This window comes from Mesorhizobium sp. M0870 (assembly GCF_040319775.1).
Lineage (GTDB): Bacteria > Pseudomonadota > Alphaproteobacteria > Rhizobiales > Rhizobiaceae > Mesorhizobium.
Map to the genome: position 1 here is coordinate 1 of NZ_JAMYOI010000019.1, position 57,671 is coordinate 57,671.

At 59.8% G+C, this 57,671-nt stretch carries 50 protein-coding genes and 4 pseudogenes (1 of these 54 running past the window's edge); 18 read left to right on the forward strand and 36 right to left on the reverse strand.

Annotation, left to right across the window (positions count from 1 at the left end; all coding sequences use genetic code 11):
- Positions 1-76: 76 nt before the first annotated feature.
- Together fhuB and NKH97_RS21740 are read left to right on the forward strand one after the other, a co-directional pair.
- Positions 77-1,747: pseudogene (gene fhuB, locus NKH97_RS21735) on the forward strand (Fe(3+)-hydroxamate ABC transporter permease FhuB); the annotation flags it as partial.
- A gap of 25 nt (positions 1,748-1,772) precedes the next feature.
- Entirely contained in the window at positions 1,773-2,654 is an 882-nt protein-coding gene (locus NKH97_RS21740) for an alpha/beta hydrolase (protein WP_352774571.1), read from the forward strand.
- On the opposite strand, the gene NKH97_RS21745 is transcribed toward NKH97_RS21740, so the two are convergent.
- From NKH97_RS21745 to NKH97_RS21825, 17 genes and pseudogenes are all read right to left on the reverse strand, one after another.
- Complete coding sequence (locus tag NKH97_RS21745) at positions 2,651-3,760, reverse strand: DUF4432 family protein (RefSeq protein WP_352441450.1); 1,110 nt, start codon at positions 3,758-3,760, stop codon at positions 2,651-2,653. The genes NKH97_RS21740 and NKH97_RS21745 overlap by 4 nt on opposite strands.
- Positions 3,761-3,932: 172 nt before the next feature.
- Positions 3,933-4,370, reverse strand: a complete 438-nt coding sequence (locus NKH97_RS21750; RefSeq protein ID WP_023813918.1) for a hypothetical protein — start codon at positions 4,368-4,370, stop codon at positions 3,933-3,935.
- A 229-nt stretch (positions 4,371-4,599) separates the two neighbouring features.
- On the reverse strand, positions 4,600-5,109 hold the full coding sequence (locus NKH97_RS21755; protein WP_352441449.1) for an RES family NAD+ phosphorylase: 510 nt from the start codon (positions 5,107-5,109) through the stop codon (positions 4,600-4,602).
- Positions 5,106-5,591, reverse strand: coding sequence for a type II RES/Xre toxin-antitoxin system antitoxin (parS, locus tag NKH97_RS21760; protein ID WP_352554104.1), 486 nt, complete (start codon positions 5,589-5,591; stop codon positions 5,106-5,108). The genes NKH97_RS21755 and parS overlap by 4 nt, the downstream gene beginning before the upstream one ends.
- 357 nt (positions 5,592-5,948) lie before the next feature.
- On the reverse strand, positions 5,949-7,262 hold the full coding sequence (locus NKH97_RS21765; protein ID WP_352720444.1) for an HlyD family type I secretion periplasmic adaptor subunit: 1,314 nt from the start codon (positions 7,260-7,262) through the stop codon (positions 5,949-5,951).
- Positions 7,237-9,012 (reverse strand): type I secretion system permease/ATPase, encoded by a 1,776-nt coding sequence (locus NKH97_RS21770; RefSeq protein WP_352798745.1) that lies wholly within the window; start codon positions 9,010-9,012, stop codon positions 7,237-7,239. The genes NKH97_RS21765 and NKH97_RS21770 overlap by 26 nt, the downstream gene beginning before the upstream one ends.
- A 397-nt stretch (positions 9,013-9,409) precedes the next feature.
- Positions 9,410-10,210 carry a calcium-binding protein gene (locus NKH97_RS21775; protein WP_352798746.1) on the reverse strand — a complete coding sequence of 267 codons (801 nt, stop codon included), beginning with the start codon at positions 10,208-10,210 and terminating at the stop codon, positions 9,410-9,412.
- A gap of 719 nt (positions 10,211-10,929) precedes the next feature.
- Positions 10,930-11,445, reverse strand: a pseudogene (locus tag NKH97_RS21780) (beta-barrel domain-containing protein); the annotation flags it as partial.
- A gap of 611 nt (positions 11,446-12,056) precedes the next feature.
- Positions 12,057-12,318, reverse strand: a pseudogene (locus tag NKH97_RS21785) (hypothetical protein); the annotation flags it as partial.
- 30 nt (positions 12,319-12,348) lie between these two features.
- On the reverse strand, positions 12,349-13,299 hold the full coding sequence (locus tag NKH97_RS21790) for a LysR family transcriptional regulator (protein ID WP_352798747.1): 951 nt from the start codon (positions 13,297-13,299) through the stop codon (positions 12,349-12,351).
- 66 nt (positions 13,300-13,365) lie between these two features.
- On the reverse strand, positions 13,366-14,154 hold the full coding sequence (locus tag NKH97_RS21795; protein ID WP_023736275.1) for an ABC transporter permease: 789 nt from the start codon (positions 14,152-14,154) through the stop codon (positions 13,366-13,368).
- Between the two features lie 3 nt (positions 14,155-14,157).
- Positions 14,158-15,069 (reverse strand): nodulation factor ABC transporter ATP-binding protein NodI, encoded by a 912-nt coding sequence (gene nodI, locus NKH97_RS21800; protein WP_023736276.1) that lies wholly within the window; start codon positions 15,067-15,069, stop codon positions 14,158-14,160.
- A 43-nt stretch (positions 15,070-15,112) separates the two neighbouring features.
- A pseudogene (locus tag NKH97_RS21805) lies at positions 15,113-15,358 on the reverse strand (carbamoyltransferase N-terminal domain-containing protein); the annotation flags it as partial.
- Positions 15,359-15,392: 34 nt separating this feature from the next.
- Positions 15,393-16,001, reverse strand: coding sequence for a nodulation methyltransferase NodS (gene nodS, locus NKH97_RS21810; RefSeq protein WP_352675660.1), 609 nt, complete (start codon positions 15,999-16,001; stop codon positions 15,393-15,395).
- A gap of 35 nt (positions 16,002-16,036) precedes the next feature.
- Positions 16,037-17,395, reverse strand: coding sequence for a chitooligosaccharide synthase NodC (nodC, locus tag NKH97_RS21815; protein ID WP_352798748.1), 1,359 nt, complete (start codon positions 17,393-17,395; stop codon positions 16,037-16,039).
- Between the two features lie 14 nt (positions 17,396-17,409).
- Complete coding sequence (gene nodB, locus NKH97_RS21820; protein ID WP_023760354.1) at positions 17,410-18,069, reverse strand: chitooligosaccharide deacetylase NodB; 660 nt, start codon at positions 18,067-18,069, stop codon at positions 17,410-17,412.
- Positions 18,066-18,659 (reverse strand): NodA family N-acyltransferase, encoded by a 594-nt coding sequence (locus tag NKH97_RS21825; protein ID WP_023736281.1) that lies wholly within the window; start codon positions 18,657-18,659, stop codon positions 18,066-18,068. The genes nodB and NKH97_RS21825 overlap by 4 nt, the downstream gene beginning before the upstream one ends.
- 237 nt (positions 18,660-18,896) lie before the next feature.
- Here NKH97_RS21825 and NKH97_RS21830 point away from each other — a divergent pair, with 237 nt between their 5' ends.
- Positions 18,897-19,922, forward strand: coding sequence for a LysR family transcriptional regulator (locus NKH97_RS21830; protein ID WP_352752764.1), 1,026 nt, complete (start codon positions 18,897-18,899; stop codon positions 19,920-19,922).
- 504 nt (positions 19,923-20,426) lie between these two features.
- On the opposite strand, the gene NKH97_RS21835 is transcribed toward NKH97_RS21830, so the two are convergent.
- Both NKH97_RS21835 and NKH97_RS21840 read right to left on the reverse strand, forming a co-directional pair.
- A complete protein-coding gene (locus NKH97_RS21835; RefSeq protein ID WP_023736284.1) occupies positions 20,427-21,458 on the reverse strand; it encodes a LacI family DNA-binding transcriptional regulator in 1,032 nt (343 codons plus the stop codon).
- A 302-nt stretch (positions 21,459-21,760) separates the two neighbouring features.
- Positions 21,761-23,089 (reverse strand): dicarboxylate/amino acid:cation symporter, encoded by a 1,329-nt coding sequence (locus NKH97_RS21840; protein ID WP_023736285.1) that lies wholly within the window; start codon positions 23,087-23,089, stop codon positions 21,761-21,763.
- A 1,280-nt stretch (positions 23,090-24,369) separates the two neighbouring features.
- On the opposite strand from NKH97_RS21840, the gene nifA (NKH97_RS21845) reads away from it, so the two are divergent.
- From nifA (NKH97_RS21845) to NKH97_RS21855, 3 genes are all read left to right on the forward strand, one after another.
- On the forward strand, positions 24,370-26,136 hold the full coding sequence (gene nifA / locus NKH97_RS21845; protein ID WP_352798749.1) for a nif-specific transcriptional activator NifA: 1,767 nt from the start codon (positions 24,370-24,372) through the stop codon (positions 26,134-26,136).
- A 218-nt stretch (positions 26,137-26,354) separates the two neighbouring features.
- Positions 26,355-27,494 (forward strand): histidinol-phosphate transaminase, encoded by a 1,140-nt coding sequence (gene hisC, locus NKH97_RS21850; protein ID WP_352798750.1) that lies wholly within the window; start codon positions 26,355-26,357, stop codon positions 27,492-27,494.
- An 89-nt stretch (positions 27,495-27,583) separates the two neighbouring features.
- Entirely contained in the window at positions 27,584-28,624 is a 1,041-nt protein-coding gene (locus tag NKH97_RS21855) for an LLM class flavin-dependent oxidoreductase (protein ID WP_023736289.1), read from the forward strand.
- 600 nt (positions 28,625-29,224) lie between these two features.
- Here the strand turns inward: NKH97_RS21855 and NKH97_RS21860 are convergent.
- From NKH97_RS21860 to NKH97_RS21935, 16 genes are all read right to left on the reverse strand, one after another.
- On the reverse strand, positions 29,225-31,117 hold the full coding sequence (locus NKH97_RS21860; protein ID WP_352581875.1) for an ABC transporter ATP-binding protein: 1,893 nt from the start codon (positions 31,115-31,117) through the stop codon (positions 29,225-29,227).
- A 22-nt stretch (positions 31,118-31,139) separates the two neighbouring features.
- Positions 31,140-32,984: an ABC transporter ATP-binding protein gene (locus tag NKH97_RS21865; protein ID WP_352581812.1), complete on the reverse strand. Its 1,845-nt coding sequence runs from the start codon at positions 32,982-32,984 to the stop codon at positions 31,140-31,142.
- A gap of 72 nt (positions 32,985-33,056) precedes the next feature.
- Entirely contained in the window at positions 33,057-33,962 is a 906-nt protein-coding gene (locus NKH97_RS21870; RefSeq protein WP_352798751.1) for an SIR2 family NAD-dependent protein deacylase, read from the reverse strand.
- A gap of 33 nt (positions 33,963-33,995) precedes the next feature.
- On the reverse strand, positions 33,996-34,208 hold the full coding sequence (nifT, locus tag NKH97_RS21875) for a putative nitrogen fixation protein NifT (protein WP_023813715.1): 213 nt from the start codon (positions 34,206-34,208) through the stop codon (positions 33,996-33,998).
- Positions 34,205-34,522, reverse strand: a complete 318-nt coding sequence (locus NKH97_RS21880) for a nitrogen fixation protein NifZ (RefSeq protein WP_023736294.1) — start codon at positions 34,520-34,522, stop codon at positions 34,205-34,207. The genes nifT and NKH97_RS21880 overlap by 4 nt, the downstream gene beginning before the upstream one ends.
- A gap of 96 nt (positions 34,523-34,618) precedes the next feature.
- Positions 34,619-34,813, reverse strand: a complete 195-nt coding sequence (locus tag NKH97_RS21885; RefSeq protein WP_023672218.1) for a 4Fe-4S dicluster domain-containing protein — start codon at positions 34,811-34,813, stop codon at positions 34,619-34,621.
- Positions 34,814-34,844: 31 nt separating this feature from the next.
- Positions 34,845-36,323 (reverse strand): nitrogenase cofactor biosynthesis protein NifB, encoded by a 1,479-nt coding sequence (gene nifB / locus NKH97_RS21890; RefSeq protein WP_352798752.1) that lies wholly within the window; start codon positions 36,321-36,323, stop codon positions 34,845-34,847.
- Positions 36,324-36,562: 239 nt separating this feature from the next.
- The gene (nifA, locus tag NKH97_RS21895; RefSeq protein ID WP_502897086.1) at positions 36,563-38,323 is read right to left on the reverse strand and encodes a nif-specific transcriptional activator NifA; all 1,761 of its coding nucleotides are present in this window, start codon (positions 38,321-38,323) and stop codon (positions 36,563-36,565) included.
- Positions 38,324-38,502: 179 nt separating this feature from the next.
- Entirely contained in the window at positions 38,503-38,802 is a 300-nt protein-coding gene (locus NKH97_RS21900) for a ferredoxin family protein (protein ID WP_031213720.1), read from the reverse strand.
- A gap of 11 nt (positions 38,803-38,813) precedes the next feature.
- Complete coding sequence (locus NKH97_RS21905) at positions 38,814-40,121, reverse strand: FAD-binding protein (protein ID WP_352798753.1); 1,308 nt, start codon at positions 40,119-40,121, stop codon at positions 38,814-38,816.
- Between the two features lie 9 nt (positions 40,122-40,130).
- Entirely contained in the window at positions 40,131-41,240 is a 1,110-nt protein-coding gene (locus tag NKH97_RS21910; RefSeq protein WP_023766900.1) for an electron transfer flavoprotein subunit alpha/FixB family protein, read from the reverse strand.
- 17 nt (positions 41,241-41,257) lie between these two features.
- Entirely contained in the window at positions 41,258-42,109 is an 852-nt protein-coding gene (locus NKH97_RS21915) for an electron transfer flavoprotein subunit beta/FixA family protein (RefSeq protein ID WP_352798754.1), read from the reverse strand.
- A gap of 186 nt (positions 42,110-42,295) precedes the next feature.
- Positions 42,296-42,676, reverse strand: coding sequence for a nitrogenase stabilizing/protective protein NifW (gene nifW / locus NKH97_RS21920; RefSeq protein ID WP_352798755.1), 381 nt, complete (start codon positions 42,674-42,676; stop codon positions 42,296-42,298).
- Positions 42,673-43,881: a homocitrate synthase gene (nifV, locus tag NKH97_RS21925; protein ID WP_352798756.1), complete on the reverse strand. Its 1,209-nt coding sequence runs from the start codon at positions 43,879-43,881 to the stop codon at positions 42,673-42,675. The genes nifW and nifV overlap by 4 nt, the downstream gene beginning before the upstream one ends.
- Positions 43,882-43,906: 25 nt before the next feature.
- Positions 43,907-45,073 (reverse strand): cysteine desulfurase NifS, encoded by a 1,167-nt coding sequence (gene nifS / locus NKH97_RS21930; protein ID WP_352798757.1) that lies wholly within the window; start codon positions 45,071-45,073, stop codon positions 43,907-43,909.
- Between the two features lie 430 nt (positions 45,074-45,503).
- A complete protein-coding gene (locus tag NKH97_RS21935) occupies positions 45,504-45,824 on the reverse strand; it encodes a HesB/IscA family protein (protein WP_023766895.1) in 321 nt (106 codons plus the stop codon).
- Positions 45,825-46,356: 532 nt separating this feature from the next.
- Here NKH97_RS21935 and hemP point away from each other — a divergent pair.
- From hemP to NKH97_RS21960, 5 genes are all read left to right on the forward strand, one after another.
- Positions 46,357-46,461, forward strand: a complete 105-nt coding sequence (gene hemP / locus NKH97_RS21940; RefSeq protein WP_352798758.1) for a hemin uptake protein HemP — start codon at positions 46,357-46,359, stop codon at positions 46,459-46,461.
- Between the two features lie 30 nt (positions 46,462-46,491).
- Positions 46,492-47,583 carry a hemin-degrading factor gene (locus NKH97_RS21945; protein WP_352798759.1) on the forward strand — a complete coding sequence of 364 codons (1,092 nt, stop codon included), beginning with the start codon at positions 46,492-46,494 and terminating at the stop codon, positions 47,581-47,583.
- An 844-nt stretch (positions 47,584-48,427) separates the two neighbouring features.
- On the forward strand, positions 48,428-49,645 hold the full coding sequence (locus tag NKH97_RS21950; protein ID WP_352798760.1) for a cytochrome P450: 1,218 nt from the start codon (positions 48,428-48,430) through the stop codon (positions 49,643-49,645).
- Positions 49,646-49,685: 40 nt separating this feature from the next.
- Positions 49,686-49,877, forward strand: a complete 192-nt coding sequence (locus NKH97_RS21955) for a ferredoxin (protein ID WP_352798761.1) — start codon at positions 49,686-49,688, stop codon at positions 49,875-49,877.
- 344 nt (positions 49,878-50,221) lie between these two features.
- Positions 50,222-50,830 carry a nitrogen fixation protein NifQ gene (locus NKH97_RS21960; RefSeq protein WP_352798805.1) on the forward strand — a complete coding sequence of 203 codons (609 nt, stop codon included), beginning with the start codon at positions 50,222-50,224 and terminating at the stop codon, positions 50,828-50,830.
- 904 nt (positions 50,831-51,734) lie between these two features.
- Here NKH97_RS21960 and NKH97_RS21965 read toward each other — a convergent pair.
- The gene (locus NKH97_RS21965; protein WP_352798762.1) at positions 51,735-51,869 is read right to left on the reverse strand and encodes a PIN domain-containing protein; all 135 of its coding nucleotides are present in this window, start codon (positions 51,867-51,869) and stop codon (positions 51,735-51,737) included.
- A 1,023-nt stretch (positions 51,870-52,892) separates the two neighbouring features.
- Here NKH97_RS21965 and tnpA point away from each other — a divergent pair.
- From tnpA to NKH97_RS22000, 7 genes are all read left to right on the forward strand, one after another.
- A complete protein-coding gene (gene tnpA, locus NKH97_RS21970) occupies positions 52,893-53,246 on the forward strand; it encodes an IS66-like element accessory protein TnpA (protein ID WP_352798763.1) in 354 nt (117 codons plus the stop codon).
- Positions 53,247-53,421: 175 nt separating this feature from the next.
- Positions 53,422-54,162 (forward strand): GntR family transcriptional regulator, encoded by a 741-nt coding sequence (locus tag NKH97_RS21975; RefSeq protein ID WP_352798764.1) that lies wholly within the window; start codon positions 53,422-53,424, stop codon positions 54,160-54,162.
- Positions 54,163-54,224: 62 nt separating this feature from the next.
- A complete protein-coding gene (locus NKH97_RS21980; protein ID WP_352798806.1) occupies positions 54,225-55,016 on the forward strand; it encodes an ABC transporter ATP-binding protein in 792 nt (263 codons plus the stop codon).
- 57 nt (positions 55,017-55,073) lie between these two features.
- Positions 55,074-55,925, forward strand: a complete 852-nt coding sequence (locus tag NKH97_RS21985; RefSeq protein WP_352798765.1) for a lysine/arginine/ornithine ABC transporter substrate-binding protein — start codon at positions 55,074-55,076, stop codon at positions 55,923-55,925.
- A gap of 75 nt (positions 55,926-56,000) precedes the next feature.
- Entirely contained in the window at positions 56,001-56,711 is a 711-nt protein-coding gene (locus NKH97_RS21990) for an ABC transporter permease (RefSeq protein WP_352798766.1), read from the forward strand.
- A complete protein-coding gene (locus NKH97_RS21995; protein ID WP_352798767.1) occupies positions 56,711-57,436 on the forward strand; it encodes an ABC transporter permease in 726 nt (241 codons plus the stop codon). The genes NKH97_RS21990 and NKH97_RS21995 overlap by 1 nt, the downstream gene beginning before the upstream one ends.
- 55 nt (positions 57,437-57,491) lie before the next feature.
- Positions 57,492-57,671, forward strand: the 5' end (the start) of a protein-coding gene (locus NKH97_RS22000; protein WP_352798768.1) for an enolase C-terminal domain-like protein. 981 nt of this gene lie beyond the right edge of the window; 180 of the gene's 1,161 nt are visible here — the first part of the coding sequence; the start codon lies at positions 57,492-57,494; the stop codon falls past the right edge of the window.

Consider the following 57,671-nt stretch of genomic DNA (forward strand, 5'->3'; position numbering starts at 1 on the left):
CGTCGAAACCATCGAGGCAGCCGAATGCAAGAACTACTTCGAAAACGCAGGCTACGCTTCCGTCAAAATATGAAACGCTCTAGCAACGCTTCTGTCACCGTCGCTGCTTGCCTTTGGCCGCGAATGGGTGGCGCTGGGCGGCGCATTCGTTGCCCTTGCCGCCGTCATCGCTCTGTCCTGGCACAAAGGCCTGTCACCGCTTTCGGTCGTGCTGGCGGGGCTTGTTGTCAGTCTCTATGCCGGCGCTATCGGCGCTGCCCTCATTGTGCTGCGGCATGAATGGTTGGCCGGCCTGTTCATCTGGGGCGTCGGTTCGCTGGGCCAGCAGGACTGGTCGATGACACTGTGGCTGTTGCCACGCATCGGCGGCGCGGCACTGGCGATCTTCCTCATGGTGCGGCCGCTGGCCCTGCTTGGTCTCGACGATGAAGGCGCGCGCAGCCTTGGCGTGCCGCTCGGCGCCTATCGCTTCGCAGGACTAGCGGCCGCGGTCGCCCTGATCGCGTTTGTCGTTGCCGCTGTCGGCGTCATCGGTTTCGTCGGCCTGGCTGCGGCGACGCTCGCGCGCATCGGCGGTGCCCGGCGGCTGGGCCAACAACTGGTGATGGCGCCGCTGATCGGCGGGGCGCTGTTGTGGACAGCCGACCAGGCCGTACAGATCGCCACTGGACCGCAAGGCGACCTGCTGCCGACCGGAGCGATCACAGCACTTCTCGGCGCGCCTCTGCTTCTCTGGCTGCTGCCGCGCCTTGCTCTTGGCTCGGAAGTCCCGACCTTGATGGCCGCGCGCCTGCCGCGCGCAAGCCGGCCCGGCCTTGTGCTGGTGGCGATCGGCCTGGCTCTGCTTCTGCTGCTCGGGCTGGCCCTGCTCTATGGACCGGGTCCGCATGGCTGGACCCTCGCCTTCGGCGACCAGTTGCAGCCTTTGCTGTCGTGGCGGTGGCCTCGTGTGCTTGCCGCGCTGAGCGCCGGGGCGATGCTGGCGCTCGCCGGGCTGATGATGCAGCGGCTGACCGGCAATCCGATGGCCAGCCCGGAAGTGCTTGGCATCAGCGCCGGTGCCGCCCTTGGCATGATGGTGGCGCTGTTTGCGCTCTCCGATGCCGGACGCCCGGTTCAGACGGCGGCGGCAACCATCGGCGCCTTCGCCGCTTTGCTGGTGACGCTGGCGATCGGCCGCCGTGCCGCCTATGCGCCGGAGCGGCTGCTGCTCGCAGGCGTTGCCCTGACGGCCTTGTTCGACGCGCTGATCCTGGTGCTCACCGCCACCGGCGATCCGCGTGCCATGCTGCTGCTCAACTGGCTGACCGGCTCGACCTATGGCGTCGATGTCGGTGACGCCTTGCTGACCGGTGGTATCGCCGTCTGCCTCTTCGCGCTCGCGCCTTTCTTCATGCGTTGGCTCGACATCCTGCCGCTTGGCCCCGCCGCTGTGCAGGGCCTTGGCATTGACCTGAAGAGGACGCGGCTTTTCGTGCTGCTGGTGGTCGCGGCACTCACCGCAGCCTCGACGCTGATCGTCGGTCCGCTGACCTTCATCGGCCTGATGGCGCCGCACCTTGCCCGTCGCTTTGGCCTCTCCCGTGCGCTGCCGCAGGCCATTGGCGCGGTGCTCGCCGGCGCGCTGATCATGGTCGCCGCCGACTGGGTGGGCCGCACCGCCATCTTCCCGCGCCAGATCCCGGCCGGTCTCGTCGCCACGCTCATCGGCGGCCCGGTGCTGATGTGGCTGCTGCGCCGCCGCTGACTTTTTTGTCCCTCTGGAGATATCCATGTCCAAGTCGATGGCGGCGCCAGCCTTGATTGCCGACACCACGATCCACGACTTCGTCCCGGCGCAGGGCGGCGCCCCCTGGCGGATATTCCTGCATGTGCCGTCCGGGCCGGTGCCAGAAGCCGGCTGGCCGGTCCTCTACATGACCGACGGCAATGCCGTCATCGGCACGGCGGTCGACGCCGTGCGCGCGCAGGCCTTCTACCCAACGGGCACCAATGTCGGCTGGGGCGTCATCGTCGCCATTGGCTATCCCGTCGAGGGCGGCTACGACCCGTTGCGCCGCTCATGGGACCTCGGCCCGCCGCCGGGCAAGACCTATCCGCCCTTCTACGAGGGCACGCCCGAAGTCCGGACGGGTGGGGCAGCGGAATTCCTTGCCTTCATCGAAGACGAGCTGAAGCCATGGGTCGCCGGTCGGGTCACGGTCGACACAAGCCGCCAGGCGCTTTATGGCCATTCTTTCGGTGGTCTGTTTGCGCTCTATGCCTTGTTCACGCGGCCTTCTGCCTTCCAGACCTGGATCGCGGCAAGCCCCGCCCTCTATTGGGAAGAGCGTGCCATCGACCGCTTTCTCGAAACCTTCGAGGCCGCCGTTCCCGCTGGTTTGGCGGCGACCATGATCCTGTCGGCCGGCGAGTACGAGACCGAGAAGCTGGCACCGTTCCAGATTGGCGCCGAGGACGAGGAAAAGCGCCTGCGGCAGAAGAAGGTGACACGCACCGACGAATTCGCGCGGGCAATGGCGCAGCGGCTTGATGCTCTCCCGGGCGTGCGCGCGCGCTTCGAGCTGCACGCCGGCGAGAACCACATGTCGATCCTGCCGGTCACGGTCAATCGCGCGGTTCAGGCAGCGTTTGCGGTCAGGGCTTGCGACTAACGGCCTTCACCTCTCAACGCTGCGATGGCTTGTTCCCGTTGTGCGGCTGCGTCCGCGTCCATAGCGCCAAAACGCAGGGCACAGCGGAATTTTTCCCCGGGTACGACGCGAACCAGGCGGCCTCTTTCCTTGGCCGCAAGATAGCCGTCTGGTTCGGCGGTGGCCGGCAGCACGAGGCCAAGTGCGTCCTGGTCGGCGCCGCGCGTGATCCAGCGGACGGCATAATTGAGCTCGTCGGGGCGAAAGCTGACGAAATCCGCCGTACGGTCCGGATGGACCTGCAAGGCGTGCGCCCAGCCCTGGAGGTCCGCCTTAGCCCTCATCGTCAGCACGAGTTCTGGGTCGATCGGCTCGCCCTTGGTCAGCAGGCGATGCCGCGAAGGATCGGCGACAACGGCATCGCGGTAAGCAAGGTAGCTTTCGCTCGGTGTGAAAAAGGGCGGCAGCGTCTGGCGCACGACAATGTCCGCGGAATCATCCGCTACGGTGTCGACCAGGCGCCCGCCGTCGGCCGGCTTGAAATTGATGTGCGCCAGGTACATCAACTCCATGGCCGAGCGTTTCAGGTTCTCGATCACGATGTCGACTGCGACGCTGCTGGCATCGAGTTGCAGCCGTACGGTCGGCTCCATCACATAGTCATGGCTGAAAGCGACGGTCTGTCGGCAGCGCCCCGTCAGCGCCAGGAAGGGTCCTTCGGAATTGCTGCCGGCGATCAGTTGCACGTCCTGATAAGGCGCATTGGGCAGATCGCCGTGAAGCGGGTGACGATCATCCGGGCCCGGATTTCCCATTGCGGTAGCGCCGCAGTGAATGAAGAACGCGCCGTAGTTGGAAAGATAGTCCCGGGTCGCGACCGGCTCATCGAACATCGAGCGCATGGTCAGGGAGCGGCCGAGGAAGGTCACGTCCCAGATCTGCTGTCCTTGGAACGGCAGCATGACGATTTCGCCCTTCGCGTTGCTGATCCGAAGCCCGGCAACGCCGGATCGATAGCGAAAGGCGGTGGCGACAAGCCCGCGATAGCGCGCGACGATGGTTTCCGACGGGCCGAACTGCTCGGGCACGAGGTCGACGAAGACGTGATCGGAGTGGTCCAGATGCATTGTTTCGACCTCTATCTTCCGCAAGCGTGCGTTCCGATAGTCGCAGGAAACATCTGGAAATCAACGGCAGCGCGTCTCACAGCTTCTGCCAGGACGGCTGGTGGCAGAGCTTCGCGCCCTCCTGGGAGAGCGCTTCGAACTGCAAGCTTGCCAGGCAATATCCCGCGATTGCTTATCCGCGAGCCGGCGGCAGCTCGAACAAAGTGGCGCCGTTCTCCCGGCCGCGCTCGACATAGCCGATAACGCCAAACCATCTTGCGACATCCGGCCCCTGCAGCCAGCTGCGCGAGTGGATGGCGAGGTTGCCGGCGAGCGCCTGGATGTGCCGGATATGCCGCTTGCAGAAGCGAACGGTCGCCGCACGGAAGAAATCCTCCCGTGCGGCGAACAGCGTGTCGGCGGCGTCGCTGTTCTCGTGCCAGGCGATAATCGCCACGGCCTTGTCGCCCTCGACAAGCGCGTGCGCGCGGCCCTCCTTCAAATTCATCATCAGATTGTCGTAGGCGATCTTGCTGTCCTTGCCGGCCGCCACGTATTCGTCCGACATCCGCTTGGACAGACCGCGAAAGACATCCTCCAGATCCCCAAGCGTTGCTGCGCGTGCTCTCATTTCACCTCCTGCAGCCCCGGCAGGCAGTTTGCCCCAGGGTTGACGGGTGGCCAAGCAAATTAAATCCGCATGCAGGCAGAAGAGCGCAAACTTGTTTCGGCCAATGATGCTTGCGGTGACCGGTTGGCCAGCTTTTATGGCCACCCTGCTGGCCGTCACCAAGCGGCAGATATTTTGGCTGCGACTCCCGGTGAGCCGACGCCTTGCACACAGCGCCCACGCGGCCAGATTAGCGGCCGGCCGGGGGATGCAGCCTTGTGTCGAGAGCAAAAGTTTCCTGGAGCTTCAGCGCATAGGTATCTGTCGCTACGCTTGCCACGAAGATCAAGTTCCAGCTATGTGAAGAGACCGCACTCGGTATCGCCACCACGCGATGGCCCATCAGAAGGTCATCCCCGAATGCCTGCTGACCCGCGCTTGGTATGCCGGGGCGCAGCCAGTTCGGATTGGGCACGCTTGCAGGATCGACGACATGTATAGCCGATGCATCGCTGATGACAGCGGCTGTTAACGTGTGAGGAACTGTGTCGAGGGCGCGAAAACCCTTATGTACGGCGACTTCGAGGATAGCCGTGGCGGGATCGATCGAGCAGTACACAGCTCTTACGCCCTTGCTGTTCCAGCGGCCGCCCACCCGATAGGCACCTTCGCCACTATTCCATGTCGCGGCATGGACGGCCTGGTCAAGCCGCCACGCGATGAGTTCCGTTCCTCCGAGCGCTATTGGCAGAGGCGTCATGCATAGACGCCGTATTCAAGCCGTTCGAGATAGTCTTCGACCAGTTCCACGCCGGCGGGAGTGCCCAGAAGATCGATCGGACGGCGCTGGTCGAGACCGATCGCCGGGCGCTCCAACCATTGCTCAGCTTCCGCCTGCGTACCGAGGACATCCGTCGCCTTCGCCAGGATCTCTGCGAATTTCCAAGTCCGTCCGCTTTGCTCTTGGCTAAGAGGCTTGGATGGAGCGTCTTTGCGGCGCTGCCAGGTTCGCAGGCTCATACCAACCGCCTTTTCGAGGGACGCCGTCTTGTCAATGAAGACCAGTTGTCCGACGAGATGGTTTAGCGCCGAGGCCGGCAGGCCACTTAGAAGCAATTCATGCGCATCAAGTGCGCTGGTCAATCGACGCGACAATATACGAGACCCGCCGAGCAGTGCCTCCACTCGTTGGAGACCGCCGTCTCTCGCTTCCGTAACGACCTTATCCGCCGTAGCCGTCATGTGCGCCTCCTGCGTCAACTGTCGCGTAAAATATGACAGTTGACGGTGGCGATTTCAAGTGGGCAGCGGGCGCCACTTGAACCCAGTCCGGAAGATATGACCGAGTGCGCGGCGTCGGTAGCCAGATGATTAGAATTAAGGCCGGAAAGGCGGTCGTATCTGACGTAGTGGGCAGGGTCTTGACGGCGCGCAAGACGGCTAAGCGTCCAACGATTAAGTCATTGATATTGTCTGGAAAATGGTGCCAGAGGCGGAATCCAAGTGAGGAAATTATGCCAGTACTTTCAGGATGTTACTACCCACGTAGCCTGCGAACAACCAACATAAATACCAACAATATATTTCTGTGGATTACTTTCATTCCTCGTGGAATGCCCGACTGATTTGGTCCGACAGCGGCTTCACAAAATAGGAAAGCGCCGTACGCTCGCCCGTCTGGACCATCGCTTCGGCCGGCATGCCGGGCACGAGCGTCAGGTCCTTGAGCTTCGTCAGTTCCGCATGCGGAACCGATAGACGCACCAGGTAATACGAAATGCCGTTTTTTTCGTCCGTCGCCAGATCGGCTGCGATCCGGCTGACATATCCGTTCAATTCCGGCGTGGTTCTCAGATTGAAGGCTGACATCCGCAGCACGGCCTTGTGACCAAGCTGGATTTGGTCGATGTCCTTCGGGGTGATCCGTACTTCCAGCGCAAGATCGTCGCCTTCCGGCACGATTAGCATGATCGGATCGGCGGGCGTAATCACTCCGCCGACCGTATGAACTGCGAGTTGTTGAATGGTGCCTGACTGCGGCGCGACGATATCGATCCGTCGCAGTTCCTGTTCAGCCGCCACCTTGCGCTCACCATACTCCCCGATCTGCGCCTGAACCTCTCTGAGCTCCTGGCCGACTTCGGTCTTGAAATCCTGATCGATCTGCGGGATCTGCAGGCGCGTTTCGGCTATGCGGGCTGCTGTCTGTGCCTGATGTGCGATCTTCTCACCGCGTTCGCCACCGAAAGTGGCAACCTGGATCTTCAGGCTGTTCAACCGTTGGTCCGAGACAATGCCTTGGTCGCGCAGCCCACTCAGAACAGCAATTTCCTTAAGGAGAACCTCGATCCTTTTTTCACAGGCAATTTCCTGCGCCTCGAATCCTTCGATCTCGTGGTGATATTGAGTAATGTGTTCCGCCAGTTGCGCCTGCTTTCCGTCGCGGGATTGTCTGCGGAATTCGAACAGCAGCGTCTCGCTATGTATTGCCGAAGCTACGTCCGGAACATCTCTTCGGACGAGCAGCCAGTCCGGGAAGGCGATCTCCGCGAGATCGTCACGTTCAGCATCGAGTCTTGCCTGGTAGGCGGCGAGCTCATCGAGCCGCTTGGTGACTATGGCGAGATTGGCGCGCGTCTGGGTGGCATCGAGCCGCATGAGGATGTCGCCGGCTTTCACTTTATCGCCTTCGCGCACCAGGATTTCTCCCACCACCCCGCCGGTCGGGTGCTGCACCTTCTTGACATAGGAATCGACGACAAAGTGTCCGGACGCGACAACCGCACCGGAGAGATTCGTGAAGGCCGCCCAGGCTCCGGCTCCTCCCACAAAGATTACGCTCGCCAGAAGGCCCGCCACCAGGTGGCGGCGAATGGAGCTGGAAACGTCATTGTTCTGATGAATGCCGGACACCGGGATCCTCCATGTCAGCGCGCTCTCCCACATGATCCTGTGTAGATTCGATGGCCTTGACGCCAGCGCCTCGTGCCATCGCTGTCCCCTTCAGGACTTTGGAAAGTGCTTCATCACGCGCACCGAATGCTCGCTGCCGTCCACCTTCCATCACCAACACCAAATCCACGGCGCGGATGGCGCTCGGCCGATGGGCGACGACAACCGCAATGCCCTTGCGCTCGCGCACGGAGGCGATCGCCTTAACGACCGCAGCCTCGCCTTCCGCGTCGAGATTGGCATTGGGTTCATCCAGCACAACAAGGAAAGGGTCTCGATAAAGAGCACGGGCAAGACCGATACGCTGGCGCTGCCCGGCGGAAAGTGCCGATCCGGCCTCACCGATCGGAGTTTCGTAGCCGTGCTCAAATCGGAGGATCAGTTCGTGCGTGCCCGCTGCCTTCGCCGCGGCGACAATAGCGTCAGGGTCAGGATTATCTTCAAAACGAGCAATGTTTTCGGCAATGGTGCCGTCGAACAGTTCAACACCTTGCGGCAGATAGCCGATATGACGGCCTAGTGCTTCCCGGTCCCATTGATCGAGGCTTGCGCTGTCGATGCGAACCTTTCCGGCGACCGGCGCCCATGCGCCGACGATGGCGCGCGAGAGTGTCGACTTGCCCGAGCCCGATGCACCGATGATCCCGAGTGCGCTTCCCGCCTGAATGGCAAACGCAAGGCCGGTCACGGTCGGCTTCCTTTCGCCGGGCGGAACGATTGTCACGCTTTCGAGGCGCAGTTCGCGTTCAGGTGCAGGCATTGGCATAACAGGAGCGGATTCAGGAACCTTTTCCAAGAGGTCCTCCAGCCGCGCCCAACCCTGGCGCGCCATGAGGAAAGGTTTCCAGCTTAAAATGGCCAGATCGACCGGAGCCAGCGCACGCCCCATCATGATCGAACTGGCAATCATAACCCCGGCCGTAGCCTCCTGTCTGATGACAAGGTACGCGCCGACGGCAAGAATGGCCGATTGCAGCAGCACGCGCAGCGATTTTGAAATGGCACCCAGCCCACCTGCCACGTCCCCAGCTTTCCGGTTGGCGGCCAGACACTTGGCATTGGCCTTTTGCCATCGGGCAGCGATCCGCTTTCCAAGGCCGAGAGCTTGCACGACCTCGGCATTGCAACGCGCTGCTTGCAGCAGACCATTGCGTGCCATGTTGTGGGCAACGGTATCGCTTATCGGCCGTTGCGAGAGAGTGTTGGCAAGGAGTGTCAGAGATGTGAGGCCGACCGCCCCGATAAGTGCCGTCATGCCGATCCAGAAATGAAGGAGGAAGCAAATGCCAAGATAAAACAGCATCCATGGCAGATCGAAGAACGCTGTCGGACCGTTTCCACCCAAGAAGCCGCGAACATTGTCGAGATCGCGAAGCGGCTGCAAGCCGTCGCCCGGCATGCGCGTTGAAAGCGGAAGGCGAACGATCGCATCGTGAACGCGTCCGGAAAACTCTCCATCGAAACGCTCGCCAATCCGCAGCAGCACGCGGGCGCGCAAAATGTCGAGCAGGCATTGGAACGCATAAAGCCCCGCAGCAAGCACGACGAGCCCCACCAGCGTCGATACGCTGCCACTTGCCAGAACGCGGTCATAGACCTGAAGCATGAACAGCGGCGAGATCAGCGCAAGCACGTTGACCGCGCCGCTGATCAACACAACGCCCCAAATAGCGGAACTCAGAGGGAAAGGTCTCAAAGCTGAATCCTTCAAGGAATGGCTTCTCACGTAAGTTCCGGAGGCTGGCGACTCAGCCCCATATTGCTCCCCGACCGGCGACCGACTGCATCCGCTCGCTGGTTCAGGATCAGTGCTCCCGCCGAATATGTTTGGTCCCGGCATTTAATGGAGCGGGTCAACAAACCGTCCGGCTGAAGGTTTGGAAGGGCAACGTCATCGTGGCCGGCCGCAAGGGCCCGGACAGGCTTCCGCCTCCACACTTTCAGGAGATTTCGGTGCACGACCAGCGCGACGCGCAGGGCTTCGTCAAGCTATCCACGCTGCAACTGCTCCCGGGCGCCCCTCGGCCGCCCCGGCCCATGGCAAGTAGCGGAAACGGGAAAGCGCCCGCCCAGGGGGGCGGGGCGCGGTTCCGTATCGGTTTTCTGGATCAAACGAAGGTGAAGTCCGACGCGGTCAGGCCTAGGTCGGCCACGGTGACCACACCGCCCAGGTGGGCGAACTCGTGCGCGCTGCCGTCGGCGGTGACATAGGCCAGAGTTGCGACTCTGTCGGTGTAGCTGCTTTGGTAGACAATGATGTCGCCGGCGTGCTCGCCGGAGATCGCACGCGCTGCCTCATTAGCAGAGTTGAAAGATTCGCCAGTGATTACCACGACATGTTCGCCGTTCGCACCCGAGGCCGCGCCACTGTAGAAGCTGCTCACCGGGTAGCCGGACTGTATACTGGCGTTGTTGACGAAGTTCGCGCCAAAACCGTCGTTGTAGAGGCCCACCGCATCGAAGGCGAACTTGTCCTCCGCCGGGTTGAAATCGGTGATAGTGGTAATGTCCGGCTTCGACCCGACACTCGGATCGACCCCAGGCACCGGATTGTGGAACTGGAACACGAACGTGTCATTGTCGGTGCCCCCGGTCAACGTATCCTGGCCGTCACCCACGTAGAGGACATCCTGGCCGGGACCGCCGCTGAGCCTGTCATTGTCCTCACCGGAGATGCGCGCGTTGAAGCGGCCGTTGTCGCCGGAGAGATCGTCCCAGCCTTCTCCGCCGAAGATGCGGTCGTTACCCTCGCCGCCAAGGGCTCGGTCACTGCCCGGGCCAGCCGAGATCTCGTCGTTGCCGCCACGACCGTCAATCCAGTCACCGCCCTGGAAACCCTCCATCCAATCTTCACCCTTGGTGCCGAGGAGTGTTTCGGCATCCGGGCTACCCTTGATAATGTTTGCCATCGAAAAATACTCCTGATGATGCACCCTGCCTGACGCGTTCATATTGCTCATCGGGTAATTAGAGAAATCGATTGCTTGGATAGACACACATTTACGAAATGGATGCATTCACGTTCACTTCGCCCTTCCGCTGAGCAGTAGCGGGCTCGCAGGCGGCGGGGACGCGCCCAGACGATCGACCCGAACATTCACACTCAAGCGGACGAGGAAAACTTGGTAACCGGCCGCCCTGGTTGGGCCCAAATCTCTCTCTGTTTGCTCGACGCCGGCATACCCGCACCGTAAGCGCTGGACGTGGACAAGTTCCGGTGGCGGCGGGTACGGCGCGGCCTCAGCGATGAATGGGGGCCGGAGACGGTTCCTTCCCCGACACGCATGCTGCTACCGCGCAACAAGGGGAGGGCAATTTGCCGCCAATGGCCTCGTGATAGCGCCTTTCGCCGACAGGCTGTCGAAGTTGACGAAGCCGAGCTGAAACGACAACTGACGGGTCCTCACAGCTGCGTTACGCATTCGCTCACCGTCAAGCCGGCCTCGGAAGAACAGGCATAGGGCTGTGTTGCCGAGTATCTCGCCAGCACTGCCCATTGCGAGCAATGGAACATTAGGGAGCGCGTTCGCGCGAGCCGCGAGTTCAAGGATCTCGGAACGACAGCTTCCGCACGTCGGCCGCACGGGCTCTACGCGACGCGGCCTACGCCAAGCTAATAGAATTACTTTCATTCCTCGTGGAATGCCCGACTGATTTGGTCCGACAGCGGCTTCACAAAATAGGAAAGCGCCGTACGCTCGCCCGTCTGGACCATCGCTTCGGCCGGCATGCCGGGCACGAGCGTCAGGTCCTTGAGCTTCGTCAGTTCCGCATGCGGAACCGATAGACGCACCAGGTAATACGAAATGCCGTTTTTTTCGTCCGTCGCCAGATCGGCTGCGATCCGGCTGACATATCCGTTCAATTCCGGCGTGGTTCTCAGATTGAAGGCTGACATCCGCAGCACGGCCTTGTGACCAAGCTGGATTTGGTCGATGTCCTTCGGGGTGATCCGTACTTCCAGCGCAAGATCGTCGCCTTCCGGCACGATTAGCATGATCGGATCGGCGGGCGTAATCACTCCGCCGACCGTATGAACTGCGAGTTGTTGAATGGTGCCTGACTGCGGCGCGACGATATCGATCCGTCGCAGTTCCTGTTCAGCCGCCACCTTGCGCTCACCATACTCCCCGACCTGCGCCTCGCTGGACGAGGACAAGTTCCGCTGGCCGCGGGTGGAGAACGGCGTGATCCGGCTTGCCGCGCCCAACTGATGGCGCTCGTCGAAGGCATGGACTGGCGCGCTTAAGCCGAACGGAGACGGCGTCCGACGTTGGCCGGATAGGCCGTGGCGAAGTGACTCAGGCGCAAAAGGCGGGCCTCTGGCCGTGCAAAATAAGCTTTTGTCGGCGTCATGAAGAGAAGCGCTTTGGCCCGTCTCCACGAAATCGTTCCGCTCAAGGCGATATTCGTCCCCATGGCGGCGGAGAAGGCCGAACTGCAACAACTCCGGAGCGAACACTCAAGGCCGAGATCGTCCGGATGGCGACACTCAACGAGCGTGCCCAGGAGAGGCTCGCCGACCTTCAGGGATCGTCAAGCAGCTGGAGCGCGGCGCTTCGGTCGCAGCTCCGAGAAGCTCGAACGTGCCCAGCAGGCCTTCGCCTTCGAATCCAGACCGGGCTCGGCGCGATTGAGTCCGAACTCGAGGCCGCAAGGCCGCAAGACCGACAGGCGAGCCGCGACGTGCTGCGCGACCGCGCAAGGCGTTCCCGGTGCATCTGGAGCGGGTCGAGATCGTCTCCGGCTCGACCCATGGGGGAAGAAGCGCTCCCGCAGCCAATCGTCCAGTCCGTCAAACGCCGTCGGCCGCACGGGCTTGCGAAACGGAACAGTCCCGCCCTCGCTTAGATGCCGATGCATGGTGTTGCGCGCGCACCCGAATTCCTTCGCCCGTCGGTTCCCCGCCAACCTCATGCCGCCGCAGCATCGCTGCCACCTCTTCAGGCTGAAGGATCTGCTCTCCCTGCATCGTTCTCGACAATGCAGGAATCGCCCAATCCCAATCGCCATCCATGCCTCCTCTCATAACCGAGGGGTCAGTTTCTCAATTCGGCCGACAACTGAGACGTCCGGTGCTCTTAGGCAGGGCAATCATACGAGATGCCTCCTGCAACATCATTTCCCGCATCCATAGGCTTGCCGGATCATTATTGTGAAGCGCAGGCCATTGGATGGCCTCCGTGAATGCGGCAGGAAGTGGCGGCGGAAGTTCGACAATCCGCAAGGGTGTTAATTTCGCGAAATGCTGCGCCAGCCGCAACGGCATGGTCCCGATGCGGCTGGTGCCTGATAGAAGGGGCGGGATCATGCTAAAGGCGTGTACGACGACCTCGATACGTCTCTCGAAACCGTTCTCGAGCAAATACCATTCCTCGATGGAGGGCTGCCGGGTGTCCCCGAATTTAAGCACAACCTGCCCCATCGACAAGTATCGGTCGAATGTAAGTGGCTCTGACAGCTGCTTGTTCGTGCCGCAGCCTACGCATACGAGCATATCTTCGAACAGGGCTGCGCGAGGATGTTTCGACATGAACACTTCCGGCATAATCAGAAAATCAACGTCGCCGCGCCGGAGAAGCTCCTCGGGGTCGTCGGAAATAGGCAGACATTCGAAGCGGACGGCGGGAGCTTCCTGCGCAGCACGCTTTACGATCTTCTTAAAAAATACGAGTGTGAGGTAATCGGAAAGGATGATGCGGAAGCGACGATCCGATCCGACCGGGTTAAAGGGGTCCCAGGAAATAATCGACAGCTGGATGTGCAGCAATGCCTCCCGGACTGCTGTGGCGAGCCCCTCCGCGCGCGGTGTCAAAATGAGTTCGCGGCCGTTCATCGTAAATAGCTCATCGCTGAAATAGGCGCGTAACCGACCGACGGCGGCGCTCATGGCCGGCTGACTCAGGTTAATGCTGCGGGCTGCGGCGGTGACTTTACGCTCCCTGATCAAAGCGTCCAGCACAACGAGGAGATTTAGATCGAGTCCCTTAAAACGCATGCATTGACCTATCCGACCCGTGGATGGGTATCGCCCAAACAATCAATTTCACGAATGGTGAGAGCGTCAACGCATCAGCCGACGACGAAACAGAGCAACCGATAGGAAGAACGGCAAAACCGTGTATATGCAAAGCGCGCCGATATGCAGGCCCATGCTGCCGGCCGGACGGCCAAGCATCGCCGGACGAATGAGGTCAATTGCATGTGCGAGGGGCAACAAGGAGGCGACGTCCTGAAAAGCGCCGGGCAATTGGTTGACCGGAAACATCGCGCCGCAAAGGAAGAGCATGGGTGTTATAACAAGGGTATTATAAAATATGAAATATTCATAACTGGGCGCAAGCGCCGTGACGACCATCGCTAGACTCGCGAAGGCGAGGCCACTGAGAGCGATGACTGGCAGCAAGCAGAGGATGGATGGCCACGATGCGTAGCCTAGCGTGGTCGCAACAATAGTGATTGCTGTGCCCGCCATCAGGGCCTTGGTGGCTGCCCAGGCCAATTCGCCGAGTAAGATATCGCCGAGCGTCAGCTGAGTGCATAGCATTCCTTCCCAGGTGCGCTGGTCGCCCATGCGGCCGAAACTCCCGTAAACCGTTTCAGCGGTCGCCGATGCCATCGCGCTTGTGGCAACCATGCCAGCCGCGAGAAACGCAATGTACGAAGTGCCCTCAACAGGACCTATCATTGTTCCGATTCCAAAGCCGAGACCGAACAGATAGATCATCGGATCGGCGAGGTTGCCGAGCACCGATGCAAGCCCGATTTTCTTCCATCCAAGATAGTTGCGGCGCCAAACCGCGACCCAATTCCACGCATTGGCGGGCATGCCCGCCGCATAACGTTCGCCCATTGTTCAGTCCTCCATCTCGCGCCCGGTTAGCCGCAAAAACACATCCTCGAGATTGGGGGGACGCTGCAGAAGGCGTAGACCCGCGCGCCCGCGTAGCTGCGCCAGCACCTGCTCCGGATCGGGTGCATAGCAAAAAAGCGTCTCACCGCTCACCTCGATGCGCTGTGCGTACGGCCGGATCAGCGCACCCAGTTCATGCGGATTGCCGCCGTAGACCTCGACCACGTCACAGCCGATCTGCTCGTCAATGAGTGCGGACGGGCGGCCTTCGGCGATCTTGCGCCCCTCCTCCATAACGCACAGCCGATCGCACAGCCGCTCGGCCTCTTCCATGAAATGGGTAGTCAAAAGAATAGTCTTGCCCCGCGCCAGCAGCGATCGCAGCCGTTCCCAGATCAGGTGGCGGGCCTGCGGATCGAGGCCGGTGGTCGGCTCGTCCATCACCAGCAAGTGCGGGTCATTGATCAGCGCACGCGCGAGCGTCAGGCGCCGCTTCATGCCGCCGGACAGTTCGGCGACGCGCGCATCCGCTTTGTTCTCGAGGCGGGCGAACTCAAGCAGCGATGGTATGACCGCATCGATCTGGCGTCTGCTCATCCGGAAGTAGCGCCCGAACACCAACAGGTTCTCGCGTACAGTGAACGCGGTATCAAGATTGTCGAACTGCGGGACCACGCCGATGCGCATACGTGCCAAACGCGCGCGCGCCGGCACTGGAACGCCGAGCACAGTAATCTTCCCCGCATCGGGCGATGTCATGCCGAGGACCATACGCGCAATCGTGCTTTTGCCCGCGCCGTTCGGTCCCAAGAGCCCGAAGCATTCCCCCGCCGCAACGCGGAACGACAGCCTGTCGACAACGAGCTTGTCATAAGTTTTGCTTACGTCAGTAAGATCGATCGCTACCATGGACATGGGTTCATTTTACCGAGAGGGACGCCAAGACTGGCGGTTGCTTGGTTGCCTGCCGGACCTGAAACTGTGACTCGTCTTCGCCATCCCAGCCGTCGATAACGAACTGATCGACGTCACAAGGATTTAGCCCCTGTTCCGGTAAAGCGGCGACAATTGCGTAGAGATTATCGATGGCTTGGTAACGCGGATCGTTGTGCCGCTTTTCCTGGTCAACGCAGAAGACGAGCCGTCCATCCTCGACCAGGGCGATCGCCCCATCATGGGTCAGCTTGATACCAAAGATGCGCATAGTGTCTCCAGGTTAACGGCGATAGATTCGATCATCAGGAAGCGGAAAGCGGGTTTCGGAAACGGACGAGCAAGCAGTCTTCGTTGACCGACTCGCCCCGACACTCAAGACGCTCTACCTCGATCAACGTTTCGTTCAGCATGGCGATGACCGGCTCAGCACCAGCGGCGTGACCCCAGCGACGGCAATTAGCATCCCTTGCCGATCCGAAGATCAGATGCCCGCCAGGCGCAAGCACCCGCACCAGGTTTTTGACGGCCGCGCGCATCTCGGCTATGTCTTCGAGATAGTAGAGGACCTCCGCCACAACGATCAGGTCAAACAACTCGTCGGTCGAAAACTGTTGAACATCGGAGACTATCCAGTTGATGCGCGACGGCTCGTTTATCCGTTGACGTGCTCGAGCAATCGCTTGCGCCACGACATCGATGACGGTGAGCCCTTGGCAGTAGGGGGCTAGTTTTTCCGTGAATGCGCCGGCAGCGCACCCGACTTCGAGGGCATTTGAAATGGAGCCTTGGGCAAGCGCCAGCTGGAGCATTTGCGTGTGGCGCTTCCGCTCGAACGGATTGCCGTCGAGAAGCCACGGATCGTCTGCGGCCAATTCCCGATCAAGCAACTGATGATTCACGTTCGGGGTCAAACTCGTGCACCTCTCGTCCACTAAGTAATTAGCGATCACTCGTCGCCGCAAATGTTGCCCGACAGCACTAATTCCGAAGAATCCCGCGCAAGATTGAGCCTGCGAAGCGGAGCCGCATGCGGCGAGAATTCTGCCCTGCTGGAACCAGTGATCGGAGTTTGGGTGGGGGCCTGTTTTGCCCCAGTGTTCGATGTAGCGACAGCAGAGCCTCGCGACAGCCAATCGCTATTGCTCAATGTACACAGCGCGTAGGCTTTCAACGGAAGCAAGAGAAAGATGTTGATGAACGTGTGCAGCGAAAAGCCCAGAAATCGAAACTGTCGGGCACGAACTGCTACCACGCTGCATCGGAGCATGGTCATGGACACAATCATCAGTCCTGTCCACCAAGGCACAGAGCCTGTCAGTGCGAAATGTGCGAGGCCCGTTAATACCGATACGGCGAGGAGTAGCGCGCCGAGATTCTGTCCGACCACGTCCAACGTGAGATAGCTATTCAGGCTGGGCAGCAAGCGCAGCCCAAGCAGCGTGTCCCGGAATGTGCTTCGTGCCCAACGGAGTTGTTGGCGCAGATACGGTCCGAGTCTGTTCGGGACGACTGTGGCCGCGATGGCGCTCGGAACGTACTCGGTTCGAAAGCCTGCTTTCAGCATCAGGATAGTAAGATGGCGATCCTCACCGAAGTCGCTTGGCTTGCCCCGAAAAAACTGCGACTCGTACTGGTCCAGTAATAAAAGGAGCGCAGACCGGCGGTACATGGCACATGGGCCGCAACAGCACATAACGGCACCGAAGCGAGCCTGCGCCGCGCGCTCCTCGTTGCAAGCCAGCCAGTACTCCATGTCTATCAGCCTGGTCAGCCAGCTCTCGGTCCGGTTACTGGCCGTCAACTGACCCATGACTGCGCCGACCGCTGAATCTCGCATTTTCGGTACAAGCTTGGCAATGACGTCGGACGCGAGTAACGTGTCTGAATCAACGTTAAGCACCAGATCCCCTGATGAGCGGCGTATCGCGGCGATCTGCGCCTTGCGCTTTCCAACATTCTCGGGAAGCAAAATGATGTCGAACCTGGGGTCGCGCGCGTAGGCTTCGTGGACAGTTCCTAAGGCTTCGCGATTTCCAGAACCGTCATCAACCACATAGACCCGAAGTCTTCCGGCGTATTCTTGGTCGGCAATGGAAGCCAGGCACTCTGAAAGCGTGCGCGGATCCTCGTTGAAGCAGGGGACGATGACATCCACGCTGGGCAGTTGATCGGAGCCGACGAGAACCTCGAACGCCGATGAGTCGTTTGTCGGCAGAGCATAAATCCCCTGCATGCTCTTATAAGCAGTCGAGAGCAGCGCATAAAGCGATATGGCCACAGTGCTGGTTGTACCAAGAAGAGTCATGGGATCTCGTTTGTTCAGTGATGTTGAGGAAGTGAGCGGATTACAAATCCGCGCTCACGCAATGCTGGAATCAGCCGGGACAGCGCCGTGACCGTCTGGTCGCGCAGACCGGCGTGAGCGCCCTGGCTTAACTCGCCGGGAGGGCATCCGTCGTGCAAGAGTACGATTGCGCCCGGCCGGACAGAGGCGAGCACTTTATCGATAATCGCGTCGACCCCAGGGCGAGACCAATCTCGAGGGTCGACGGACCAATGGAGGGCCGCCAGCCCGGCGATCTGTGAGGCTGTGAAGACTTCTTCGCTCCAGGCGCCGTAGGGCGCGCGAACATAGCGCACCGAGGCCTGCGGGCACGCTCTCATGATGGCGTCGTTCGCTTCAAAGACCTCACGTTGCACTTCGCCGAAACCGCATTGGTACAGATCCGGATGAGACATCGTGTGGTTGCCTACCTCGTGCCCTTCTGCGACCATCCGTTGGATTAGATCTGGGTGCTCTAAGGCGTAGGCGCCGATGACGAAGAAAGTCGCCGGCACCCGCTGCTCTGCCAGCACATCGAGAATCTCCGGTGTGAACAGTGGATTGGGACCGTCGTCAAACGTCAGATAAACGCTGCGACGGCCGGTGCCGTCAGAGCACTCACGGCGCACTTCGTACAAGCAATCGGGACGGCTCATAGCTCTGGTCCGTTCCGATCTATCATCGTGCCCGTGGGCCATTCGCTGATCGGCCGTCCAACCGGCAGAACAATGGTGAGTGCGTCATCGATGCGTGTGGGCGGCAGGTCGAGGCGGGCCTCTGGTCGGGTGGAGCGCACGCGAATTCCCGACAAAACGGCCAAAGGCCTGTATCGCCGCCCGAACCTCTCAACATGATTCCGCAGCGCGTCCCGGACCGTTCCGAAAGCGAATGGAACGCCAAGCTCCTGCAGTATTGGAAGCATGACATGGATTGAATGGGCGATTCCGAGACCCTCAAGGTCCGGACGTACCCCGTACAGGCCCAGCTCAGCCACCAACAGGTCGACCGCGTCAACCTTGATGAAACGGCGCAGTATGCCCATGTGAGCCGCTACACCACTTGAATCATAGGCGATCACGCGGAGTTCAGGCCTGGCTCCGGCCCAGCTTCGACTACCTTCGAACGGTTCTGCGTTCGACGCCCCAGTCGGCCCGTACGTATCACGAAAGAACTCGGCGAGCTCAACGTGATCGGAGAGCTGCAACTCGTTTTCCCAGCACAACTTCCACTGCACCTGGTGGCGCATTCAGGACCTCTCTTCATATTAGTTTTTGCGGCCGCATTACCCGACCAAAGCGGCGCTGTTGGCTGCATTCAGCCGTTGTCGTTGGCGAAGGTGAGCCAGACGCTCTCTCGAAGTTCCGGCCCGTGTCGTCGATTTGAGCTTGACGTCGCTCATTAACGTTCCTCTAATGCATGGCTCGTAAATTCGTAAAATTGATTGTTTGAATGATACGCATCCACACGTTGGATAGAACATGACATGCGTTTCAAGGGACTCGATCTAAATCTCCTCGTTGTGCTGGACGCTCTGATGAGGGAGCGTAAAGTCACTGCCGCGGCTCGCAGTATCAACCTGAGCCAGCCGGCCATGAGCGCCGCCGTTGCTCGGTTACGCGCCTATTTCAACGATGAGCTATTTACGATGAACGGCCGCGAGCTCATTTTGACACCGCGCGCCGACGGGCTCGCCACAGCAGTCCGGGAGGCATTGCTGCACATCCAGCTATCGATTATTTCCTCCGACGCTTTCAACCCGGCCCAATCGGATCGTCTCTTCCGAATGATGCTTTCCGATTACATCACGCTCGTATTTTTTAAGAAGATCGTAGAGCGTGCTGCGCGGGAAGCTCCCGCCGTTCGCTTTGAATGTCTGCCTATTTGCGACGACCCCGAGGAGCTTCTCCGGCGCGGCGACCTTGATTTTCTGATTATGCCGGAAGTGTTCATGTCGAAACATCCTCGCGCAGCCCTGTTCGAAGATATGCTCGTATGCGTAGGCTGCGGCACGAACAAGCAGCTGTCAGAGCCACTTACATTCGAGCGATACTTGTCCATGGGGCATGTCGTGCTCAAATTCAGGCACACCCGGCAGCCCACCATGGAGGAATGGTATTTGCTCGAGCACGGTTTCGAGAGACGTGTCGAGGTCGTCGTACAGGGCTTTAGCCTGATCGCGCCCGTCCTGTCAGGCAGCAACCGCATCGGGACCATGCCCTTACGGCTGGCGCAGCATTTCGCAAAAACAACACCCCTGCGGATTGTCCAACTTCCGCCGCCACTTCCTCCTCCCGCATTCACGGAGGCCGTCCAGTGGCCTGAGCTTCACAATACTGATCCGGCAAGCATGTGGATGCGGGAAATGATGTTGCAGGAGGCATCTCGCCTGGCGCCTTTGCCTGAAATCAATGAGCGTCTCGGGCACGCCGATCCGACCTTGCGGTTGTTGGTACCGACTGCCACCTCGATTTCACGTGCGAAGTCCCGGAAGATGTTAAGCCCCACTTAAACACCGGGCCTTTGCCCAGCAGAGCGGCGCAGTTGCTTGTCAAGTACGAGGGCCAGGAACGAGCAGAACACACGCCCGGGGTTGCTACTGAATTGACTGCCGCCTCCGATTTTGCTTGCGGAGTCCCAGAAGATGCTCAGCCCCACTTAATTGCCAACGTCGCAGGCCTTGCCGCGGCTTTTCACGCGCGGCCAGGCGAGGAGATGGCGGTCCACGTGGTCGATCATCTGTGCCAGCCTCGCTCGGCTACTGGCGTCGACGACAGTCCCCTGCACCGAGAAAGTCGGGCACTTGGCAATGAAGCCGGTCGAGCTTGACGCTGCGGACCCAGGCAATTGACCCCGCGCTTCTGCCTGAACGCGTGGCCGATCCGTTCGTCTAATCGGCGCTACATTCTGCCCGGCTGAGGTCCGTGGGTGCGGCCACCCCGCGGGATGGGATCATCATTCAACTTTCTCTCGTTTATGAAAGGAAACTCCCCGCTCACGATAGAGTCCATGAGTTTCATATATTTTCCGGCAGATGGATGTCGAACGGGAGAAATGTCTGTCCGGGTGTTTCAGCGGTGCCGGTCTCGATAGCCCGCGTCATCAGCGTTATCAGCTCCCGGCAAAGTCGGCGCATTGGCGTGGCGACCGCCATCGTGACGATATTATCTGCGAGCGCCGCCCGAGACTCCGGCGTGATTTCATTCACGATCGCGACGAGATCGCGACTTTTGCCCTCTTCTCGGAGCGCGGAGATGGCGCCCTCCATGCCGCCGCCGGCGACATAGAAGCCGACGAGCTCGGGCTCTCGCTGCATGAGATCAAGCGTTGCCTCGTAGGTGATCTGCCGTTTCTCGAGGTTCATGACAGGATCCAGCACCTCGAACGTGGGCGCGTTCTCACGGCAATAGGAGCGAAAGCCGACGTCACGGAGCTCGTGCCCCTGGAAACGATGGCTGCCGACAAAAACCGCCACTTTGCCGGGCCGTTTTGCGACCTTCGACACCATCCAAGCGGCCGTGCGCCCCACCTTGCGGTTGTTAAGGCCGATATACCCCTGTCGCACGCCGGCGGCGAAGTCGGAAAGCAGCGAGAAAACCGGAATGCCTTTGGCCTTGAGGTCCTCAACCGCTGCTGTAATTTTCGGGTGGTCCGGTGCCACCATCGCGATCGCATGGCAGCGTGCGCCCAAATCCTTGAGCCGCGCGATCAGGTCGCTCGGCATATGTGACGGGGCGAATTCGACGAGCGGAATGCCGTGGAAGGACTGGGCCAAATTGACCGATGCTTCGACCTCGCGCGCAAAATCTTGGTAGAAATGCTGGGCCGGTTTTCTCAAGATGAAGCCCAGACGGTAGTGCGGTAGGTCTCGCCGCAAGCGCTGCTTGATTAGCCCGGCAGCATGATAGCCGATCGCGTGGGCGGCGTCGTGGACCCGCCGCGCGGTCTCCTCGCGCACCGGATGGCGGGCGTTCAGAACCCGATCGATCGTTGCTACGCTGACTCGGGCTTCGCGGGCGAGATCGGCAATTGTGGGGCGCTTGGTCATAGGTCCTATTCTGATCTTTTTGACGCCGGCCGGCTCTCTGTCGCCTAACGGGTTTCGGTTTCGGGTGGCAAAGTGAAAACGTCCCATACGAACGGCCAACAGCGTGTTGGACGAACATCATTCCAGACGTAAACCGGCCGGGTATACTGAAAGGCTCATTCGCTTAAAGGGCGGTGACGGTTTGCACTCACACATTTAGCGCTTCGGCTACATGGTCCGTGAGGAGCCGTTTAGAGGCTGCGGGTCGGTCGTTCAGTTCATGTGACCAGCTAGGCGACTTAACAGGTCGTGGGCCGCCCACCTTACTTGGAGGAGGGTAGCCGGTTTGATGCCTTGGCAAGCTGATGACCGCAGAAGGCGGCTTTCATCTGTGCTCGGTCCAATTCTCCTTCCCAGCGGGCGACGACGAGGGATGCCACTGCGTTGCCGACGCAATTCGTCAGCGCCCGGCATTCGGACATGAAGCGGTCGATGCCGAGTATCAGTGCCATCCCAGCAACGGGAACACTCGGAACTACGGCGAGCGTAGCCGCCAGGGTGATGAAGCCCGCGCCTGTGACACCTGCAGCGCCCTTGGAGGAAAGCATTGCTACGAGCAGCAGCAGCACCTGATCGCCGATGGACAGATCCGTGTTCGTCGCCTGCGCGATGAAGAGGGCCGCCAGCGTCATGTAGATATTCGTGCCGTCCAGATTGAATGAGTATCCGGCCGGGATGACGAGACCCACAACCGAACGCCTGGCGCCCGCCTTCTCCATTTTCTGCATCAGCGAAGGGAGCGCCGCCTCCGAGGAGGACGTTGCGAGGACAAGCAGCAGCTCTTCCTTGATGTAGCGAATGAGAGAACAGATCGAGAAGCCGTTGTAGCGACAGACCGCGCCGAGAACCCCGAACACGAAGAGGAAGGCGGTGAAATAGAACGTCGCGACCAGCATCGCGAGGTTGACCACCGAACCGATGCCATATCTGCCGATGGTGAAGGCCATTGCGCCAAAAGCGCCGATCGGCGCGGCCTTCATCAGAATTCCAACGAGCTTGAAGACAGGCGCGATGAGCGCCTGAAGGAAGCAAACGACAGGCTTGCCCGGCTCGCCGGCCATCGCAAGCGCCATGCCGAACAGAACCGAGAAGAACAGCACCTGCAGGATGTCGCCTTCCGCGAAGGCACCGACGATCGTTGGCGGGATGATGTTCATCAGAAAGCCGGTGACCGACTGCTCGCTGGCTTTTGCGGCATAGGTATTCACGGCCTGGACATCGAGCGAGGCCGGATCAATGTTGAGGCCGGCGCCAGGCTGGACGACATTGGCGACGATGAGGCCGACGATCAGCGCGAGCGTCGAGAAGGTGAGGAAATAGACCATTGCTTTACCGGCGACCCGGCCGACCTTATGAAGATCGTTCATGCCGGCAATGCCGGTGGCAATTGTCAGGAAGATGACAGGCGCGATGATCATCTTGACCAGCTTGATGAAGGCATCACCCAGCGGCTTCAGGCTCTCGCCGGTCTCCGGATAAAAATAGCCAATTGCGACGCCGAGCGCGATGGCGGCAAGCACCTGGGCGTAGAGCTTGGTGTAGAAGGGTTTGCGGGGCGCGGGACTCGCGCCGCGGACTTGTGCAGCTGACACTGTTTCTCTCTCCCTGACCGGATCGAGGTGGCGTGACTTCTCCCGGGCTTCTCCCTATCGCGGCGCTCCGGTCGAACGCTGCACCAACGCCGCCGCAATACCCATGCCAGATGAATCCGCATGACCTGAACTGACGTGGGCTCGCCAATGATGGAGGAATGCGGTGTCAGACCAGCGGGATGGCCGCGGTCCGGCACGCCCTTGATGGTCTCTGGCAGAGTGCTGCCGGTCGATCCCTCTGGCTAGCGGTTTTGCTGCACAGAGCGTGGTGGGTTCCTCGTTTTAGCCGGCTTTGGACCGGGCCGCATCGCTGGCGCCAGCGCGTACCAAATAGGTCGCCTGTTCATAAGCCCGTCCAGATGACAGGCTAACTTACCCCTGTTCGGAAGCGCTGTGAGAGGCGAGTTCCTCTCGCCGGAACGCCTGCGCCACATGACGAAATCCGTTGGTCTAGAGGAGGCCGAGAGCTTCGCTTTCCCTGAATAGCCGTGGCACCCATGATGGAATGAATGCGCTGGCACAAGGCGGGAACGACGAGGGTCCAGCACGACCCGTTGATGTTCACTGACAGAGTGCTGCCAGTCGATCCCTCTGGCTCGCGGTTCATCGGTGGCATCAGAGCCGAGAATGGCTGTGCTCTTTGCAGCGCTCCCGCTGCATGAAAGCCACGTCGAGACGTAGAGATTGACGCCGTTGGCGCTGACCACGACGATGCGATCTGGAAATTGCGAGCACCGCCTACCAAGCCGTACTCGACGCCAGCTTCGCGCCTTCACACGCGACACCGCCGCCGTATGATCAACTCGAGCAAAATGGCGGTTGCCGCAAACGACCAGTGCCGTTGGCGGTTATTATCACTTCCGCCCCTCCGTCGCGGGCGCTGGTGAATGGCACGGCCCGGCTTTTACACTCGGCGCGGTCAGCCGCTCGGGCACCGCATCGCCGGCGCAAGTATTTCCGTCGTTCAACGGCAAAAACAGAATTGATGAATTCTATCATATGCCGCGAGGTTTCCTTTCACGAATGAAAGAAAGCTCGATTGACTATCCCGCCTCGCTCCAGTCTGTTGAAAACAACGTGTGGTTGCCTTGGTGCAAGCCGAGACCATGGCCAAGCTTCGTGGAGGGGAGAGCCAAGCGATGCATCAGGGTTCGATCCGCTTTGCACTCGACCAAACGGCGGCGGCACGAGTTCACGTCGGAGTATTTTCGCGCTTGCTCGCGACGTCGCGGGCGCACATGCCGCCGGCCTACGTTTGATGGCGCGAGATCGAGGATCACATGCACCACAACATTCGCAAATCAGAACAAAATGCCAGCGAGTGCGGCATATCGCTGCCGGATGCGATAAGGGGTTGTCCAACGTCCGAGACGAATCCTGCGAATGGGGCATTGCACGAGCGCGCCCTCACCGGAATCTTCGAAATATCGAAAATACTCACCGGTCCCGCCCGGCTCGAACTCACGTTGGCCAAGGTCGTTGATCTCCTGCACTCGTTAGTGCAGATGCGGCACGGCATCATCACTCTCTGCGATGCCGAGGCCGGACTGGACATCACCGTGGCCAGCGACTGCGACACGAACAGCAATGAGCCCTCCCGGTCGCGCGTGCCGCGCAACGCCATCGATCAGATTGTGACGACGGACACGCCGCTCATCGCCGACGACATAGCGATGCATCCGGCCTTCACTGCCGCTGACATTGAGGTGCTTGGGGCCTCCGACACCGTGTCGTTCATCGGCGTTCCCATTCGTGTTGATGGGAACGCCGTAGGCGCGCTGACTGTGGACAGGGCTTTGGAAAGCAGGTCAAGCTATCGGCTCGATTACGATGTCCGACTGCTCACCATGATTGCCAACATGGTGGGACAGACAGTCAAGTTGCACCGCTTCTGCGCGGGGGACCGCGAGCGACCGCCGGAGTTGGAAGATCGGCTGCAGACGAAATTTTCCGATGTTAAGCACCCTGCACCCCGGCGCAAAAAGGTTCATGTCGAGGGGATGATTGGTGACAGTCCGGCGATAAGCGCGCTGCTGGAGAAGATCGCGATCGTAGCCAAGGCAAAAACCACGGTTCTGTTGCGAGGCGAGTCCGGTACCGGGAAGGAGCTGGCTGCCAAGGCAATTCACGAGTTGTCGCCGCGCGCCAAGCGGCCCTTCGTTAAACTCAATTGTGCAGCGCTCCCAGAGACAGTCCTGGAATCCGAATTGTTCGGTCATGAGAAGGGTGCCTTCACAAGCGCATTCAATTCCCGCAAGGGGCGCTTTGAGCTCGCTGACAAGGGGACGTTGTTTCTGGATGAGATTGGCGAGATCTCGGCCTCGTTCCAGGCAAAGCTGCTGCGCGTGCTGCAGGAGCAGGAGTTTGAGCGCGTCGGCAGCAATCAGACCATCAAGGTCGATGTTCGCGTGATTGCCGCCACGAACAGGAACCTGGAAGAGGCGGTTGCAAGGAATGAGTTCCGCGCCGACCTATACTACCGCATCAACGTGGTTCCCTTGCTGGTACCAGCATTGCGCCAGAGGCGCAGCGATATTCCGCTGCTCGCAGCTGAGTTTCTCAAGAAGTTCAACGACGAGAACGGCTGTACGCTTACCTTCGATCCGTGTGCGATTGAAGTGCTGATGAAATGTGAGTTTCCCGGCAACATTCGCGAGCTTGAAAATTGCGTGCACCGGACAGCGATCCTGGCCGAGGGACTATCAATCGGGAGAAACGACTTTGCCTGCTCCCAAGGCCAATGCTTTGCCGAGGCGCTGTGGAAGTGCAGATCGGGCAAGGCCGCGATGCAACCAGCGCCGATCCTGCCGGAGTCAGCGAATCCGGCCACGCCGCCGGATGCGGCAGCCTGTTCGGCCGCGACCACAGTCCCGCGTGCCGGCGCAACACACCCAATTGGTGCGAGGACCCCCGACATAGAGCGCGTCATTGCTGCCATGGAAAGATGTGGCTGGGTGCAGGCAAAGGCAGCGCGCCTCCTTGGACTGACCCCGCGCCAGATTGGCTACGTGCTGAGGAAATACGGCGTCGAGATCAAGCGTATCTGAAACCGAGGAGATGAGCTGAGCTGCTTAGCGCCTTGCGGCAGCGATGCAGGTCCGCGTCCGCTTCCACTCGATTCATCGAGGACAGCCTGGCCGAATTCCCGTGTCTGCGTTGCGACCATCGTGTGAGAGGCAACGCTTCCATCGTCAATCCTGTCCGCCATGTTGCTCTCGTTGCGAGCTCATACGGATGCCCCTGGTGACTAAAACGGAGTTAAAATATGTCCGATGCAAAACTGCAAACTGTGCTTTCGGCTCTTCCGCCAGTGACGCGACAGTTAGATGCTCTGCCGTCCAACGGACCAGCACCGGACGGAAATTTTGTCAAGCTGAATACGAATGAGAACCCGTTTCCGTTGCCGCCAATCATAATGCAAAGTGCAGTGGCGGCCCTCAAGTGCCAGTATCTATATCCGGATGACGATAACATCAGCTTGAGGGAAGCGGCGTCCAGCACCTATGGCGTTTCCAGGGATCAGGTCATCGCAGGCAACGGGTCGTCTGAACTGCTCGGACTGATCTACAGAGCTTTCCTCGCGCCTGGCGACAAGGTTGCGATGATGTCGCCAGGGTTTTCGTTCAACCGCAAACTTGCCATGATTCAGGGCGCCGAGTTTCTCGAAATCGGATGTCAAGCTCATTCCCTGCCAATGGAGCAATTGCTTTCCGGTCCGGCAAAAGACGCCAAGTTCATTATGTTGGCCAATCCAAACAATCCGACCGGAACATTCCTCCCGATAAGCGATATCGAACGCCTCGTAGCACAATCAGACCGCTTGGTTGTCCTTGATGAAGCCTACGTCGACTTTGCACCCGATCATGGCCTGCGCCTCATCAACCAGTATCCGAACATTCTGATCTTGAGGTCATTCTCGAAAAGCTATGCCGCCGCCGGCATTCGCGTCGGTTTCGGTTTCGGTCACCCTGAAATTATTGGCAGGCTGCGAAACATCCAGAACGTCTTCAACATGAACGTCATCGGGCATGCCGTTGGTATCAGCGTGCTTGCGCATCGCGGCGCCTACGCAGAGAACCACAAGCACATCAAGGATGAACGAGAGCGAGTGACAGTCGCGCTGTCGCAACTCGGATTTTCCGTAACGCCCTCCCGCGCAAATTTCTTGCTGGCCCGTGTGCCCGCGGGACAGGACGGCTCATGGTGGCAAGCAGCATTGGAAAGGCAAAAGATACTTGTCGCGTTTTTTCCGGACAAAGGCTTGGAACACTGCATCCGCGTCAGCATCGGCACAAAAGAGCAGATGGATGCATTTCTTGCTGCCGCTGGCGACATTGCTGGAAGCTTAACGGTGCCAAGCTCCAAGGGCAGGGAAGCGTCAGGCTCTGCTTCTTCGTTACGCTGACGTTAATCGGCGATCACACACATCTCTTCCGACTTGCTTGGTCATCCCAGCAAGAGAACAGCCTGCTTTTAAAATCGGGGACTTATCGAGTGACAAACGTCTTTCCTTCAAACCTAGCGTTCGGCATCTTCGATCATCTGGACGAGGATGGCCGCGACATCGGTCGGCAGTACGAAGATCGCCTGATATTAGCAGAGGCGTGCGATCAGCTAGGGTTCTATGCCTATCATCTCGCAGAACACCACTGTACTCCCCATGGGAGAGGTCCATCGCCGAATCTGTTCTTATCGAGCGTCGCCCAGCGCACCCGGCGCTTGCGTCTCGGACCCTTGGTGATGCTGCTTGCGCTTTATCATCCGCTGCGTGCGTTCGAAGAGATCTGTATGCTGGACCAGTTGAGCGGTGGCAGGCTCGAACTGGGCATAGGGCGCGGTGCTCTCCCGATCGAATTGGGCTACTTCGGGATTGGTGCGGACGCGGTGCCGGGCCGTTATGCTGAAGCCAGCGAAATCCTCATGGAAATACTTGTTAATCCGATGAAGGTCGGCACGCTATGCTATCAAGGCCGCCATTTTGATCTCAATGACGTTCCTTTGACGCTAAGACCTCATCAGCGTCCACATCCGCCGACATGGGTCGCTGCCAATCGACCCGAGTCCGCAGCTTGGGCGGCTGCGAATGGAACCAATATCGCGTGTGTAGGACCTTCCTCTTCTGTTCGCAAAACTACTGATGCGTTCCGCGCCTATCGAGAGGACAACGCTGGCGCGGGGGATCAGGCGCAATTTATCGGATTGCTCCGCATGGTCGTGGTTGGGCGTTGTGACACACATGCCTATTCGCTCGCGGCACCTGCTTACGAACGCTGGCTCAAGAGCTTCCAATTCCTTTACGAGCTTAACGCTATCCCCACTCCACCAAACCTGCCGCTGACCTTCGATGCGGCAGTCGAGAGTGAATTGTGCGTGGTAGGATCAGCAGAATCTGTGCGAAAAGCTCTGTTAGGTCAGTTGGAAGAGGCAGGTGCCAACTACCTGCTTTGTCAACTGGCATTTGGAAATCTGCCGCTAGATGCTTCCCTGTACACTGCGACGACCATCCAATCCGAAATCATGGCTCGACTTGGCTGACCATGAAATTCGCAGTCTGAGGTTGAATCGTTGTACAGCGCTCCCTCACATCCACGTGCTCTAGCGTGCACGTGGTGGGGACGGGCAATCGGGAGGGAGGCCAAACTGACGACGAGCCGGCGGCACAGAATACCAGGTTTGTGCGTTGGCTGGCGTCTGGGCCATCTTGTGAACCTGCATGATCCTAAGGAGATGATGGCCGAGCGCGTCACAATGCAGGCACGCGTCTGCTCGTCGCGCTCGCGCTAGCCGTTGCCCATAGCCCGCCGCAGAGGTTCTTCTCGCCCGGGGCGGCGTCGGTGCGGCGCCTCCAGCTTCATCAGCGGCCCGGCGGTAGCAAAGCCGCCACTCGCTTCGGCGCTGTTGAGGGCGCGCTCGCGAGCGGCTTTGCTACGCCCAGCCACCACCAGGAGCGAGCTCGCCCGATGATGGGGTGCACCGCGGTCGGGATACGATGCTGGAGGAAATCGTTCGCAGCCGGTCTTCACGAACTGCGAGGAGTGCTTGTCCTTGAATGCTGCCTGCTGGCCGTCTGCGGTGCCTGAGTGGTCCGCCGACACGCCCGAAAGTCAACGCCACTACCACAAGGCCGCCAAAAAGTCAGGTCTGGGAGCCAGCTTGCACGGTGGTCTCGTGTTCGGGGATGTCGTCGAAGGAGGCATAGTTGAGATAGTAGAGTTTGGAATACAGGCCGCCCATGGCTATTAGCTCATCGTGGTTGCCAGTCGCAACAACTTGGCCATTCTGAAGCACGATGATGCGGTCGGCCCCCCGGATCGTGGCGAGGCGGTGGGCGATGACGAGGCCAGTCCGCCCTTCAAGCAGCTTGATCAGAGCCTTCTGAATCTGCAATTCCGTGTAGCTGTCGATGTTGGCGGTCGCTTCGTCGAGCACGAGGATCTTGGCGTCAGCGACGAGGGCCCGGGCGAAACTGATAAGCTGGCGCTGGCCAAGAGATAAGTTGTCGCCGCGTTCGCCAAGTTGGGTCTCATACCCGTCGGCGAGGCTCATGACGAAGTCATGCGCGCCGACCGCCGTCGCCGCCTCGATCACCTTGTCGCGCGTGGCTTCCGTCTTCTGGTATCGAATGTTCTCGAAGACCGTCCCGGTGAACAGGAATGGCTCCTGCAGCACCATGGCGACCTGGCGGCCGAGCGATTCTTGGGTGAGGTCGCGCACATCATGCCCGCCGACCAGCACCTGACCCTGCTGAACATCATAGAAGCGGTGGACCAGGGCCATCGCACTCGATTTGCCAGAACCGCTCGGTCCGACCAGTGCGACCGTCTCGCCGGGGTTGACCCTGAAGGAGACATTTTTCAGAACCGAACGGTTCGGATCGTAGCCGAATGTGACGTCCCTAAACTCGACCGAGCCGTCCATTTCGGGCGAAAGTACCTCGGCATTGGGTTTGTCCTGAACATCGATCTTGACATCGAGCACATCGGTCAGGCGCTTGCCTGAGGCCATGGCGCGCTGCATGATCGAATATTGCAAGGTGAGTGAGCGGATCGGGTCAAAGAAGCGCTGGATGTAAAACAGGTAGGCTACCAACACGCCCACATCTATACGGCTATTCACGACCATCGAGCCGCCGACCACAATAACGGCGGCCAAGGCGAGGCCCGTGAGGCCATCGACGATAGGCACCATGACCAGTGCATATCTGGCAGCGATCAGTTGGGTCCTGAGGTTGGCATGGGCCCGGTCGTCGAAAAGAATGAAATTCACCTGCTGGCGATCCATCGACTGTATGGTCCGCACGCCGTGAATGGCTTCGGCCAGCGCGCCATTGACGACGGAATTGGTTTCGTGTGCAGCCATGAAGGCGTCGCGGGCACGCGGCAGCCAGACAATGCGGACGATCACCAGGATCGGCAGAACCGACAGCGTCAGGAGGCCGAGGCGAAAGTCGAGCCACAGCATTACGAAAACGATGCCGAAGAGAAGCGCAACATCGCCTAGGGAATATACCGAGGTTTCCAGGAACTCCTGTATGGAGTTAACGTCGCCTTGCAGCCGCGACATCAGGCGTCCGACCTCAGTCTTGTCCATGAAAGAGAGCGAAACCTTTTGCAGATGGCCAAACATGGCGCGGCGGATGTCGAACAGGACAGTTTCGGCAATTTTCCCATCCAAGGTTTCCTGCATGTAACCGGCGGCGAAATTGACCAAAATCGCCGAAAGGAACGCGCCGACGGCCGCAAGCTGGGCTGAGCGATCGGTCCCTGCCGGGTTCATGCCGTTGTCGATCGCGTAGCGGATGATCAAGGGGATGAGAAGCTGCGTCCCGGTGAAGATCAGCATCGCGACAATCGTGACAACTACCTTTGCCCGATAGGGATGGACGAAGCCCCAGATCCGGCGGAGGATGCTCTTGTCGAAAGCCCGGCCGAACATCTCCTCCTCGATCCGGTGCGAGCCGACGACCGCGCGCGGAGGGCGTCTGCCGTCGTCACGGTCGGCTTCGAGTTCGCCGGGGCCCTGGTCCATCAGCGGGCGCCCCCATACTGGGTCATATGCTATCACCTGGGCGCGTCTGGAGATCGTAAAGGGCCCTGTAGCGTCCCCGCTTCGCCAGAAGCTCTTCATGCGTGCCGCGTTCTACGATTTCGCCGTTATCGACAAAAAGGATCTGATCGGCATGCAGAAGCGCACTCAGCCGGTGCGCGATGATGATCGTCACCCGATCCTTGGCGAAGCGCCGCGTCGCCGCGCGAATGCGCTGCTCGGTGCCGGCATCGATCGCGGCCATCGAGTCGTCGAAAACGACGACAGAGGGGCGCAGCATCATGGTGCGAGCAATCGTGAGACGCTGGCGCTGGCCGCCAGAGAGAGAGACGCCGCGTTCGCCCACGACCGTCTCATACCCTGCTGGGAGCCCGAGGATGTAGTTGTGGAGCTGGGCGAATTCGCCAGCGCGTTCAATTCGCTGTCTCTTCGCCCAGGGGTCGCCATAAGCGATGTTGTTCTCAATCGTGGTGGTGAACAGGAACGCATCCTGCTGTACAACGGCAACCGCCTTGCGAAGGCTCTCGAGGGTGACATTGCGTATGTCCTGGCCGTCCAACGTGATGGCGCCACCGGTCACGTCGTAAAAGCGGGGGATCAGATGAGCCATCGTCGATTTGCCGGAACCCTGCGGACCGACGATCGCGATCGTCTCGCCTCTCCGGGCCTCAAAGCTGAGGTTCTTCAGAATGGCGCGGTTTTCGACATTGGGGTACGCAAATGAGACATTGTGGAAGCGCAGAGTGCCGTCGCTTATCTCAAGCGGTCTGGCCTCGAGAGCATCCCTGATCGTGATCTCCTGATCGAGGAGACCGAAAAGCCGCGAACCGCAGCTGGAAGCGCGGGCAAAGGCATTGACCATGAGGCCGATCTGGCGGACTGGCATTTGCAGGATGGTCATGAAGGTCAGGAAGGTCGCCATCGTTCCGACGCTGATCTCGCCAGCGATGAGCTTGTTGCCACCGATCCAAAGCACCAATCCCATTGCGAAAAAGAAGGACAAGGTCATCGCCGACGTGCTGGGTACGTAGATGTCAACGAGATCGTTGGCGAGGCCGAGCGCGGTCTTGGAAGCGCGGTCGAACTTCAGCATCTCATAGGATTGAGCCGCAAAAGCGCGGACCACGCGGATGCCTGCGAGATTTTCCTTCATCACGCGGCTTAGTACCGAAAGGCGCTCATAGAGGTCGAGCCAGGTGGCGCGCAGCCTAAGCTGTGTGGTCGATGAGCGCCAGGCGACAAAAGGCACGAAGCTCAGCGCGACCAGGCCGAGCATGAGATCGATCGAGATCATCATGTAAGCGCCGATCCCGATCAGCATGGTGAGCAGGACCACGCGAACGAGCGCGGTGGAAAAATACATCCGCACGCCTTGGAGATCGAGCATTCCGATGGTGATCAGATCGCCTGAATGGACCCGATCGTGAAAGGAAAAGCTGAGACGCTGGATCTTGTCGTAGTAGGCGAGCCGCAGTTCGTACGCGACATGATGCCCGACGGCTTCGGCAAAATAGTTCTGCGCCATCGTGAAAAGGCCGCGTAGCGCGCTGACGGCGAGCAGCAGGAGAGCCGGGGTCCAGAGCGCTTGTCCTGCCGCGCTCCCGGCGACACCGCCCCCGATGGCTGTCTGGGCCTGGTCGACAGCCCGGCCGAGAAGCTGGGGAATGAGCAACTGGAGGATTGCCGCCATGATCGTCGAGCCCATAGCGAAGGCGACCTGCCAGGGATGCCGAAAATTCATACGCGTTATGCGCAACAGCGTACTCAAATCCCGGCCCCAGCGCGCCGCTTCAACATGGGTCAACGAATTCAGAGCGTCCGTTGCGCTGCCGACAGCATCACTGTTCACGGGTGTATTCCCGACTGCATTTTGCGCCTTCGAGGAAAGCCGAAGGACGCATCATCAAAGGCGACCGCCATTTTAATCCTGTCCACAACCTGCAGCCTTGCCCGTTCCCAGAAGCCGAGCCGCCGCTTGACTAAGTGGCATGTCGATCACCGTGATTCCGCTTGCCGCAAGGAAACGCGCTTCGTTTCTGGTCAGGGTTTCCGCGTCCATTACGGTGCAATAGGGACCGCGGGAGCGCTTCATGATCTGTCTGGCGTAGGTGCGCAGCATCTGATCGTTGAAGCGGCAGCCAACGAAGAAAAATCCACGGGTGATGCGCCGTTCCTTCACCACGTCAGGGATAGGTGTCTGGATATCAATTTCGGTCAGGACTTCGACATAGTCGGAATCTGCGACGAGAAAGTTTTGCGAGGGCCTACTACTCCCGTGAGGTGCATAGAGGACCGTCTTTGCCCCCGATCGGGCGTCGAGCTCCCTCCCGGACAAATCGTAGGTTTTTGTCCAAATGTTGCCGATTTCGTTCGCCCGCGTGACGCCTTGTATCTCAACGACGTCCGTTCGGCCGGTCTCCACGAGAGCCGTGCGCATCGCGCTGTCATACCAGCTGTCGATGATGAGGGAGAGCGGCAACCTTGCGAGCCAGGCGTGGAGGAGGGTTGGCCTCACCGGCGCTGCGAATATCTCGGTCATCCAAGCTTGAAGCGTCCGGCGATGCCGGCGCTGTTCGATGAACTGCGCAACCGACCACATATTGGTGCGGATCCTGGAAGGGGCGGGCGCCCGTGCATTGAGTGCCGCGGCAACGACCTCCGGATTATGCGGCACAGGCGGTTCCGCACAGTTGAACCCAAGAAGACCCGGACCGAGATAGGGGATCACCTCATCGGCGGCGAGCGCTGCCTTCGCCAGGTCAAGCAGCTTATCGGCAAAACTGTCCCGCACTATGACAAGGTGGCCCGATGTCAGGATCGTATTCATGCTCGTTTCCTCGCGACGCACTTAGCGGCAGCATCAGTCCTCTTCGGAAACCTTCCTTGCCTCGACAGTGATCGGCAGACGCGTATCCCGTGGGAGATCGGGTAAGACGAGCCGCCACCCGTTCCGGAGCGTGATAGTTCCGCCCCACAACTCTTCCTTCTCAAGCTTGATGATCGGCTCTTCGAGGTCTTTTTTGGGGACATACGCCGACAAGCCAGCATCGGTCCTGCGGATCATGACTTTCATCTGGCCGTCCCTTCATTGGAATTGCTTTCAGCACTGCAGGACTCGGCTTTCTCGAGGCTCATCAGTTCACGCGCTCGCATGCCGACGACGGTGCCACGGTCGATCCACTCGACCGCATAGATGAAGAACTGCTGGAGAAAGGTGCCGATGTCGCGCACATATCCCTCGTCGCCCTTGCGCACGAGATTTTCGCCGATCTCCCTGCCAGGATAGGTGCCGTCATTCTTTATGTGGCGAGTGGCACGTACCCGCTCTCCCGGCATGAATCGTGGAGGCCTGCGGATTTCGATCTCCTCTTCGCGTCCGAGCGACATGTCCGTTCCCTGATTTCTCTTGCGGCTGCAGGTTGTGAACAAGGCGTTGCAGGCGTCCTGCGTAGGCAGCCCCGCCCATGTCGGCAGCCCATGTGGTCACGCAGGAACGCAGGTCTTCGGCACCGGACATACCGAGGCACATTGCTGCGCATCGAAGACCCCCTCGCATTCGGTGCACTTCTGTGACTCGATCACGTAGCTCTCGCCTTTGAACTTGATCGCGCCGGAAGGACATTCGAATTCGCAGGCGCCGCATTGGGTGCATTGGGATGCGATGATCTTGAAAGCCATTTTAACTCCTGGTCCGAATGGATGAGACAGCTCAGGCCGTCGCCGCGAGTGCGGGGGCCCCTGACGCGGCGGTGTAAATCGCGCTGATTGCCGTCTCGATATAGTCATGGGCACAAGCGTCGGTGGCTCTGATTCCAGCGTCCGCGAGCTGATCCTGCGGGCAAGTTCCAATCCTGGCGCACAGCACGATATCTATGCCTTGAAGGGCTGCGACGATGCCACCGAGGGCGGCTTCCTTGCCCAAGCCGCCGAGGCAATACTTCTCCACCTTGCGATGCCCGACAAAGCTGATCCCTCTCGGCGAGGCTTCGTAAACCTGGAATTCCTTCGCATGGCCGAAATGTTCGTTGACGCGGCCGCCGCCCTTGGTCGCCACCGCGAAGAGGACGGCTTTGCCGGGCCTCGCTGCCTTGACCAATCCGATCGCTTCACTTCTGGCCGCCACGTGATCACGGCGCTCCTGCGCGACCAGCTCCCGATAGGCGTTACGCTTGCTGGCATCGTAGGTGACCTCGCCGGGAATCCGGTCGGCCCTGAATTCCTGGCCACGATCCTCGCCAAGCATGCCGACGGCATCTGCCCGGCACTGCCGGCAGTGGCGCATCAACTGGGCGCCGCCTTCGAGACGATCCTGAAGAGCCTTCAGCTCCATTGCGTTTGGGCCGCGCTGCCCACTCAGTCCGTAATGCGTGCCGTGCGCCGGGTCCGAAATCAGCGGCATGAGGTTGTGCAGGAACGCGCCTCGCTCCTTGACCCATCTATTCACCTCGATCAGATGCTCATCGTTCACGCCAGGAATCATCACCGAATTGATTTTGGTGAGGATGCCGCGCGCGGTCAGCATCTCCAGGCCCAACATCTGCCGCTCGTGCAGCATCCGGGCGGCTTCGAGGCCGACGTAGCGGCGATGGTCGTAAAAGATCCAAGGATAGATCTTTGTACCGACCTCAGGGTCGACCATGTTGATGGTGATCGTCACGTGATCGACATTCATGTCGGCAAGCTCATCGACATGGTCCGGTAGCGCGAGCCCATTCGTGGAGATGCAAAACTTGATGTCTGGGATTTCCCTGGCGACCCTGGCGAAGGTCGCCTTCGTCTTCTTCCAGTCGTAACAGGCATCGCCCGGTCCGGCGATGCCGAGCACGGAAAGCTGCGGCACCTCGCTGGCGACCGCGATCACCTTGCGTAGCGCCTGGTCGGGCGTCAGCTTTTCAGAGGCCACCCCAGGCCGGCTTTCGTTGGCGCAATCATATTTGCGATTGCAGTAGTTGCACTGGATATTGCAGCCCGGCGCGACCGCGACGTGCATGCGCGCGAAATAGTGATGCGCCTCTTCTGAAAAGCAGGGGTGATCCTTGATCTTCTCCCAGACAGCCGGATCCGTGTCGTCGGGCTTTGTCGACGAGCCGCAGGACGAAGAGGCGCAGCCACCAGCTTTCATGGTGCCAAGCAACTGGTCACCGAATGTCGTGCTGAGGCTCTCAAGCGAAATTGCCGGTGCGGACATGAACGGCTCCGTTGCTGCGTGATGTCGCAGTCCAAAGCGCAAGAGCTATGCCAGCTCAAAGAGCTGTTTCGGTTCACGAATAGGCTTGTCGTGTCAGATTCCTTCGGATTGCTCCGACAAACCTTTGTCGGGCTTACGACAGTGGACACGCAAATAGGGTCGCGAGGCTAGCAGCCTCGGGCGCGCAGAGTGTGAGCGAGACCACTCCGGGCTGCTTACGGTTGACGTCATCACGACGTCTAGAATTTCTTCACCACGATACCATGCCGGCGCAGGGCGTAGCCGACTTGCCGCGGCGTGAGGCCGAGGATACGAGCCGCCCTGGCCTGGACCCAACCGGCCTTGTACATCGCGTCGATCACCCGGTCGCGTTCGGCCAGACGCGGGGGACAAGCGGGATCGTTCGGATCGCCGGCCGTAAGGGGAGATATCTTGCCTGCGGAGGCACCGATGCAACTGGCCGGCAGCCGCAATCCGACCGGCACTGCGTTGACCCGTGCGAGATCGTCGATGGCATTGCCGCCATTCGAGCGGTCGGCTCGCTTCCAGAGGAGCCAGGAAAGGCACTGGCCCTTCTTACAGGCGAAATCGGATGGAGTGATCGTCCTTGAGTGCGCAAGTGTGGCCGTCCTTTGGACGCAGTTCTCCAGCTCGCGGACGTTACCAGGGAAGTAACATTGCGAGATCAGGTCAAGCGCCGGCGCCGCGAAGGCTAGTGCGCGATCGTTCTCCTTGTTGAACCGGTTGAGGAAGGCGTTCGCAAGGCGTGGAATATCGCCGGGTCGCTCTCTGAGCGGAGGCAGGATAATTGGCACGACATTGATGCGGTAATAAAGGTCGGCCCTGAACTCCCCTTTTATGACGGCCGCCTCGAGGTCCTTGTTGGTGGCGCATATGAGGCGCACGTCGACCTGTAGCGTTTTGGTGCCGCCGACTCGCTCCAACTCGCCTTCCTGCAAGACACGCAACAGCTTGGCTTGAAAGGCCGGCGAAATCTCGCCGATTTCATCAAGTAGCAGCGTTCCCTCATTTGCCAATTCAAAACGACCGGCGCGCTGGGAGATAGCACCCGTGAAAGCGCCCTTTTCATGCCCAAACAGTTCTGACTCCAGAACGCTTTCAGACAGTGCGGCGCAGTTCAATTTGACGAAAGACTTCTTCCTCCGACGTGAGAGCTTATGGATGGCCTGCGCAAAGAATTCCTTGCCGGTGCCGCTTTCACCCCGCAGAAGCACGGTGGAATTGGTCCCTGCTACGACCGAGACGGTTTCGAGCACCTGCTTGAGTGCGGGGCTTTCCCCGATGATCCCGTCGATTTTGGCATCCGCATGCCGGGCAGGGTCGTAGGTCCTCCCCTCGTTGGGCGATTTCTCCGGTCCCGATTGCTCATGGCCACACCGCTGACGATCTGTACTCAGGGCGCGATGGAGGCGGATGGTCCGGCCGACAAGGTTGGCGACCATCGTCAGGAAATAAATGTCCTCGTCGTCGCGAAAGTCGGTGGCGCCGTCTCCGGCGCGGTCGATCGATAATGTCCCAAGGACATCATGATCAGCCTTTAGCGGGATACCGATAAAGGCAATTGGGATGGTGCCGCTGCTCGAAGACGTAAGGTCAGCCTGAAATAGTTGGGACTTGCGCACGTCCGGTATGAAGAGCGGCGTCCCCGTAGCGACGATTTGATCTGTTACGGCCTGTGGTATGACGCGGCGAGTGCCTGATTGACGTACGTGGGTATTGCCGGCAGTCGCGGCAATCTCCAGCTCTCCTTCAGCGTCCAGGACGACGATTGCTCCGTGACGCATCTGCAGAAATGAAGGCAGGACGTTCACGACATTGGCGAGCGTAATCTCCAGCTCGCTGGGGGCGGTCAGCACCTTCGATATCTCGTAGAGTCCTCTGAGCGCGATATCTGATTGGGGCATGCTTTTGATGGGCGGTTCAGGGCGGGTCTCCCGAGGTCCAACCTCGTCGACCCGATCTTGCGGTCCGTGGGTCATGGAAACACCTCAGGGGTTGTCGTCCAGAGTGCTCCTCCTTTTTTATCTGAATTCTGAAAGCACAGTATTCACGAGCTTCTCTTCGTCGAAGCGACGATCGAAGCAACGAAGATAGACTTGGCGTTGGGCGAGACCTAAACTGTATCAAGATCAACCCTCTTAATACGTGCGTGCGTCGGTCATCCGAATTTGAAGAGGACTCCGAAACCGCCGCGTGGATAGTTCCACTCGATCTCGCCACTGGTCTCACACAAAATCCGGCAGGTGCCGCACTCCATGCAGCCGTCAGCAGTGATCTCCACTTGACCTTCGTCGTTCAACTCATAACATTTCGCCGGGCAGACGTGGGTAAGCGCGAGCAAGTTCGCGCTTGGCCTCTCGTGCGGTCGCACTTTGATATGCGGGCGGCCGGAATCCACCAAGTAGCGGTTCTGGTAAAGCTTGTCCTCGACACGTGACTTTGTCACTGCGATCGTCATTTCGTCTCCCTTCAGCGCCACGCCAATGCAAGGCGGACCGCGTCGCTGACCAGCCCCCAACGCGAGCGCGCCTTGATGAAGGCCGCCGTGGTCGCCTTTTCCTTCTCGATCTTCGGCGTGCCGTCGACACGCATGAAGTTCTGCGCGGCTTGCGACATCAACCGCGGATAAGTTGTGAAGTAATTGCAGGAATTGGTGTGGAGCAAGGCCGGCATATCTTTGTATTTCTTTAGGTCCTTGACCACGAAGGACTTGTCCAGCATGGCTTTGTAAAGAGCGAGATTTCGTTTGGTCATAGGAGCGTTGCGGCTGTTGACCTCGATGATTGCCTCAGCCGCGATGCGGCCGGAGGTCATGGCGAGGTTCGAACCCTCGCGGTGAATGGCGTTGTTCAGTTGCGCGGCATCGCCGACCACGACCCAACCATCGCCAAACAGCTGCGGAATAGCCTTGTAGCCGCCTTCGGGAATGAGGTGTGCGGAATATTCTTTCACTTCCGAGCCGGCGATCAGCGGCCGGATAGAAGGATGGCTCTTTAAGGCGTCAAGGAGAACGTAGGGGCTCTCGACCATCGCGGCAAAATCGGAGACGAGGCAGCCAATGCCCAGTGAGATCGACTCCTTGTTGGTGTAGAGGAAGCCGAGCCCGGCCATGCTGCGGGAGGTCGTGCCCACCGCCTCGATCACGCAGCCTTCATCGCCCTTGACGCCGAACCGCTGCTCAATGACCTCTTCGGGCAGGAAATGCATTTCCTTAACGGCGAGCGCCACGGCTTGTGGCTTCGGCATCTGGCGCAGGCCGGCTCGCGTGCCAAGCAGTCCGCAGACACCTTCTGCGAGAACGACCACGTCCGCGTAGATGGCTCCGCCGGCCCGATCTGTGCGGACGCCGACCACCCTGTCCTTGGCGTCACGGATGAGCTCCGTCACGGTCGTCTCGCACAGAACCGTCGCGCCGGCCTCGCGCACCTTACGCGAAAACCATTTGTCGAACTGGGCACGGATGATTGTGTATCGGTTGGGCTTGGCCTCATTGAAGTCGTCCGACCGATAGTGAATCCCGGTATGGGATGTGTCGTCCATCACCCAAAGCCGCTGTTCAACCAAATGCCGCTCGAGAGGCGCATCGTCCCTGAAATCCGGGATGATCTTCTCCAGCATGTTCGCGTACATGATGGCACCTTGGACATTCTTGGAGCCCGGATATTCACCGCGCTCCAACTGCAGCACCTTTAGGCCATGGCTGGCCATGGTGTAAGCAGCTGCGTTTCCGGACATGCCTGCCCCAACAACAATGGCGTCGAAGTTTTCCTCGATCATGTCCGTCCCTTAGCTCGCAAGCTTATCGCGACTGTGGGGCGACAGCCGCCGGGTGAAGGCTTCCGTCAGTGCGGGCAGGAAGCGGATCGCGTCGGTGACGATTCCGAGGTGAGCGAAATCGAAAATCGGCGCGTTCGGGTCGGTGTTGATGGCCACGATGAGATCCGCCCCCTCGACGCCAACCCGATGCTGGACGGCGCCGGAAATCCCGGCCGCTATGTAAAGCTTCGGCCGGATGGTCTTGCCAGTCTGGCCGATCTGCCGATCAGCTGGCATCCAGCTCTTCTGGACCAACGGGCGCGAACAGCCATGCTCGGCGCCGATTGCTCGCGCGAGGTTCTTCACAAGCTGCAGGTTCTCCGCCGCGCCAAGACCAAGGCCTCCCGCAACCACGACGTCGGCATAGGCAAGGTTTGCCTTTGCCGACTGATTGTCCGGCAGGAAGCCGAGGACTTTGGTAGCGATCTCGTCCTCGGCAAGCGAGAGCTTGTGCCGGATGACACGCCCGACCGGTTTATCCGTCCGCTGCGGCATGGGCATGACCCTTGGCCGCACTGTCGCCATCTGAGGGCGGAAATTGAGCGTATAGATCGTGCACAACAAGGAACCGCCGAAAGTCGGACGCGTGGCGGCGAGCGAACTGTCGGTATCCACATCGAGTTCGGTGCAGTCGGCCGTGAGCCCTGTCTGCAAGGTCGTCGCCACGGAGCCGGCAAGATCCCTGCCGAGTGTGGTGGCACCGAGAAGAAGGATTTCGGGTTTGTGGGTATCGACCAGATCCGTCATTGCCTTGGTGAAAGGCTCGTTCCGATAGTCGGCGAGCAGGGGCGCCTCGGCGATGTAGACAAGGTCAGCACCATAGGCGAATGCTTCGGCAACGGCGTTCCCGACGGCCTCTCCCGGCGGTCCGAGCACGACGCCTGCAAGCTGGACCTGAAGCTTGTCTGCTAATTTGCGGCCTTCGCCGAGCAGCTCGAATGATACGGGATGGACCTGGCCGCGTTCGAGCTCGATGAAGACCCAGACGTGGCGGTAGTCCTTGAAATGGGCGGGCAGCTCCTTCTTTATGCCGGCGCGGCCGGCGGCAGGGCGAGGGGTTTCTCGGTTCGCGGTCGACATCGTTTTGCTCCTTGCCGTCACGCGCCGCCGTTAAAGGCGAGCTCATGTTCCAGCGCCGGCTGGCGGGTGAAGATTGCGGTGATGAGTTCGTCAGCGACATCGCGCAAGGCCTTCTCGGCGGTGTCGATTAGTGCCGCCCTTTCAGCTCGAGCAGGAGGGGCGAAAACACGCTTGACGACCGTCGGTGAGCCGCGCAGGCCGCATTTGGTGAGATCCTCGATGCCGGCGTCGGCCGCACTCCATTTCAAGACCTGGTTGCGCGCGGCGCACAAGGCGTCGTGGATAGAGCCCCGGCGGATCTCGTTTGTGCCTTCCAGCATGGTGATGAGGCAAGGCAGCCTGCTCTTCAGCATCTGTGTGCCGCCTTCGGAGCGGCGCTCGACCTTGATCTCGCCTGCAGCAAGGTCAATAGAGGGGATCTTCGCGACATAGGTCAGTTGCAGGAGTCCGAGACGCTTGGCGATGCCGGGCCCGACCTGGGCGGTGTCGCCATCGATCGTCTGCTTGCCGGTGAAGACGAGGTCTGGCGTGCCGAACGTCTCGCCGACCTTCGCGATTGCCTGGGAAAGGGCGAACGAGGTCGCCAGCGTGTCGGAGCCGGCAAAATAGCGGTCGGTCAAGAGCACCGCTCGGTCGGCGCCGTAGCCGAGCGCCTTGCGCAGCGCGTCCTCTGCCATGGGCGGACCCATGGTGAGCACAGTGACTTCGCCGCCATAGGCATCGCGCAGTCTGAGCGCTTCTTCGAGGGCGAACAGGTCGTAAGGGTTGATGATGGTCGGAACACCCTGGCGCATGATTGTGTTCGTCACCGGATGGACCCTTATCTGTGCCGAGTCCGGCACCTGCTTGATGCAGATTACGATGTGCATTGGCGGTTTCTCTAGGCTCCTGTCCGGGTGCGGGCATTGCGGTTATCTCCTTGATCCGCATAATTCGTGCCAAGTCTCTTGCGCTGCCCCTTCCTACAACTTCGGCTGGTTGCTTCTGACGGCGCTGTGGTGATGACCGGATTTGTCGGCTGCTCGACATTGTCGCGTCGCAACCCTTGTCGCCGCTCATTCCCGTCCGAACCGCTTCAGTACCGAGTCGAACGGGACAAAGGTGTGACCCGGCGCGGCAGGTTTGTTCGGATCGTGGTCTTTGAGCACCTTGAAGACCCGATGCGTGAGCGGCGAGGAAATCGCAAAGTCCTCGTAAGCGCGTTCGAGCGTCGCGCGCACCCTCGCGGCAATCACCTGGTCGGGCAGACCGGAGAAATCTTCTTCGGCAAGGTATTGGCCCACGCGCTTCATTATATGGAGCCGCGAGACATTCAGCACCTTGGGGTCATAGGAGACGCCAAGGACTGAGAAGAACTCCTCCGCGGCCGACAGGCGCTTCAGTCGTGCGAGGATGTCTGTGACATCGATGGGGCGGCTGTCAGCGGAACAACTCATTGCATTCTCCCTGGTCGCAAAACTGTGGCCTTTGCGCGCGCGCGCACGGCTGACCTGGACCCGCACAGCTCGAAGAGGGACGCCTCGCTGCACATTTTATCGTAGAGCTCGACCAGTTGAGTTGCAGTGAGCGTCGATTTGGTCTCGGCCGCCTCGCGCCGGACGCGGGCCACCATCGCGGCTGCCAGATCCGGGTCGAGATCGCGACCGCTTTCGCTCAGCACATGAGCAATCGCAGAGGCGCCGGAATGCTTGCTGATGACGATCCGCCGGCAACGGCCCACGAGAGCCGGATCAAGCCCCTGATAAGTACGCGAGTCCTTCAGCAGCCCTGCGACGTGAATGCCGGATTCGTGGGTGAAAACATCGGCGCCGACGACCGGCTTAGTGGCCGCGGTCCGCCGGCGGGCGGCCCAAGCCACCTGGGCGGCGAGGCTGGGCAATGCGGTCAGCTCGATGCCGGTATCTGCGCCGCCGAAGACCGCCATCGCGGCGGCCACCTCTTCCAGCGCGGCATTGCCCGCACGCTCGCCGAGCCCCAGGACGGTGACGGAGGCATGGCGCGCGCCTGCGCGGATCGCGGCTAGCGTGTTGGCGCCAGCAAGTCCGAGATCGTTGTGCGCATGAAATTCAAGGTCGATTGGAGACTGCGCCACGAGCTGGGCGACAAGTTCAAAGGTCGAAAACGGGTCGAGAACACCGACTGTGTCGGCTAGCCTGACGCGGCTTGCGCCGGCGCGTGCGGCCGTCTCGATGACGCGGGCGAGATGATCCCGATTGGCCCGCGAGGCATCCTCGCACCCCACCGCGACGAAGAAGCCGGCGGCGGCGGCGCGCCTGACCATATCATCGATGACCTGGAGCGCTCCCGCCTTGTCCAGGCCGAGCTTGGCGGCAAGTTGGATGTCCGACGCAGGCAGCGACAAATTGACCGCTTGGACCCCGCTCTCGATCGCTGCATCGAGATCCAACGACGTCATCCGGCACCAGGCCATGAGCCGAACCGGAAGGCGCCGCGCGACCACGGCGCGAATTGTTTCGATCTCGTCGACCCCCATGACCGGCGTGCCGATCTCGATCTCTGTCACGCCGGCCGCCGCAAGAGACTCAGCGATCTCAAGCTTTTCCGTCGTGGTAAAGGCGACGCCCGGCGCCTGCTCGCCATCGCGCAACGTCGTATCGTTGAGAGAGACATGACGGGTCATGACCGGTAGCCTGTTCTTCTGCCGCTCACGCATAGACCGGATTACCCGGCCCAGAACCGAAAAAGCTGCGCAGCTTCCCCACGATTGCCGGCATGACCTCGAGCACCCGGTCGATATCCTCTTCGCTGTTGTCCCGCGCCAAGGAGAAGCGGACTGCCGCGTGCGGCGTTTTCATCGCGCTTAGGACATGGCTTGGTTCCAGAGAGCCGGAGGTGCAGGCCGAGCCAGAGGAACACGCGATGCCAATGCGGCTGAGGAGAAGTGGAATTCCATCACTGTCGACATGTTCGAAGGAGATGTTTGCGGTGTTGGGCAACCGTTGCAGGGGATCACCAGTGACACAGGTGCCTGGGATGCGCTGGAGGATCCCGCCCTCCAGACGATCGCGGAGCGACTTTACCCGTGTGGTCTCGTCGTCCATGAATTTCAAGGCGAGTTCGGCCGCCGTGCCGAGCCCGGCTATGCCGGGCGTATTCTCGGTGCCAGCACGCCGGTTGTGTTCTTGGTGACCCCCCTTGATCAGCGAATGGAAGTTGACGCCGCGTTTTACGAAAAGCGCACCGATCCCTTTCGGCCCGTGCAGCTTGTGGCCGGAGAGCGACAGCATGTCGATTGCGGTCGACTTCAGGTCCATCGGAAGCTTGCCGACCGCCTGCACAGCATCGGTATGGAATAGGGCGCCGACTTCCTTGGCCAACTCGGCAAGCCTGGCCACGGGGAAGATCACACCAGTCTCGTTGTTCGCCCACATTATTGATACGATTGCCACCTGTGGGGTGAGGGCGGCCATATAGGCGTCGAGGTCGAGCCGACCACGGCAGTCCACCGGGATCCTGTGCACCTTGACGCGGCGGGTCTTCTCAAGATGCGCGCAAAGCGTCAGCACGGCGGGATGCTCGACCGCGGACGTAACGATCTCAGTTCGGTTGGGCGCCGCCTCGAGCGCTGAAAGAAGCGCTGCATTGTCGCTTTCTGTCCCACCCGAGGTGAAGGTGATCTCATCGTCGAACTCCGCGCCGATCAGCGCTTGCAACTGCCTCCGCGCCTTTCTCACCGCCGCACTGACTGAGGCGCCAAGAGCGTGCGCCGACGAAGGGTTGGCGAATTGACCCCTAAAGAGCGGCAACATCGCTTGCAGGACCGCAGGATCGACCCGTGTGGTTGCGTTGTTGTCGAGGTAGACAGGCTTCATAGGTGCGATCCTCAGTTGACCAGAATGACGCGCGCGGACTGACTCGTTGAGCCTCTGGCGCATGCCGTTGATGATAATGGGCCTGAACTGGCAGCCCGCGCAGACGCCCGGAGTGTTTGACGCAGACCGGATCTCCGTCGAGATGGACATGTTCGCAGTGGCCGCCGTCAGCCGTAAGGACGCCCGAACGCGATAACGTTATCGATGAGCCGAATTTGGCACAGCAGCGCGATCTGTCCGCAAGCAGCTCGGGTGACACCAGGACCCGAGCTGTTTCGGGAGGCGGCGTTCTTTGCACCCTACCGGAAGCGAATAGCGGTCCCGAGATCCGTTTTCCTTGGTCTTTAGGACGGGGACATCTGTCGTGCCGGCCATATAAGTCTCCTCTGCCGCAAAATGAGTCCGACGGCCGCATAGGCGCTTCGGGCGTTTAACTGAAGGACTTGCCGCAGCCGCACTTCTCGCGCGCATTGGGGTTATCGAAGACAAAGCCGGAAGATTCGAGCCCGGTGAGGAAGTCAACGGTCATGCCGGCGACATGGGGTTGGGAACCCGCGTCCACGAACAGCTTGATCCCATTTGTGCCAGTGATCGCGTCGCCCTCGCGCGACACGCTCTCCAGGCCCATTAAGTATTTGAAGCCGGCGCAGCCGCCGGCCTCGACCATGATGCGAAAACCTTCCGCCGGCTCGCTGGCGCGGGAAAGAGCAGTCTTGAAGGCAGCAACAGCGTTGTCGGTGAGCGTAATCATGGCTCCATTCTCCTCAGTCCGGGACCTGCTTGCGCATCACGTCGCATGCACCGTGCCAAAGCGAAAAAAACGTTTCAACACAGCCGCGGCATCTCTGACACTGCCGTGCTTCTTGTGAGTGCATTGCTGCGAAGCTGTCGGCCAACCGACACGTACTGTCGGGTTTGTCGGGTCTACCACGAGGGATGTTGGGCCTGATTCTTGGTTGAACTCACATCACCAAATACAGAACTTCTTCTGAGCTTGCTTCGGCGCAATTGGCACGGTTTTTGAGGCTCCGTTTGGCGAGACGGCAAGAGCATGCCGATCCACAACCATGCCGTGGGTGCCCGCGCGATGGATGGGGCGAAGCAGGGAGCAACATGTCAGGACCGGGTCAGACACGCGTTGTTTGGCAAAGCAGCGCCGCCCGTGGCATCCGAATGCCCGCTTGGCCGATTGCGACAACACCCACACTCGCTCACCGTCGACCGGCTCGATGGGATGCCATTGGCATGTGCCTGCTCGCCGGTTTTCGCACGGGTGCGACGCCGTGCGCACGCTGTCCAGCGACACCTTGTTCATGGGCCCGCAGCAGATCAGGATCGAGCATTTCGGCGCGCCTTATCGGCTGAAGATTCCCGGGCAGGGCAGATGATCCTCACACGTCGTAGAAACAGGGGTAAGCATGGACCAACGCGAGAAACCGTCGTCCGACGAAATCCGGCGGGCGTGCAAAGACAATCCGAAAATCCGGGAGCATGATCTCGCCGCTCGATTGGGCATTTCGGAAGCGGAACTGGTCGCGGCGCATTGTGGTCACGGCTCGGTGCGCATCGAGCCGCGCGTCGATGATCTGCTGACCGGCCTCGAAGCGGTCGGCGAGGTGATGGCGCTCACCCGCAACGAAAGTGCCGTGCACGAAAAGATCGGCGTCTACGACAAAGTGGTCACCGGCAACCAGCATGCCATGGTGCTCGGCGACGACATCGACCTGCGCATCTTCCGGAAAGCGTGGGCGTATGGCTTCGCCGTCGAGAAGCGCGAAGGAGCCGAGATCCGCCGCAGCCTGCAATTCTTTGATGCCACCGGCGAGGCGATGCACAAAGTGCATCTCAGGCCCGCCTCAAACCTCTATGCCTATCAGAATCTGGTGGCAGAGCTCGAATCCTCGGACCAGGAACCGATCATATCGGTCGAGGCGCGCGGGGCGCGCGATAACACGGTGAGTCCAGACCACGCCGCCACGGTCGACGACCTACGCGAGCAATGGAGCCGGCGGAGCGACGTGCATCAGTTCTACCATATGTTGAAGACACTGAAGCTCAGCCGCTGCCAGGCGATGCGTATGGCCGACGAAGATTACGCCTGGCTGCTCGACAATGATGCCGTTGGCGCCCTGTTCCAACAGGCGGCCGAAGACGAGATGCCGATCATGTGCTTTGTCGGCAATCGTGGTTGCATCCAGATCCATTCCGGCCCGATCAAGTCGGTCAAGCAGATCGGGCCGCGGATCAATGTGCTCGACGAGACCTTCCATCTGCATCTTAGGACCCATCACATCCGCGAGGTCTGGGCCGTGCGCAAGCCGACGAGGGATGGTCACGTTACGTCCATTGAAGCCTATGGCGCGGACGGCAAGATGATCATCCAGTTCTTCGGCACGCGCAAGGAAGGCGAACGCGAGGGCAGCGACTGGCGGTTTCTAGCCGAGAGTCTGCCACGCGTTCCCGGTCCGACCTCCAGGGGTGTGTTGACTGCCGACAGGTCCTCGGATTGAACCGGCCGCCATAGGACTCGGCACCACGTTCCGACAGCGGCTCGCGAGCAAATTTAGGTCCATGAGCGGAAAGGACTGCCGTCGTAGCGCATGCGCATGGTCAGGTGATGCACGCCGGAATGGACCGCATCTATACAGTCAAGCTGGTCGCCGGCCGGACCGGTGCGCACGAGTGCATCGCCGTCTTGACCTAAAAGCCTTGCAGCGCCTGCGATAAAACGCATACGCCATCAGCGCCGAACCGAAGCGCGGCTTGACCTTTTTGATATTTCCGATCATCTCGCGCAACCGCCGTCGGGTCTTCTCGGACCGCACCCGATCCTTGCGCTGGATCGCGTCGTTGCTCAATCCGGGCCGTGCGAGCGATCTACTCGCTCGTCGACCGGCAGGCTGTGCAGCAACAGCCAAGCCGAACAGCCCGATGTCGCGGGCTCGACAAAACCGACCACGGATGTCGGTTGTCGGACGTTGTCATAAGAATGATGGACAGGTGATCATCAGCGGCGGGCCCAGCGCAGGCTGGCATTGCTTGGTGCAGCGCCATGGGTACCCCTATCCGGCACGCGACTTGCTTCGACAATTTGATCAGCAGGGCAGAGGTGATTGACCAGTCTCTCAACCCTAACGGGGATAAGCGGCGGCTTTGCTTCATGACCGGAGCGCGGCGGAGATGCCCCTTCTGATCGACTTCGCAACCCATCTCATCCGCGCTGGTGCAGGTGGGCTGTATCAGGCGACAGAATCTAGAAGGCGCCCGACAAGAGACGTGCCCATGCTGGAATCGACTTTATGAACAGCGGTGCAATCTCAATCGAGCCATGAACGCCAATGTAGAGAAAACAAAATGGCGACTAACCCCGTTCCAGATCATGTCCCGCCCGAAATGGTGAGGGATTTCAGCCTGTTTACATCGCCAGGGATGCCACCAACGCCCAACGGGGATCCACACGCAGCTGTCGCTTGCGTACATGACGGGCCTCCGATCTTTTACTCCCGCTACAACACGCAAGATGGCCGGGGTACCTGGGTCATCACCCGTGCCGCGGACCAGCGGAAGGTGCTGCAGGACGCAGAGACTTTTTCCAGCCATCGCAGCATCTTCTCCTCCATACTGGGTGAAAACTGGCCGACGATCCCGCTTGAGCTTGATCCACCGGCCCATAGCGTCTTTCGCTCACTGCTCAATCCGCTGCTTTCGCCAAAGCGGGTGTTGGCTTTGGAACCGGCTGTCCGCGAACGGGCGGTCGAGCTGATCGAAAGGATCGCCGCGTCGGGCACAAGCTGCGACGTGATGAAGGATTTTGCCTTTCCTTTCGCGGTGAGCACCTTTCTTCGCTTTCTGGGGTTGCCTGATGACCGACTCGATACATTCGTCGGCTGGGGGAAAGATCTGCTCCACGGCGACGATAAGGAACGACCTGTGGCTGCCCGGACGATCCTGGCATTCATCGACGAACTTGCAGCCATGCGCCGCGATGAGGCGGTTGACGATTTCATGACCTTTATCGTGCAGGCACAGGTCGAGGGCCGCCGGCTGACGGACACCCAAGTCCGCGGCATCGGCGTGCTTGTCTTCGTCGCTGGGCTCGACACGGTCGCAGCATCTATAGGCTTTGACTTGGCGTACCTCGCACGCAACCTCAAAGATCAGCAATTGCTGCGGAGCGAACCGGACCGCATCCCGCTCGCAACCGAAGAATTGCTGCGGGCCTATCCGCCCATTCAGTTGATCCGCGTGGCCACGAAAGATATCGACTTCGAAGGCGCGCCGATCCGGAAGGGGGACTATGTTTCCTGCGCCACGATGATTGCCAATCGTGACCCGGCGGAATTCGCATGTCCCAACACGATCGATTTGGAGCGGGAGGACAACCGCCACGCCGCCTTTGGCTATGGTCCCCACCGTTGCCTTGGCTCACACCTTGCCCGGCGGGAGATTGTCATTGGCCTGGAGGAGTGGCTGGCGCGCATCCCAGCTTTCAGCATCAAGCAGGGTACGGCACCGATAACCTCTGGCGGCCATGTGTTCGGGATCGAGAATTTGATCCTGGACTGGTCTTAGGCCCGCCCCGAGCCGGGGCACCGACAATGGAGGCAGCGCCATGCGCATCATCGTCCAAAAGGCCAAATGCCAGGGTCACGCGCGATGCGCGGCGCAAGCGCCGGACATCTTCAAGCTTGATGAGGAGGGCTACATCCTGCCTGGTGACATTGAAGTTGCGGAAGGGGAGGAACTGCCTGCATCGCGAGGCGCGCGATCCTGTCCTGAACGTGCGCTGGAACTCACTCGCTGACGCTCTGAATCAGACGTCATTCAACCGTGAGTCTGGCGGCTTGAATGGGGCCGACCATGTGGCCGCACTCAGCACGCGCCGTTTGTCCTGCACGGTCCACGTCCAACTCTGCGGGGGCATTTCCGGCGCCAGTGTTCCCCGTGAGGCGCAAATGGGCAGGGCAGGGGTTCGCGAACACCTCTTCCAATCACAGAATTTGCGTCAGAGCCGATGGACCAGACGAGAATTGCCGAACTACTCGACACGAGGCGACCCGGAGTGCCATACCGAAGAACTGCCCGACCCATGTTGCGGCAGGCCGGGTCTCTGCATGATTTGATAGGACGAGAGCAGGAGAACGCACCATATTTGCTCAACATTATGCCCGGCTCAGCACCGGCCAATCGCCGCAGATCGAGCTGGACCAGCATGTGCTTGCCTGTGTGCTTTCACGTGCGCTCGAGGAGATCGAGGCCGGCGAGGCGACTGTGACGGAGGCAACCGGACTTTCGCGCGCCGAGCTGCGCGATGTCCTGTCCCGCTGTTTTCCTGCTATTCCTATCAACGCGTTTGCCTTGAAAGAGGTGAGCGAGCCCGAGCCGGATCTGGAGGAAGAACTGCTGCATGGACTGCTGCTGGCGCATGCCCGTCCTGGCGACCCGACGAGCGCCCGCTTCGCCAGGATCATCGCCCGGCGTGCCATGCGCAATGACCACCTCTGGCAGGAGCTTGGCCTTTTTAATCGGACCGAGCTCGGCCGCCTGCTCGCCTCGCATTTTCCGACGCTGGCGGCCGGCAACACCCAAAACATGAAATGGAAGAAATACTTTTACCGCAAGCTCTGCGAGGCCGAAGGTTTTTCGCTGTGCAGCGCGCCCAGTTGCCGGGAATGCAATGATTTCGAAAGCTGCTTCGGCCCGGAGGAAGGCGAAAGGCGCCTCACACGGATCAAGAACGGCTTCGCCCCGGATTGAGAGCCGCTTCGTCGGTCGTACAGCGCCAGCGCTCGCGCCGCCTCCTAGGTTACTTGTCGAATGTCGACGGGCCTTCGAGAGTTGAATGCTGTACCTGCTGTCCGATTGCTCGCGATGCTCGCTTCGGCGGGCGCTGTCATCATGGCGGTGCAGGATCTGAAGCCCGCTCGCCCGAGCTATTTGGTCCAGGGTGCCTGCGGGATGTTACGCTTGATAGCGAACGTGATTGCGAACAGTCCCAGGGGGCAGGAAACAGGCCCATTCCCATGAAGGCGACCATCGAGCCGTCGCTGCTGCCGTGGCGATGACGCTTCCCGCGAAGCAAGCGTTTCATTTACTGTCGGCGATGCGGTCGCGTGCTGGACGGGATATCGAGTACGATCTGGCGAGATTGGCGAGCGGGATTCGAACAATGCTCGCGTGTCCGGCCGGAAGCGCCCGCGGATAGAAGAGCGTTCATCTCCGCGAACGTTTGGACGATCGAGGTAGCGTCAGGCGTAACACCTCAGATGCTGGCTCGGAGTCGCCAAAGACCTGACGTCGATTCTACCCGATGGTCCTTTCACAAGGTCTCGTTTCATAGGAACTTCCCAAGTTTCCTCGTTCGGATTGAAAGGCCGGGTAATTCAAAATGAGCATGGACGCGAAGGAAATCGTGGACATCCATCGAGACGACAGGGATTCTGTACTCGCCGCGATCGCAAGGTGTGGCTCGGACCGCCGATGGTTCTGCGGGGACGGCACCCACAAATGCCGCAGGCTCGGGACCGTAGTCATCAATGCGTACGTCCGCGCGACTGCGGCATTCATAGCGGAACACCATATCGGTTTCGAGCACTTCATTCAGCCAGCGTGAGAGATCGTGGGCGGCTGGGGTTCTCAACCGCAGCGATTCAATGCCCCGTTACAGTTCAAAAACCGCACCGAACGGAATTGCCAGCCGATGACTCGGCGTCGCCCAGTCCGCCCAGGCGAGAACATGCCGGTTCGGTCTCTTCTTTGTGAATTCACTCAGGACATTTGTGTCGAGAAGAAACATTCCGGTGGGCTCCTTTGCGGCCAGAATTGCTTTATGTGCACAAGGCCTAAATCAGAACCACCGGTGAATAGTAAACGCGGTCAATTGGAGCGTGCATTGGCGAGCGGCGGGGCAAGTGGCGTTCGTACATGGCGTGGCATCTGGACCCTCAAAGAGGCGAGGGCGAGATTCAGCGAGTTATTGGCGGCTGCTGCCGAAGAAGGGCCGCAGGGACTGTCGACGGCAGTTCGTGCTCCAAATGTCGAAGCCCGGACCACGAAGTCCGCTCGGGGGTGTCTTGTTGAAGGGCGGGCCGCTGAATGATGATGAAGAGCTTGATCTCGACTGATTGGGCGGCCAGCGATGACATTCGATCGTAGACAATAACCCAGTTGCCTTCCACAATGACGTTGTTGCCGATGGACTCTTTCAGCGGGTGGATCGAGCACTCATCCTCTTCGCGCCCGCACACTCGCAGAGCATGTGCATATAGTCCGCGAAAGCCGGATAGCTGAAGTTCAGCGTTCTGCCATCGAGCTTCGGAAGCAGCCGTGCTGTTTTGCGCTGAAATCAATCATCCAAGGGCGCGCCCCCCATTGCCCAACAGCCTACATTCGTTCAGATGTGGTGTTCAACACGGTGTGGAGGGGCAGGTCACGGTATGTGGTCAGCTGCCGTTAAGAGGTTTTCCGTGAGCGGACATGCGCTGCATCGGTTTATCGATACTGTCGAGATCTAAACCCGGAGCCGCTGCTGCTTTCGCGTTTTGGGCAACAGCACAAAGAACTGCTGGCTAAGCTCAAGGCAGATCGTTTCGCTCAAGGCTGCGGTCCGCGCGGCAGGCGAGGACCGCAGCCGATTCATTGACACGACGGTCGGTCGCGAGGCAATCGCTCCTGTTGCGATTGCTGCCGAACTGCAATTACAGATCCAGGAAGATTCAGCCAGCGATACCCTCCGGCGAAGGCTGCCTTGCGAGAGGATGGCCCGGTAGCGAGGCTGCGCTCTTAAGGTCGTCCTTACGAGCGAAGTTAGCAGCACAGCATGAGCCATATGACGTTATTGACCGGGCCGGAGCGGCGGCGTCGTTGGAGTGAAGCGGATCAGTGCCGGATACTGGCGGCGGCATTCGCGCCCGGGGCCACAGTGGCGGCGGTGGCCCGTCAGTACGATGTCGCGACCAGCCTGATCTACAAGTGGCGCCGCACGATGAGAGCCCGAGAGACGGGCTTTGCCGAAGTTGTCGTGGCTCCCGATGAGCCTGTCGCCGCTTCGGTGCCGGCGGCGCCACCAGTGGTGATCGAGCTGGAGGTCGCCGGCAAGGTGCGGCTGCGGATTCCGTTGACCACGCCGCCAACACTGGCGGCAGCGATGGTGAAGGCGCTGGGCGTTTCATGATCCCGGTTCCGAGCTAGGTGCGGATCTGGTTGGCGGTCGGCCGGACCTATATGCGTCGCGGGATGCAAGGCCTCGCTCTGCAGGTTCAGGAGACGATCTGTTGGCCGCTTGACACGCTGCTCCGTCTATTGCAGATTGCCGGCAATCGGCAATAGACAACGCGGCAGAGAGAGTCATGCAAAGCGGCGAGCGGGAACAGGGAAATCTCAACAGCAGCCTGCAACTGCTCCGGAACGTCTCCATTTCGGAACTAGTCTATCGGCAGGTGCACGAAAAGATCCTGTTAGGTGAGCTCCTTCCCGGAGAACATATGAACGAGAACCGACTGGCCGCCTCGCTCGGCGTGAGCAGGCCCTCTGTCCGAGAGGCTCTCCGGCAACTAGAGAAGGACGGGTTGATCGAAATCACCAAGAACAAGGGCCCGTTCGTCCGTGACATGCCGCAGGAAGAGGCCTGGGAGCTTTACGACATCCGCGCTTCCTTGGAAGCGCTTGCTGCAGAGCTTGCTGCGAAAAACCGCACTGACGAGGGTCTAAAATTGCTGACGCAGTGCCTCAGAAATATGGACCGCGCAATCGAGCGTGGGGAAGAACCCGCGATATTTGATCAAGCCGTCAACTTTCATCGGCTCGTTGCGGCCATGTCCGGCAGTCAGAGCCTGGTCGACTTGCTGAAGAGCGTTTGGGGTCGGCTTGTCCTGTTCCGCAGCAAGTTTTCGCGCCTCCATCTTGGTGAGTCAGGCAACACCGAAGAGAGGCGCATCTTAGCAGCCATTCAAGAACGAAATGCCGAAGCAGCATCAGCTCTGATGAAAGCTCATATCATTGGAGGAAAAGAAGGCTTGATGAAGCATGCACAAGAGCATGAAGTAGTAGTCGGGAGGGCGGCGGCTGAAAGTGCGAGGAAACAATCATGAAGTCGTCAGGCCTGGTTCTCGCAGCTGTTTCACAGGACGCTTACACCACGAAAGGCACGGCGATGCCCAATATCGGTGTGAACAGTAACGATCGGCCGACCCTGGTTGCTGAGGACATTTACAAGAACTTCGGCACTCTCGAGGTGCTGAAGGGAATATCCATTGAGGCCAGCCGAGGCGACGTGCTTTCGATCATCGGCAGTTCAGGATCCGGCAAGAGTACCTTCCTCCGCTGCATGAACTTCCTCGAAACGCCGAGTAAAGGTCGGATCGCTGTCGGCCATGACGAAATCAGAGTGCAAACCGACCAACAGGGTCGTTTGGTCGGACTCGATCACAAGAAGATCGACCGGATGCGAATGCAGCTTGGCATGGTGTTCCAAAGCTTCAATCTGTGGTCGCACATGACGGTTCTACAGAATGTCATGGAAGGGCCGGTACACGTACTCAAGCAGCCGAAGAAGGAAGTGCGTGACAGAGCGATGGATTTTCTGAGGAAGGTCGGAGTTGCTGAAAAACATGCGAGCTATCCCTCCGAACTGTCCGGCGGACAGCAGCAACGTGTGAGCATTGCCCGTGCGCTCGCGATGCAGCCTGCGGCTCTTCTGTTCGACGAGCCAACATCTGCGCTCGATCCAGAGCTGGTGGGCGAAGTCTTGAAGGTAGTCCGGCATCTCGCGGAAGAAGGCCGCACTATGATTGTGGTCACTCACGAAATGGGTTTCGCCCGCGACATTTCAAGCAAGGTCATCTTTCTCGAAAAAGGGAGGATCGAAGAGCAGGGCACACCAGATCAGGTATTCCGAAACCCATCTTCTCCGCGATGTCGAGAATTCCTCGCAAGCGTGTTGTGAGCGGCGCCATCGCGACCGAAAACATCTAACAAAACGACGAACTGACAGAGGTGACACATGACAATCTTCAAATTGAATACCTTGCTCGCGATGCTCTCTGGCGCCGTGATTCTCGCCGGAGCGGCGGCGGCCAAGGACTACAAGAGCATCACGTTTGCAACCGATGCGACATACGCGCCCTTCGAATACAAGGACGCCAGCGGCAAACTGATGGGTTTTGATATCGATCTGAGCAAGGACTTGTGCAGCCGTATCAAGATTGAATGCCCGGTGATCGAGCAGGCTTGGGATGGGATCATCCCGTCTCTCGTTGCCGGACGTTACGATGCGATCCTTGCCGCCATGGACATCAACGCTGAGCGGGAAAAGGTCATTTCTTTCACACAGCCCTATGTTAAGACCCCGGTACGTTTCATCGCGCCAAAAGGCAGCTCACTGCTGGAATTCAAAGGGAGCCTGGACAGCCTGACGCTCGACGAGGTAAGCCCAGAGGAACGGGCGGAGTTGGACAAGCTGGCTGCTGCCTTCAAAGGAAAGAAAATCGGCGTGCAATCGAGCACGACGGCCGAATCCTTCGTGAAAGAGTTTCTGCCCGAGGTAGAACTCGCAAGTTACGATACACCAGACAACATGGTCCTCGATCTTAACTCTGGCCGCATCGACGCAAGCCTGTCCACACTTGCTCGCCTCAAGCCACTGCTTGAAAAGCCCGAAGGCAAGGATCTCGCCATTTTTGGGCCGAACATGACTGGCGGACCGTTTGGCAAGGGCACGGGCATCGGCCTGCGCAAGGAAGACAGTCAGCTCCGCGGCATGTTGAATAAAGCCATCGCCGAAGCCGTCACCGACGGCACAATCGAAAAGCTTTCGATGAAGTGGCTTGGCTTCGACGGCACCCCAAAGCAGTGAGACCGGACTGATGCCGGGGGGCTGCATTCGTCCGCTACTCCGACATCACGGTTCTCCCGCAACAGAGTTTGTATCATGGATCTCACGCTATTTGGATGGGGCGATGCTGGCTGGGCCGATGAGCTGACCCTTGGGGCGGTGATGACAATCGTGGTCGCGGCTTGCGCTTTCGCACTGGGCATCCTTATCGGATCGCTTTTTGCAGCAGCAAAATTGTCCAGGTTCCGGTCACTTCGACTGCTCGGCGACGTCTATACGACTGTTGTTCGGGGTGTACCGGAACTGTTGATCATCTTTCTCGTGTTTTTCGGTGGGGGATCGCTGCTCCGCTACGTGGCCAACGCACTCTTCGGCTTCGAGGGCTACATTGAACCGCCGGTCTTTGCGATCGGCATCTTGTGCATCGGTGTGAGCGCGGGTGCCTATTCCACCGAGGTAATCCGCGCTGCAGTTCTTGCCATTCCCAAAGGACAGATCGAAGCGGCGAAAGCAATCGGGATGACGCCGTCCGTGCGTCTGCGCCGCATCCTCGTTCCGCAGGCGGCGAGGTTTGCGCTGCCCGGCATGGGTAACGTGTGGCAGTACACCTTGAAGGATACGTCCCTGATCTCGGTCGTCGGCCTCGTCGAGATTATGCGCGCCGCTGCGGTCGGCGCGGGTTCAACGAAAGAGCCGTTCACATTCTATCTCGGGGCCTTCTTTCTCTTCCTCTTGCTGACCTCCGCGTCCAACCGGGGATTTATCCGGGCTGAAAAATGGGCAAACCGCGGAGTAAGGAGCCAGTAATGGATTTCGACCTTATGCGGGAAGCGTTCCCGAAGCTTCTGGCTGCCGTGCCGAACACGCTTGTGTTGGCATCGATTTCGCTTTGTCTTGGCTTCGCGCTCGCGGTGCCTTTGGCGTTGATGCGCGTTTCGAAAAACCGCCTGGTTTCCGCCGTCGCATATGGCTACGTGTACGTCATTCGCTCGACACCGCTCCTGGTCCAGATGTTTTTGATCTATTATGGATCCGGACAGTTCAGAGCCTTCTTCGAGCAGGTCGGCTTATGGACTCTTTTCAGAGACGCGTGGTTCTGCGCGATCCTTGCCCTCACTCTTAGTACCGCCGCCTATAGCACCGAGATTATAAGAGGTGCGATACAGGCTGTGCCTTTAGGTCAGATCGAAGCGGCCCGCGCTGTCGGAATGTCCGGCGTCCTGCAGTTCCGTCGCATCGTTTTTCCGATCGCGATGCGCCTGGCGCTGCCCGCCTACGGCAACGAGATCATTCTCATGGTCAAGTCGACATCGCTTGCTTCTACGATCACTATCCTGGAAGTGACAGGTGTCGCCAAGCAGATCATCTCCAACACCTATCGGCCGGTCGAGGTCTTCATCATCGCTGGAGCGATCTACTTGTCGATCAACTTCATCGCCAGTCGGTCGGTCATGCTGATCGAACTGTGGCTCAATCCTCATCGTCGCTCCGAACGCGGTGTGACCGGCGCCCCTGCTGCAGCCGCGCATTGAAACCAGCACACGAGCCGTGTTCCGCACGACATCACCAGCTTCCAGGAATTGCAAAATGAACGAGAAATTATCCCGTACGGCCATGGTGCCGATTGTGAGCGCCGAAGTGTTCGAGATCGAGGCAAAGCTTTGCACGCCGTACAAGCTGACCGAAGGCGTCCTGGTCGCAACACAGGCGGTGCTTGTGAAGCTAACAGATGCCGACGGTGTCGTAGGGTGGGGAGAAGCCAATCCT

Bases quoted from the DNA above. Each gene is read 5' to 3' on its own strand.
- NKH97_RS21860 (WP_352581875.1), bottom strand. From the start codon at position 31,117: ATGGACCAGGGCCCCGGCGAACTCGAAGCCGACCGTGACGACGGCAGA.
- nifA (WP_352798749.1), top strand. From the start codon at position 24,370: ATGCACCACAACATTCGCAAATCAGAACAAAATGCCAGCGAGTGCGGC.
- NKH97_RS21955 (WP_352798761.1), top strand. From the start codon at position 49,686: ATGCGCATCATCGTCCAAAAGGCCAAATGCCAGGGTCACGCGCGATGC.
- nifA (WP_502897086.1), bottom strand. From the start codon at position 38,323: ATGACCCACGGACCGCAAGATCGGGTCGACGAGGTTGGACCTCGGGAG.
- nifV (WP_352798756.1), bottom strand. From the start codon at position 43,881: ATGACCCGTCATGTCTCTCTCAACGATACGACGTTGCGCGATGGCGAG.
- NKH97_RS21755 (WP_352441449.1), bottom strand. From the start codon at position 5,109: ATGACGCCTCTGCCAATAGCGCTCGGAGGAACGGAACTCATCGCGTGG.
- NKH97_RS21740 (WP_352774571.1), top strand. From the start codon at position 1,773: ATGTCCAAGTCGATGGCGGCGCCAGCCTTGATTGCCGACACCACGATC.
- NKH97_RS21880 (WP_023736294.1), bottom strand. From the start codon at position 34,522: ATGTCGCTCGGACGCGAAGAGGAGATCGAAATCCGCAGGCCTCCACGA.
- NKH97_RS21745 (WP_352441450.1), bottom strand. From the start codon at position 3,760: ATGCATCTGGACCACTCCGATCACGTCTTCGTCGACCTCGTGCCCGAG.
- NKH97_RS21945 (WP_352798759.1), top strand. From the start codon at position 46,492: ATGGACCAACGCGAGAAACCGTCGTCCGACGAAATCCGGCGGGCGTGC.
- NKH97_RS21790 (WP_352798747.1), bottom strand. From the start codon at position 13,299: ATGCGTTTTAAGGGACTCGATCTAAATCTCCTCGTTGTGCTGGACGCT.
- NKH97_RS21825 (WP_023736281.1), bottom strand. From the start codon at position 18,659: ATGCGCCACCAGGTGCAGTGGAAGTTGTGCTGGGAAAACGAGTTGCAG.
- NKH97_RS21965 (WP_352798762.1), bottom strand. From the start codon at position 51,869: ATGTTTCTTCTCGACACAAATGTCCTGAGTGAATTCACAAAGAAGAGA.
- NKH97_RS21910 (WP_023766900.1), bottom strand. From the start codon at position 41,240: ATGTCGACCGCGAACCGAGAAACCCCTCGCCCTGCCGCCGGCCGCGCC.
- NKH97_RS21905 (WP_352798753.1), bottom strand. From the start codon at position 40,121: ATGATCGAGGAAAACTTCGACGCCATTGTTGTTGGGGCAGGCATGTCC.
- NKH97_RS21985 (WP_352798765.1), top strand. From the start codon at position 55,074: ATGACAATCTTCAAATTGAATACCTTGCTCGCGATGCTCTCTGGCGCC.
- parS (WP_352554104.1), bottom strand. From the start codon at position 5,591: ATGACGGCTACGGCGGATAAGGTCGTTACGGAAGCGAGAGACGGCGGT.
- NKH97_RS21830 (WP_352752764.1), top strand. From the start codon at position 18,897: ATGCGTTTCAAGGGACTCGATCTAAATCTCCTCGTTGTGCTGGACGCT.
- nifT (WP_023813715.1), bottom strand. From the start codon at position 34,208: ATGAAAGTCATGATCCGCAGGACCGATGCTGGCTTGTCGGCGTATGTC.
- NKH97_RS21885 (WP_023672218.1), bottom strand. From the start codon at position 34,813: ATGGCTTTCAAGATCATCGCATCCCAATGCACCCAATGCGGCGCCTGC.
- NKH97_RS21950 (WP_352798760.1), top strand. From the start codon at position 48,428: ATGGCGACTAACCCCGTTCCAGATCATGTCCCGCCCGAAATGGTGAGG.
- nodB (WP_023760354.1), bottom strand. From the start codon at position 18,069: ATGAGCCGTCCCGATTGCTTGTACGAAGTGCGCCGTGAGTGCTCTGAC.
- nifB (WP_352798752.1), bottom strand. From the start codon at position 36,323: ATGTCCGCACCGGCAATTTCGCTTGAGAGCCTCAGCACGACATTCGGT.
- NKH97_RS21900 (WP_031213720.1), bottom strand. From the start codon at position 38,802: ATGACGATCGCAGTGACAAAGTCACGTGTCGAGGACAAGCTTTACCAG.
- NKH97_RS21870 (WP_352798751.1), bottom strand. From the start codon at position 33,962: ATGAATACGATCCTGACATCGGGCCACCTTGTCATAGTGCGGGACAGT.
- tnpA (WP_352798763.1), top strand. From the start codon at position 52,893: ATGAGCCATATGACGTTATTGACCGGGCCGGAGCGGCGGCGTCGTTGG.
- NKH97_RS21835 (WP_023736284.1), bottom strand. From the start codon at position 21,458: ATGACCAAGCGCCCCACAATTGCCGATCTCGCCCGCGAAGCCCGAGTC.
- hisC (WP_352798750.1), top strand. From the start codon at position 26,355: ATGTCCGATGCAAAACTGCAAACTGTGCTTTCGGCTCTTCCGCCAGTG.
- NKH97_RS21750 (WP_023813918.1), bottom strand. From the start codon at position 4,370: ATGAGAGCACGCGCAGCAACGCTTGGGGATCTGGAGGATGTCTTTCGC.
- NKH97_RS21980 (WP_352798806.1), top strand. From the start codon at position 54,225: ATGCCCAATATCGGTGTGAACAGTAACGATCGGCCGACCCTGGTTGCT.
- nodI (WP_023736276.1), bottom strand. From the start codon at position 15,069: ATGTCCATGGTAGCGATCGATCTTACTGACGTAAGCAAAACTTATGAC.
- NKH97_RS21795 (WP_023736275.1), bottom strand. From the start codon at position 14,154: ATGGGCGAACGTTATGCGGCGGGCATGCCCGCCAATGCGTGGAATTGG.
- NKH97_RS21990 (WP_352798766.1), top strand. From the start codon at position 56,001: ATGGATCTCACGCTATTTGGATGGGGCGATGCTGGCTGGGCCGATGAG.
- nifS (WP_352798757.1), bottom strand. From the start codon at position 45,073: ATGAAGCCTGTCTACCTCGACAACAACGCAACCACACGGGTCGATCCT.
- nodC (WP_352798748.1), bottom strand. From the start codon at position 17,395: ATGACTCTTCTTGGTACAACCAGCACTGTGGCCATATCGCTTTATGCG.
- NKH97_RS21975 (WP_352798764.1), top strand. From the start codon at position 53,422: ATGCAAAGCGGCGAGCGGGAACAGGGAAATCTCAACAGCAGCCTGCAA.
- NKH97_RS21995 (WP_352798767.1), top strand. From the start codon at position 56,711: ATGGATTTCGACCTTATGCGGGAAGCGTTCCCGAAGCTTCTGGCTGCC.
- NKH97_RS21775 (WP_352798746.1), bottom strand. From the start codon at position 10,210: ATGGCAAACATTATCAAGGGTAGCCCGGATGCCGAAACACTCCTCGGC.
- NKH97_RS21915 (WP_352798754.1), bottom strand. From the start codon at position 42,109: ATGCACATCGTAATCTGCATCAAGCAGGTGCCGGACTCGGCACAGATA.
- NKH97_RS21935 (WP_023766895.1), bottom strand. From the start codon at position 45,824: ATGATTACGCTCACCGACAACGCTGTTGCTGCCTTCAAGACTGCTCTT.
- nifW (WP_352798755.1), bottom strand. From the start codon at position 42,676: ATGAGTTGTTCCGCTGACAGCCGCCCCATCGATGTCACAGACATCCTC.